The 57671-nt window shown below is 73.3% G+C and carries 48 protein-coding genes, 2 tRNA genes and 1 pseudogene (2 of these 51 only partly in view); 28 read left to right on the top strand and 23 right to left on the bottom strand.

The window, feature by feature from the left end; translation table 11 throughout:
- Window positions 1–962, bottom strand: a pseudogene (locus tag OH807_RS21925) (sugar phosphate nucleotidyltransferase); its annotated part reaches 112 nt to the left of the window's first position; the annotation flags it as partial.
- Window positions 963–1362: 400 nt separating this feature from the next.
- On the bottom strand, window positions 1363–3582 hold the full coding sequence (locus OH807_RS21920; RefSeq protein WP_406201506.1) for a (Fe-S)-binding protein: 2220 nt from the start codon (window positions 3580–3582) through the stop codon (window positions 1363–1365).
- Between the two features lie 328 nt (window positions 3583–3910).
- On the opposite strand from OH807_RS21920, the gene dnaK reads away from it, so the two are divergent.
- From dnaK to OH807_RS21895, 5 genes are all read left to right on the top strand, one after another.
- Entirely contained in the window at window positions 3911–5749 is a 1839-nt protein-coding gene (gene dnaK / locus OH807_RS21915; RefSeq protein ID WP_406201504.1) for a molecular chaperone DnaK, read from the top strand.
- Complete coding sequence (grpE, locus tag OH807_RS21910) at window positions 5746–6369, top strand: nucleotide exchange factor GrpE (protein WP_406201502.1); 624 nt, start codon at window positions 5746–5748, stop codon at window positions 6367–6369. The genes dnaK and grpE overlap by 4 nt, the downstream gene beginning before the upstream one ends.
- Before the next feature lie 120 nt (window positions 6370–6489).
- Complete coding sequence (gene dnaJ / locus OH807_RS21905; protein ID WP_406201499.1) at window positions 6490–7647, top strand: molecular chaperone DnaJ; 1158 nt, start codon at window positions 6490–6492, stop codon at window positions 7645–7647.
- A gap of 7 nt (window positions 7648–7654) precedes the next feature.
- A complete protein-coding gene (locus OH807_RS21900) occupies window positions 7655–8167 on the top strand; it encodes a heat shock protein transcriptional repressor HspR (protein WP_406201496.1) in 513 nt (170 codons plus the stop codon).
- Between the two features lie 150 nt (window positions 8168–8317).
- Window positions 8318–9433 (top strand): helix-turn-helix domain-containing protein, encoded by a 1116-nt coding sequence (locus OH807_RS21895; RefSeq protein WP_406201494.1) that lies wholly within the window; start codon window positions 8318–8320, stop codon window positions 9431–9433.
- Window positions 9434–9463: 30 nt separating this feature from the next.
- Here OH807_RS21895 and OH807_RS21890 read toward each other — a convergent pair whose 3' ends face one another.
- The gene (locus OH807_RS21890; RefSeq protein ID WP_406201492.1) at window positions 9464–9616 is read right to left on the bottom strand and encodes a hypothetical protein; all 153 of its coding nucleotides are present in this window, start codon (window positions 9614–9616) and stop codon (window positions 9464–9466) included.
- Window positions 9617–10095: 479 nt separating this feature from the next.
- Here OH807_RS21890 and OH807_RS21885 point away from each other — a divergent pair, with 479 nt between their 5' ends.
- Window positions 10096–10722, top strand: coding sequence for a hypothetical protein (locus tag OH807_RS21885; protein WP_406201490.1), 627 nt, complete (start codon window positions 10096–10098; stop codon window positions 10720–10722).
- 25 nt (window positions 10723–10747) lie between these two features.
- Here the strand turns inward: OH807_RS21885 and OH807_RS21880 are convergent, their stop codons facing one another.
- From OH807_RS21880 to OH807_RS21865, 4 genes are all read right to left on the bottom strand, one after another.
- The gene (locus OH807_RS21880; protein ID WP_406201487.1) at window positions 10748–11749 is read right to left on the bottom strand and encodes a LuxR family transcriptional regulator; all 1002 of its coding nucleotides are present in this window, start codon (window positions 11747–11749) and stop codon (window positions 10748–10750) included.
- On the bottom strand, window positions 11742–12674 hold the full coding sequence (locus tag OH807_RS21875; RefSeq protein ID WP_406201485.1) for a LuxR family transcriptional regulator: 933 nt from the start codon (window positions 12672–12674) through the stop codon (window positions 11742–11744). Before OH807_RS21875 ends, OH807_RS21880 begins: the two co-directional genes overlap by 8 nt.
- Window positions 12664–13656: a LuxR C-terminal-related transcriptional regulator gene (locus tag OH807_RS21870; RefSeq protein WP_406201482.1), complete on the bottom strand. Its 993-nt coding sequence runs from the start codon at window positions 13654–13656 to the stop codon at window positions 12664–12666. Before OH807_RS21870 ends, OH807_RS21875 begins: the two co-directional genes overlap by 11 nt.
- Before the next feature lie 707 nt (window positions 13657–14363).
- Complete coding sequence (locus OH807_RS21865; RefSeq protein WP_406201480.1) at window positions 14364–15464, bottom strand: TDT family transporter; 1101 nt, start codon at window positions 15462–15464, stop codon at window positions 14364–14366.
- Between the two features lie 70 nt (window positions 15465–15534).
- Between OH807_RS21865 and OH807_RS21860 the strand changes: the two genes are divergently transcribed.
- The 8 genes from OH807_RS21860 to pyrE all read left to right on the top strand — a co-directional run bounded on the left by OH807_RS21860 (window position 15535) and on the right by pyrE (window position 25917).
- Window positions 15535–16500 carry a LysR family transcriptional regulator gene (locus OH807_RS21860; RefSeq protein ID WP_406201478.1) on the top strand — a complete coding sequence of 322 codons (966 nt, stop codon included), beginning with the start codon at window positions 15535–15537 and terminating at the stop codon, window positions 16498–16500.
- A gap of 71 nt (window positions 16501–16571) precedes the next feature.
- Window positions 16572–19178 carry an ATP-dependent chaperone ClpB gene (gene clpB, locus OH807_RS21855; protein WP_406201475.1) on the top strand — a complete coding sequence of 869 codons (2607 nt, stop codon included), beginning with the start codon at window positions 16572–16574 and terminating at the stop codon, window positions 19176–19178.
- 241 nt (window positions 19179–19419) lie between these two features.
- Entirely contained in the window at window positions 19420–19983 is a 564-nt protein-coding gene (locus OH807_RS21850) for a YbjN domain-containing protein (RefSeq protein ID WP_406201472.1), read from the top strand.
- Between the two features lie 141 nt (window positions 19984–20124).
- The gene (locus OH807_RS21845) at window positions 20125–21285 is read left to right on the top strand and encodes a pyridoxal phosphate-dependent aminotransferase (RefSeq protein ID WP_406201469.1); all 1161 of its coding nucleotides are present in this window, start codon (window positions 20125–20127) and stop codon (window positions 21283–21285) included.
- Between the two features lie 477 nt (window positions 21286–21762).
- Window positions 21763–22290 carry a DUF2617 family protein gene (locus tag OH807_RS21840; protein ID WP_406201466.1) on the top strand — a complete coding sequence of 176 codons (528 nt, stop codon included), beginning with the start codon at window positions 21763–21765 and terminating at the stop codon, window positions 22288–22290.
- Window positions 22291–22424: 134 nt separating this feature from the next.
- The gene (locus tag OH807_RS21835; protein WP_406201463.1) at window positions 22425–24068 is read left to right on the top strand and encodes a polyamine aminopropyltransferase; all 1644 of its coding nucleotides are present in this window, start codon (window positions 22425–22427) and stop codon (window positions 24066–24068) included.
- 121 nt (window positions 24069–24189) lie between these two features.
- A complete protein-coding gene (locus OH807_RS21830; RefSeq protein WP_406201461.1) occupies window positions 24190–25350 on the top strand; it encodes an SRPBCC domain-containing protein in 1161 nt (386 codons plus the stop codon).
- Between the two features lie 30 nt (window positions 25351–25380).
- The gene (pyrE, locus tag OH807_RS21825; protein ID WP_406201459.1) at window positions 25381–25917 is read left to right on the top strand and encodes an orotate phosphoribosyltransferase; all 537 of its coding nucleotides are present in this window, start codon (window positions 25381–25383) and stop codon (window positions 25915–25917) included.
- Between the two features lie 180 nt (window positions 25918–26097).
- Here the strand turns inward: pyrE and OH807_RS21820 are convergent, their stop codons facing one another.
- On the bottom strand, window positions 26098–26817 hold the full coding sequence (locus OH807_RS21820; RefSeq protein ID WP_406201457.1) for a DedA family protein: 720 nt from the start codon (window positions 26815–26817) through the stop codon (window positions 26098–26100).
- 349 nt (window positions 26818–27166) lie between these two features.
- Here OH807_RS21820 and fbaA point away from each other — a divergent pair, with 349 nt between their 5' ends.
- The 4 genes from fbaA (at window position 27167) to OH807_RS21800 (ending at window position 30627) form a co-directional block, all read left to right on the top strand.
- Window positions 27167–28189 (top strand): class II fructose-bisphosphate aldolase, encoded by a 1023-nt coding sequence (fbaA, locus tag OH807_RS21815; protein ID WP_406201455.1) that lies wholly within the window; start codon window positions 27167–27169, stop codon window positions 28187–28189.
- A gap of 58 nt (window positions 28190–28247) precedes the next feature.
- Window positions 28248–28661: a DUF3151 domain-containing protein gene (locus tag OH807_RS21810; protein WP_406201452.1), complete on the top strand. Its 414-nt coding sequence runs from the start codon at window positions 28248–28250 to the stop codon at window positions 28659–28661.
- A 403-nt stretch (window positions 28662–29064) separates the two neighbouring features.
- Entirely contained in the window at window positions 29065–29916 is an 852-nt protein-coding gene (locus OH807_RS21805) for a DUF3152 domain-containing protein (RefSeq protein WP_406201450.1), read from the top strand.
- 24 nt (window positions 29917–29940) lie between these two features.
- Window positions 29941–30627: a hypothetical protein gene (locus OH807_RS21800; protein WP_406201447.1), complete on the top strand. Its 687-nt coding sequence runs from the start codon at window positions 29941–29943 to the stop codon at window positions 30625–30627.
- A gap of 3 nt (window positions 30628–30630) precedes the next feature.
- On the opposite strand, the gene OH807_RS21795 is transcribed toward OH807_RS21800, so the two are convergent.
- The 4 genes from OH807_RS21795 to purS all read right to left on the bottom strand — a co-directional run bounded on the left by OH807_RS21795 (window position 30631) and on the right by purS (window position 34762).
- Window positions 30631–31458 carry a sterol carrier family protein gene (locus OH807_RS21795; RefSeq protein WP_406201444.1) on the bottom strand — a complete coding sequence of 276 codons (828 nt, stop codon included), beginning with the start codon at window positions 31456–31458 and terminating at the stop codon, window positions 30631–30633.
- A gap of 78 nt (window positions 31459–31536) precedes the next feature.
- Window positions 31537–33792 carry a phosphoribosylformylglycinamidine synthase subunit PurL gene (gene purL, locus OH807_RS21790; RefSeq protein ID WP_406201441.1) on the bottom strand — a complete coding sequence of 752 codons (2256 nt, stop codon included), beginning with the start codon at window positions 33790–33792 and terminating at the stop codon, window positions 31537–31539.
- A complete protein-coding gene (gene purQ / locus OH807_RS21785) occupies window positions 33792–34469 on the bottom strand; it encodes a phosphoribosylformylglycinamidine synthase subunit PurQ (RefSeq protein ID WP_406201438.1) in 678 nt (225 codons plus the stop codon). Before purQ ends, purL begins: the two co-directional genes overlap by 1 nt.
- Window positions 34466–34762, bottom strand: coding sequence for a phosphoribosylformylglycinamidine synthase subunit PurS (purS, locus tag OH807_RS21780; protein ID WP_406201436.1), 297 nt, complete (start codon window positions 34760–34762; stop codon window positions 34466–34468). The genes purQ and purS overlap by 4 nt, the downstream gene beginning before the upstream one ends.
- Before the next feature lie 461 nt (window positions 34763–35223).
- Here purS and OH807_RS21775 point away from each other — a divergent pair, with 461 nt between their 5' ends.
- From OH807_RS21775 to OH807_RS21745, 7 genes are all read left to right on the top strand, one after another.
- Window positions 35224–35541, top strand: coding sequence for an Lsr2 family protein (locus tag OH807_RS21775; RefSeq protein ID WP_238860361.1), 318 nt, complete (start codon window positions 35224–35226; stop codon window positions 35539–35541).
- 131 nt (window positions 35542–35672) lie between these two features.
- Window positions 35673–35745, top strand: a tRNA-Gly gene (locus tag OH807_RS21770).
- A gap of 39 nt (window positions 35746–35784) precedes the next feature.
- A tRNA-Gly gene (locus tag OH807_RS21765) sits at window positions 35785–35860 on the top strand.
- A gap of 175 nt (window positions 35861–36035) precedes the next feature.
- The gene (locus OH807_RS21760; RefSeq protein ID WP_406201433.1) at window positions 36036–37040 is read left to right on the top strand and encodes an ABC transporter ATP-binding protein; all 1005 of its coding nucleotides are present in this window, start codon (window positions 36036–36038) and stop codon (window positions 37038–37040) included.
- Complete coding sequence (locus OH807_RS21755) at window positions 37037–37870, top strand: ABC transporter permease (protein WP_406201430.1); 834 nt, start codon at window positions 37037–37039, stop codon at window positions 37868–37870. Before OH807_RS21760 ends, OH807_RS21755 begins: the two co-directional genes overlap by 4 nt.
- 130 nt (window positions 37871–38000) lie before the next feature.
- A complete protein-coding gene (locus tag OH807_RS21750) occupies window positions 38001–39215 on the top strand; it encodes a sensor histidine kinase (RefSeq protein WP_406201427.1) in 1215 nt (404 codons plus the stop codon).
- Window positions 39216–39241: 26 nt separating this feature from the next.
- Entirely contained in the window at window positions 39242–39862 is a 621-nt protein-coding gene (locus OH807_RS21745) for a response regulator (RefSeq protein ID WP_406201424.1), read from the top strand.
- Window positions 39863–39894: 32 nt separating this feature from the next.
- On the opposite strand, the gene OH807_RS21740 is transcribed toward OH807_RS21745, so the two are convergent.
- The 4 genes from OH807_RS21740 to purD all read right to left on the bottom strand — a co-directional run bounded on the left by OH807_RS21740 (window position 39895) and on the right by purD (window position 46012).
- Complete coding sequence (locus OH807_RS21740) at window positions 39895–40794, bottom strand: phosphoribosylaminoimidazolesuccinocarboxamide synthase (protein WP_406201421.1); 900 nt, start codon at window positions 40792–40794, stop codon at window positions 39895–39897.
- Window positions 40795–40900: 106 nt separating this feature from the next.
- Complete coding sequence (locus OH807_RS21735) at window positions 40901–42442, bottom strand: N,N-dimethylformamidase beta subunit family domain-containing protein (protein WP_406201419.1); 1542 nt, start codon at window positions 42440–42442, stop codon at window positions 40901–40903.
- 217 nt (window positions 42443–42659) lie between these two features.
- The gene (locus tag OH807_RS21730) at window positions 42660–44219 is read right to left on the bottom strand and encodes a hypothetical protein (RefSeq protein WP_406201416.1); all 1560 of its coding nucleotides are present in this window, start codon (window positions 44217–44219) and stop codon (window positions 42660–42662) included.
- Between the two features lie 545 nt (window positions 44220–44764).
- Window positions 44765–46012 carry a phosphoribosylamine--glycine ligase gene (purD, locus tag OH807_RS21725; RefSeq protein WP_406201414.1) on the bottom strand — a complete coding sequence of 416 codons (1248 nt, stop codon included), beginning with the start codon at window positions 46010–46012 and terminating at the stop codon, window positions 44765–44767.
- A gap of 459 nt (window positions 46013–46471) precedes the next feature.
- Between purD and OH807_RS21720 the strand changes: the two genes are divergently transcribed.
- Complete coding sequence (locus tag OH807_RS21720) at window positions 46472–47260, top strand: SLATT domain-containing protein (RefSeq protein WP_406201411.1); 789 nt, start codon at window positions 46472–46474, stop codon at window positions 47258–47260.
- Window positions 47261–47453: 193 nt separating this feature from the next.
- On the opposite strand, the gene OH807_RS21715 is transcribed toward OH807_RS21720, so the two are convergent.
- The 3 genes from OH807_RS21715 to OH807_RS21705 form a co-directional block, all read right to left on the bottom strand.
- Window positions 47454–48101, bottom strand: a complete 648-nt coding sequence (locus tag OH807_RS21715; RefSeq protein ID WP_406201409.1) for a hypothetical protein — start codon at window positions 48099–48101, stop codon at window positions 47454–47456.
- Window positions 48102–48215: 114 nt separating this feature from the next.
- Window positions 48216–49268 (bottom strand): GntR family transcriptional regulator, encoded by a 1053-nt coding sequence (locus OH807_RS21710; protein WP_406201407.1) that lies wholly within the window; start codon window positions 49266–49268, stop codon window positions 48216–48218.
- Between the two features lie 228 nt (window positions 49269–49496).
- Window positions 49497–50294 (bottom strand): carbon-nitrogen family hydrolase, encoded by a 798-nt coding sequence (locus OH807_RS21705; protein ID WP_406201405.1) that lies wholly within the window; start codon window positions 50292–50294, stop codon window positions 49497–49499.
- A 174-nt stretch (window positions 50295–50468) separates the two neighbouring features.
- Here OH807_RS21705 and OH807_RS21700 point away from each other — a divergent pair, with 174 nt between their 5' ends.
- A complete protein-coding gene (locus OH807_RS21700) occupies window positions 50469–51290 on the top strand; it encodes a maleylpyruvate isomerase family mycothiol-dependent enzyme (protein WP_406201403.1) in 822 nt (273 codons plus the stop codon).
- A gap of 149 nt (window positions 51291–51439) precedes the next feature.
- Window positions 51440–52252, top strand: a complete 813-nt coding sequence (locus tag OH807_RS21695) for a Bro-N domain-containing protein (protein ID WP_406201401.1) — start codon at window positions 51440–51442, stop codon at window positions 52250–52252.
- Between the two features lie 57 nt (window positions 52253–52309).
- Here the strand turns inward: OH807_RS21695 and OH807_RS21690 are convergent, their stop codons facing one another.
- From OH807_RS21690 to OH807_RS21675, 4 genes are all read right to left on the bottom strand, one after another.
- Window positions 52310–53650, bottom strand: coding sequence for a nitrate/nitrite transporter (locus OH807_RS21690; protein WP_406201399.1), 1341 nt, complete (start codon window positions 53648–53650; stop codon window positions 52310–52312).
- Between the two features lie 95 nt (window positions 53651–53745).
- Entirely contained in the window at window positions 53746–54978 is a 1233-nt protein-coding gene (locus OH807_RS21685; RefSeq protein ID WP_406201397.1) for a M64 family metallopeptidase, read from the bottom strand.
- Between the two features lie 304 nt (window positions 54979–55282).
- Window positions 55283–56512 (bottom strand): benzoate/H(+) symporter BenE family transporter, encoded by a 1230-nt coding sequence (locus tag OH807_RS21680; protein WP_406201394.1) that lies wholly within the window; start codon window positions 56510–56512, stop codon window positions 55283–55285.
- 159 nt (window positions 56513–56671) lie between these two features.
- Window positions 56672–57671 carry the 3' portion of a dihydrolipoamide acetyltransferase family protein gene (locus OH807_RS21675; protein WP_406201392.1) on the bottom strand. 425 nt of this gene lie beyond the right edge of the window, so the window shows 1000 of its 1425 coding nt (coding positions 426–1425); its start codon lies off the right edge, out of view; it ends in the stop codon at window positions 56672–56674.

Here is a 57671-nt window from a genome sequence, read left to right as displayed (position 1 = left end):
TCCAGCGCGGTGCGGTCGCCGACGGTGGCGTAGGCGCCCACGATCGAGTCCTTGACCAGGGTGTCCGGGCCGATCACCGCGCCGGACAGGATCACGCTGCCCTCGACGATCGCGCCGGCCTCGACCACCGCGCCCTCGGCGACGACACTGCCGCCGCTCAGCACCGCGCCCGGGTGGACGGTGGCGCCGGGCAGGAGCAGGGCGTCACCGGTCGGGCCGGGGACGGCCGGGGAGTCGACCTTGCCGAGCACCAGGTCGGCCGAGCCGCGGACGAAGGCGGCCGGGGTGCCGAGGTCCAGCCAGTACGAGGTGTCCACCACGCCGCGCAGCAGCGCGCCGGTGGCCAGCAGCTCGGGGAAGGTCTCGCGCTCGACGGAGACCTCCCGGCCGGCCGGGATGCGGTCGATCACGGACCGGGTGAAGACGTAGCAGCCGGCGTTGATCTGGTCGGTGACGATCTGCTCGGGCGTCTCCGGCTTCTCCAGGAACTCCAGCACCCGCCCGTGCTCGTCGGTCGGGACGAGCCCGAAGGCGCGCGGGTCCTCGACCCGGGTGAGGTGCAGGGTGACGTCGGCCCCGGCGGCCACGTGGCCGTCGCGCAGGGCGGCGATGTCGACGCCGGACAGGATGTCGCCGTTGAAGACCAGAACGGGCTCGTCGGGGCCGCAGGTGAGCCCGGACGCGGCGTTGCGGATGGCCCCGCCGGTACCGAGCGGCTCGCGCTCGGTCAGGTAGACCAGCTCGATCCCGTACGGCGTGCCGTCCTGGAAGTGGTCCTCGAACACCTCGGCCAGGTAGGAGGTGGCGAGCACCACACGGGTGACCCCGGCCGCGGCTGCACGGGCCAGCTGGTGGGCGATGAACGGGACGCCTGCCACGGGCAGCATGGGCTTGGGGGTGTGGGTGGTCAGCGGACGCAGTCGCGTGCCCTTACCACCGACCAGCATGATCGCCTCGGTCATGGTTTGCGCTGTTCCCCTTGTGGTCTCTGCGGCCCGGCCCGGCGGGCCGATACCTCCGTCAGTGGTCTGGACTCCCGTCCGGTGGGCCGGAACGGGCCGACCGGCACAGGGCCGGTCCGGCGCCTACTGTATTTCCTTCCAACCGGGACGCCGCCCGGCGGTCCGGTGGTTGGCGCCCCTGCCCGTCCGCTCCACGCGGCTCCGGACGCCCGGCGGCCGGGTGGAATCCCGGTGGAAGCCAGGCGAAAGCCCGGCAACTTCCCGGCCGAAGAACGGCCCCGGAGCGGCCGGGGACGGGCGAAAAACCCGGCCCGGCGGGGGCTCGTGGCACCCACCGGGCCGGGCAGTTGTAGCAGAACTGTCGAACAAACCGTGCCTCAGGACGGCCTCACGGCGCCGTTCAGGCGTCGACGGGCTGCGGCTCGGTCGCGGCGGGCGGGGCCGCCTTGACGGATTCGAGGAGCAGCTGGGCCACGTCGACGACCTTGAGGTGTTCCTTGGCCGCGCCCTCGTTCTTCTTGCCGTTGACGGAGTCGGAGAGCATCACGAGGCAGAACGGGCAGGCGGTGGAGACGATGTCGGGGTTGAGGGAGAGTGCCTCGTCGACGCGCTCGGTGTTGATGCGCTTGCCGATGCGCTCCTCCATCCACATGCGGGCGCCGCCGGCGCCGCAGCAGAAGCCGCGTTCCTTGTGGCGGTGCATCTCCTGCTGGCGCAGGCCGGGGACCTTGTCCATGATCTCGCGCGGCGGGCTGTAGACCTTGTTGTGGCGGCCCAGGTAGCAGGGGTCGTGGTAGGTGATCAGGCCTTCGACCGGGTTGACGGGGACGAGCTTGCCCTCGTCGATCAGGTGCTGGAGCAGCTGGGTGTGGTGGATGACCTCGAAGTGGCCGCCCAGCTGGGGGTACTCGTTGGCGATGGTGTTGAAGCAGTGCGGGCAGGTGGCGACGATCCGCTTCTTCGGCGCGTCCTCCAGGGCCGCGTTGAGGGTCTCGACGTTCTGCGCGCCGAGCATCTGGAAGAGGAACTCGTTGCCGAGGCGGCGGGCGGAGTCGCCGGTGCAGGACTCCTCCTTGCCGAGGATGGCGAACTGCACGCCGGCGGTGTGCAGGAGTTCGGCGAAGGCCTTGGTGGTCTTCTTCGCGCGGTCCTCCAGGGCGCCGGCGCAGCCGACCCAGTAGAGGTACTCGACCTCGGCGGGGTCGATGTCCTCGCCGATCACCGGCACCTCGATGCCGGTCTCCTTCTTGAGCTCCTTGACCCAGTCGAGGCGGGCCTTGGTGGCCATGCCCCACGGGTTGCCCTTGTTCTCGAGGTTCTTGAGCATCGTGCCGGCCTCGGTGGGGAACGAGGACTCGATCATCACCTGGTAGCGGCGCATGTCGACGATGTGGTCGATGTGCTCGATGTCGACGGGGCACTGCTCGACGCAGGCGCCGCAGGTGGTGCAGGACCACAGCACGTCCGGGTCGATGACGCCGTTCTCCTCGGCGGTGCCGATGAGCGGGCGCTCGGCCTCGGCCAGCGCGGCGGCGGGCACGTCGGCGAGCTGCTCGGCGGTGGCCCGCTCCTCGCCCTCCATGTCCTTGCCGCCGCCGGCCAGCAGGTAGGGCGCCTTGCCGAAGGCGTGCTCGCGCAGGCTCATGATCAGCAGCTTCGGCGAGAGCGGCTTGCCGGTGTTCCAGGCGGGGCACTGCGACTGGCAGCGGCCGCACTCGGTGCAGGTGGAGAAGTCGAGGATGCCCTTCCAGGAGAAGTGCTCGACCTGGGAGACGCCGAACACCGCGTCGTCGGCCGGGTCCTCGAAGTCGATCGGCACACCGCCGCTGGTCATCGGCCGCAGGGCGCCCAGCGCGGTGTCGCCGTCCTCCTCGCGCTTGAAGTAGATGTTGAAGAACGCGAGGAACCGGTGCCAGGCCACGCCCATCGACGGGTTGATGCCGATGGTGATCGCCCAGGCGAAGGAGATGCAGATCTTCAGCATCGCGAAGAGGTAGATCAGGTTCTCCAGCGTGCCGTGCGAGAGACCCTTGAAGGCCAGCACGAGCGGGTAGGAGATCAGGTACGTCGCCTCGTAGGATCCGACGTTCTCCAGCGCGCCCTCCAGGCCGCGCAGGATCATGATGCAGAGACCGATGCCGAGGATCGTGTACTCGACGTAGAAGGCCTGCCAGGCGATCGAGCCGGCGAACCGGGACTTCCGGCCGGACCGGGACGGCAGGCTGAGCAGCCGGATCACGATCAGGGCCGCGATGCCCAGCGTGGTCATGGTGCCGACCAGCTCGGTGAAGAGCTCGTACGGCAGCCAGCCGCCGAGCACCGGCAGCACGAACTCGGCGTCGAACAGCTGGAAGAAGGCGGTCAGCAGGGTGAGGCCCAGCGTGAAGAAGCCGACCGCGACGAACCAGTGCGCGACGCCGACGACGCCCCACCGGTTCATCCGGGTGTGGCCGACGAACTCGACCGCCACGGTCTTCGCCCGCTGCGCGGGCGCTCCGAACCTGGTGGGGTCGGCCTGGCCGGTCCGCACCACCTTGAAGATGTACAGCGCCGCACGGGCGGCGAGCGCGGTGCCGATCACGAACGTGACCAGCGAGATGACGATCGCTGCTAGTTGCATCGGCTCTCCGTCTCCTGCGGCTTTCCTGGGTGAGCAGTTTCCCCCGGGTTTCTCCCGGGCGAGTGTACTCGTCGGTAACTTCCTGGGCCGACGGGCCGGACATTACCGTTTGTCAACTCTTCTCCTGAAGACGCCCAACGTATGGCGGCAGTCACGTAAGTCCACCCTCGGCACTCGGGACGGGGCCGCCCGGCCCTCCGATCCCCGCCCCGGGGACCCTATCCGCTCAGCAAAGTTGAGCGACTCAGGCTCATAGCTGTTGACGCTTCCGGCCCGGTCGTGCATCCTTGAGCCTGTAAAGCTCAACTCTTCCGTGGAGGTATTTACGATGGCACGCGCGGTCGGCATCGACCTCGGCACGACGAACTCGGTCGTCAGCGTTCTGGAGGGTGGCGAGCCCACCGTCATCACGAACGCCGAGGGCGCGCGGACCACGCCGTCCGTCGTCGCCTTCGCAAAGAACGGTGAGGTCCTGGTCGGCGAGGTCGCCAAGCGCCAGGCGGTCACCAACGTCGACCGGACCATCCGCTCGGTCAAGCGCCACATGGGCACCGGGTGGAAGATCAACCTGGACGGCAAGGACTTCAACCCCCAGCAGATCAGCGCCTTCGTGCTGCAGAAGCTGAAGCGCGACGCCGAGGCGTACCTGGGCGAGACGGTGACCGACGCGGTCATCACCGTCCCGGCGTACTTCTCCGACTCCGAGCGCCAGGCCACCAAGGAGGCCGGTGAGATCGCGGGCCTCAACGTCCTGCGCATCGTCAACGAGCCGACCGCGGCCGCCCTGGCCTACGGCCTGGACAAGGACGACCAGACCATCCTGGTCTTCGACCTCGGTGGCGGCACCTTCGACGTCTCGCTGCTGGAGATCGGCGACGGCGTCGTCGAGGTGAAGGCCACCAACGGTGACAACCACCTCGGCGGCGACGACTGGGACCAGAAGGTCGTCGACCACCTGGTCAAGGTCTTCCAGGCCGGCCACGGCGTCGACCTGTCCAAGGACAAGATGGCCCTCCAGCGCCTCCGCGAGGCCGCCGAGAAGGCCAAGATCGAGCTGTCCTCGTCCTCCGAGACCTCGATCAACCTGCCCTACATCACGGCCTCCGCCGAGGGCCCGCTGCACCTGGACGAGAAGCTCACCCGGGCCCAGTTCCAGCAGCTCACCGCCGACCTGCTGGAGCGCTGCAAGACGCCGTTCCACAACGTGATCAAGGACGCCGGCATCTCGCTCTCCGAGATCGACCACGTCGTCCTGGTCGGTGGCTCCACCCGGATGCCGGCCGTCGCCGAGCTCGTCAAGGAGATGACCGGCGGGCAGGACGCCAACAAGGGCGTCAACCCGGACGAGGTCGTCGCCATCGGCGCCGCGCTCCAGGCCGGTGTCCTCAAGGGCGAGGTCAAGGACGTCCTGCTGCTCGACGTCACCCCGCTGTCCCTCGGCATCGAGACCAAGGGCGGCATCATGACCAAGCTGATCGAGCGCAACACCACGATCCCGACCAAGCGCTCCGAGATCTTCACCACGGCCGAGGACAACCAGCCGTCCGTGCAGATCCAGGTCTACCAGGGCGAGCGCGAGATCGCGGCGTACAACAAGAAGCTCGGCATGTTCGAGCTGACCGGTCTCCCGCCGGCCCCCCGCGGCCTGCCCCAGATCGAGGTCACCTTCGACATCGACGCCAACGGCATCATGCACGTCGGCGCGAAGGACCTCGGCACCGGCAAGGAGCAGAAGATGACCGTCACCGGCGGCTCCGCGCTGCCGAAGGACGACATCGAGCGCATGATGCGCGAGGCCGAGCAGTACGCGGAGGAGGACCACAAGCGCCGCGAGTCGGTCGAGACCCGCAACCAGGCCGAGCAGCTCGTCTACTCGACCGAGAAGTTCATCGCGGACAACGCGGACAAGCTCCCGGCCGACGTCAAGACCGAGGTCGAGACCTCCATCGGCGAGCTCAAGGAGGCCCTGAAGGGCGAGGACATCGCGGCCATCCGCGAGGCCTCGGAGAAGGTCTCCACCACCGCCCAGAAGCTCGGCCAGGCGCTCTACGCCAACGCCGACGCCGCGGGTGCCGCCCCGGCCGGTGACGCCGCCGGTGCCAAGGACGACGACGTCGTCGACGCCGAGATCGTGGACGACGAGAAGCCCAAGGGCGGTGCGGCATGACGGAGAAGCCGCAGGGTGCTGAGCCCGGCGACGACTCCGCCGCCGAAGAGGCCGTGGTCAAGGCCGCCGAGGAGGCAGCCGCCGCCGGTGCCGCCGGCGGGGACGACCTCGCCTCGGCCAAGCGCGAGCTGGCCGAGCGGACGGCCGACCTCCAGCGCCTCCAGGCCGAGTACCAGAACTACCGCAAGCGGGTCGAGCGGGACCGGCTGACGGTCCGTGAGATCGCGATCTCCAACATCCTGGAGTCGCTGATCCCGGTGCTGGACGACATCGGCCGGGCCCGCGACCACGGCGAGGTGACGGGCGGCTTCAAGTCCGTCGCCGAGTCGCTGGAGACGGTGGTGGCCAAGCTGGGCCTCCAGCAGTTCGGCAAGGAGGGCGAGCCCTTCGACCCGACCATGCACGAGGCACTGATGCACAGCTACTCCTCGGACGTCACCGAGGACACCTGTGTCCAGATCCTCCAGCCCGGCTACCGGATCGGCGAGCGGATCATCCGCCCGGCGATGGTCGCGGTCGCGGAGCCCCAGCCGGGCACCCAGACCACCGCCGCGCCCGACGCCGCCGAGAAGTCGACGGACGCCGGCGCCGACAAGGCCGACGGTGGCTCGGAGAGCTGAACACCCGTGCACTGCGGAGTCGTACGTCGTCCAGTACGACGGCCGGCTCCGCAGTGCCGTATCCGTTGACGCCACAGCATGTGGACCCGTAACTGTTGACCCCGGGAGGTGGCGGCAGCCATGAGCGGCAAGGACTACGTGGAGAAGGACTACTACAAGGTCCTCGGCGTGCCCAAGGACGCCTCCGCCACCGAGATCAAGAAGACCTACCGCAAGCTGGCGCGCGAGTTCCACCCCGATGCGAACAAGGGCGACACCAAGGCCGAGGACCGCTTCAAGGACATCTCCGAGGCCTATGACGTCCTCTCGGACGAGAAGCGCCGCAAGGAGTACGACGAGGCGCGCACCCTCTTCGCCAACGGCGGTTTCCGCTCCGGCGGCCCCGGCGCCAACGGCTACAGCTTCGACTTCGGCGACCTCTTCAACGGCAGCCAGGGCACCGGCGGCGGCAACGGCGGGGGGATCGGCGACGTCTTCGGCGGCCTGTTCAACCGCGGCGGCCGCCAGCCCCAGCCCCGGCGCGGCGCCGACGTCGAGACCGAGGTGACGCTCTCCTTCGAGGAGGCCGTCGACGGCGCGACCGTCCCGCTCCGGATGACCAGCCAGGCCCCCTGCCGCACCTGCAGCGGCACCGGCGCCAAGGCCGGCACCACCCCCCGGGTCTGCCCGACCTGCGTCGGCGCCGGCACCGTCAGCCGTGGCCAGGGCGCCTTCGCGCTCTCCGAGCCCTGCCGGGACTGCCGCGGCCGCGGCATGATCGTCGACGACCCGTGCACCGACTGCCACGGCAGCGGCCGGGCCAGCTCCGCCCGCACCATGCAGGTCCGGATCCCCGCCGGCGTCCAGGACGCCCAGCGCATCCGGCTCAAGGGCAAGGGCGCCCAGGGCGAGCGCGGCGGCCAGCCGGGCGACCTCTACGTCACCGTGCACGTCGACCCGCACCCCGTCTTCGGGCGCAAGGCCGACAACCTCACCGTGACCGTGCCCGTCACCTTCCCCGAGGCCGCCCTCGGCGGCACCATCGAGGTACCGACGCTGGGCGGCCCGTCGGTGAAGCTCAAGCTGCCGCCCGGCAGCGCCAACGGCCTCACCCTGCGGGCCCGCGGCAAGGGCGCCACCCGCAAGGACGGCACCCGCGGCGACCTCCTGGTCACCGTGGAGGTCGTGGTGCCCCAGCACGTCACCGGCGACGCGCTGGAGGCCCTGGAGCAGTACCGCGAGGCCACCGCCTCCGACGACCCACGAGCCGCCCTCTTCAAGGCGGCGAAGGGAGCGTGACGACCAGATGACACCCGACGGCACGATCGGCCCCGCCGGCGCCCCGCTCGGCGAGGGCCTGCCCGGCAGCGCCCCGCGCGCCCGCCGCGCCGCACCGCCCCCGCAGTACGTCCTCACCGAGGACACCCCGGTCTACGTGATCTCGGTCGCCGCCGAGCTCTCCGGCCTGCACCCGCAGACCCTGCGCCAGTACGACCGGCTCGGCCTGGTCTGCCCCGACCGCACCGCCGGCCGCGGCCGGCGCTACTCGGCCCGGGACATCCAGCAGCTGCGCGAGGTCCAGCGCCTCTCCCAGGACGAGGGCATCAACCTCGCCGGCATCAAGCGGATCATCGAGCTGGACAACCAGGTCACCGCGCTCCAGGCCCGGATCACCGAACTGGTCGACTCCCTCGAAGGCGCCGCCGCCGCTCTCCGGCAGCGCGAGGCCGCCGTCCACGCCTCCTACCGCCGCGACCTGGTCCCGTACCAGGCCCCGGCCCAGTCCAGCGCGCTGGTGGTCTGGCGCCCCAGGCGCTGACCAGGCACGGTGGACGCCCGAGCCGCCGGTTCCCCCTGGCCGGGGGGTGCCGGCGGCTCGGCGTTGGTGAGAGAGTTCCCCCTCAGTGGTCGTAAGGTGAACCGACCGGCAGGACGCCGCTCCACGGGGGAGCCCGGCTCCGGCACAACGATGGCGACACCGCTGCCATCGAAGATCCGTTTCGCCCATGGCAAGGAGACGACGATGCCCGCCGCCGAACCGGATCCGGTCCCAGCGGCGGACGATCCGTCCGGGATGCCGGTCGAGCTGTCGCCGGAAGCCCACTCCCTGTACATGCGAATTCTGCAGGCCGGCGGCCGCCTGAGCGCGCCGGGTCTCCTTCCGGACCTGCACGACGGCCGGCTGGTCCGCGAATTGCAGAATCTCGGACTGCTGGTGCCGGACGTGGAATCCCCCGGCGGAATGATTGCCGGTGATCCCCGGCAACTCGCGGATTCGTTGAGCAGTGAACTGCAGACCCGGGCCGTCGAACTTCTTGCGCGATCCATGACAATATCGGCGTCGCTGCAAAGCCTGGGACGCGCCTATTACTCGTACGCGGGACATGCGAGCGGCGGGGGCGCAATCGAGTACATCGAAACCGGGGCGGCCATCAACCGCCAGCTCGCGCTGCTCCTGGAGGACTGCGAGAAGGAGATGCTCACGGCCCAGCCGGGCGGCGGGCGACGGGCCGAGGCGATCAAGGTCGCGATCGAGCGCGACATGCGGTTCGTGCAGCGCGGCGGCACCATGCGCACCATCTACCAGCCCAGCGCGCGCTACTCGGCGCCCACGGTGGAGTACGTCTCCTCGGTCACCCAGGAGGGCTGCCAGGTCCGCACCCTGGACGAGCCCTTCACCCGGGTCATCGTGATGGACCGCAAGGTGGCGGTCATACCCGTCAGCGACGAGGACCGCGAGGCGCGGGCGGCGTTCATCCGTGACGAAGCCGTCATCAGCTACATCGTCCAGCTCTTCGACAGCATGTGGGACCGCTCGATCCCGTTCACCGGCGCCCGGGAGATCCCGCCGCAGGTGGTGTCGAGCATGCGCCAGCAGATCATCCGGATGATGCTCCAGGGCATCGGGCACCGGACGATCGCGCGCCGGCTCGGCCTGAGCGAGCGGACGCTCGCCCGGCACATCGCCGAAATGCGCGAGGAGTACGGCGTCGACACCCTGTTCCAGCTGGGCTGGAAACTGGCCCAGCTGGAGGCCGGGGCCGGGGGCGCCGGGAGAGTGCTTGCCGAGACCGACCTGCCCTGACCCGCCGCATCGCGGGCAGGTCGCTCCCGATCACTTGCCCCAGTAGCTGTCCGAGAGCTGGGTGACCACGGAAGTACCCTCCACCGGGGAGCTGAGGCCCCAGTAGCTGTCCGCGTTGGCAGTTCCGGCACCCGTCACCAGGGCGGCACCCAGAAACAGAGCTGCGACAACGAGGCGGCGCACCTTCAACATGACAACGCTCCTCTTTCTGACTTCACCAATAAAAGAACCGACCGGCCGACGGCGTCGCACCGACAGGTGCCGAGCGCCATTCGTCGGCGTCGCCACGGACACGCATCTTACGGAAGCGGGACAGAGCCCCACACGCCAGATGCCGTGAAGGTCCGCGGAACGACCTTCCCCCTGTTTCGCAGCACGCAGCGCGCTCATCAGATTGTGCCGCATCGGACACCGGTTCGGGTGTGTCATCTGCCTGCCTGGCAGTCAGATGACACCTCGCAACGGTGGACGTCCCGTCGCAATGGCAGCGACGATCAGTCCAGCCTCGGCACGTCCCCCGAGTCGGGGCCGCAACGAAAAGCAACAAATAGACATGGACATGTCCATTCGACCGCGATCCGAACGAGATCGCCTGATTTCCGAACTCGTCCTGCCCGCTGGGATCTGGCACAACCCGGTCGGCCGATCTCCCGGAGTCGACAATGAGTGAGCCCTACCTGCGTCACCATGACAACCAGGCCCCCGAGGGCCGGCGTGCACGAGTGTTCCTGGCCGCACCGCTGATGCGGCTGACCGGACCGGCCGACAGTGTGGTGACCCTCGCCAGCCGGACGCGGCTGACGACGCTGCGCACCACGCTCCTGCGCAGCGGCGCCGCCGTGTACAGCGCGCACCACAGCGACGCCTGGACCGTCGCCGGCCGCGCCCCCGAGCCGCGGGTGCCGTCGGACTTCCGCGCACTGCAGTCCGCCGACCTGGTCTTCGCCTACGTCGGTGCGCCGCTGTCGGCCGGGGTGAGCCTGGAGCTGGGCTGGGCGTCGGCCCTGCGCAAGCCGATCGTCCTGCTGGTGGACGAGGCCATCACGCACAACCCGCTCATCGCCACCATCGAGCAGGTCGCCCCCGTCCTGCCGCTGGTCTTCGACGACACCTGGTCGCAGGAGGCCCTCCACCACACCGTGGAGACCGCCCTCGACTGGGCCGGCATGGCGCTCTCCCTCCGGGAGGGCTTCTGGACGGCGCCCGGCGAGCAGTTCACCGTCCCCCGCCAGCAGCCCCCGGCCGTCGGCCCGACCGGCTACTGGCCGAGCAACGCCGCCACCGGCTGACCACCTCACCCCGCGCACCGGCAGCTCACGCATCTGACCACTCCCCCGGCCGGATGCCCCGCATCTGCCAGCCCAGCTGGAACAACGTGTCCGCGTCGTACAGTTCGCGCAGCCGCGCGATGTGTCCGGCCACCGTCCGCTCGCTCAGCCCCAGCCGGCCGGCGACGACCCGCTGGGTGAGGCCCTGCGCCAGCAGCCGGCCGACCTGCTCGTGCACCGACGACTCCGCCGAACCGGTCAGCAGGGCAGCCCAGTTCACACCCTCCGCCTGCTGCCAGTGCTGCTCGAAGACGTCCACCAGGAACGCGACCGTCGCGGGGTCCTCGACGAGGGCGGCGCTGCTGTTGTCCGCCGCCGCGGGGATGACGGCGACGGTGCGGTCGAAGATCAGCATGCGCCTGAACGGCACCGCCAGCACCCGGATCGTGCTGCCGAGCCGGGTGGCCTCGGCCGCGTACTCCACCGTCGGACCGTCCCAGCGGGCCGCCGGTTCGTAGAGGGTCCGCATGGCGCCGCCGCGTTCGAGGTAGCGGCGGGCCCGGTCGAGCGAGTCGGGGAGCAGCTCGGGCGGCCGGGCACCGCCGGGCTGCGCGGTCAGGCCCTCCGCCCGGTACGCCTGGGACAGCCGCTCGATCTCGTGCCGGATCTGCGCCATGTCCGCGAGGTACCGGACGCCGGAGGGCCCCTCCGACCGCCGCGGCGCGGTGTCGTAGGCCCGGGTGAGGTCGTCCAGCAGCCCGGGCAGTTGCTCGGCCTCCACCAGGAGCCGCGCACTCATCAGCCGGATGTCCGCGCCGATCCGCTCCACCACCGACCGCGGATCCACCGCACTGTACGACGCGTCGATCAACTGCGGCACCAGAAAGCCGAGTTCGACCAGCCGTTGCAGCGCCGCCGCGTCCCCCGGCGCGACCTCGGCCAACCGGATCCGGCCGCCCTCGCGGAGCACCGCGAGGTACAACTCCCGGGCGGCAGCGTCCGGCAGCGCCGCCGCCAGCAGCTCCGACGGCGTCCGGGGCTCAACCATCGCCGCCACCCCGCATCTGCCAGCCCAGCTGGAACAGGGTCTGGGCACCGTGACGGCCGCGGAGGCGGGCGATGTGGGCGGCGACGCTGCGCTCGCTGAGGTGGAGGCGGCCGGCGATGGTGCGCTGGGTGAGGCCCTGACGGAGCAGCTGGCCGACCCGCAGGGTGGTGGGGTGGGGGGCGGTGGCGGACCAGTCGGTCACTTCGGCGCGGGCCCAGTCGCGCTCGAAGACGGCGACCAGCTGCGCGACGGTGGCCCGGTCGGTGATGAACGCGGCGGCGCCGTGGTCCTCCGCCGCGGAGACGATCGCCACCTCCCGGTCGACGACGATCATGCGGTCGAACGGTTCGTCGAGGACCCGGATCTGCGCGCCGTGCCGGGTGACGGTGCCGGCGTACGCGATCACGGCGGGCCGGCGGCGGGCCTCGGGCTGGTAGAGGGTGCGGATCCGGCGGCCGCTCCGCAGGAGCGGGAGGTCCTGGCGCAGGGCCAGTTCCATGGTGGCTTCCCGGCGCGGCCCCGGCCGGGCGGCGAGGAGTTCGTCCTGACAGCCGGCGAGCAGGTCGGAGATCCGCTGCCGGATGGCCTCCCGGCCGAGGGTGCGGGTGGCCTCGCCGGTGGTGCCGGACGGGCGGCGGGCCTCGTCGTAGGCGCGGGTCAGGTCGTCCAGGGCGGCCGGGAGGCGCTCGGCCCGGACGAGCAGGCGGGTGGCCTCGCTGCGCAGTTCGGCGCCGAGCCGGTCGCCGGCCGAGCGCGGGTCGACGGCCGCGTAGCCGTCGGCGGCGGGGGCGAGCAGGCCGTGCTCCAGCAGTCCGGCGAGGGCGGGCGCGTCGTCCGGGCCGAGGGCGGCCGTGGCGATCCGGCCGCCCTCGGCGAGGGCCGCCAGGTAGAGGGCGCGCTCGGCGGGGCGGCACTCATCGGTCATCCCGGCCGCCTCTCATCAGCCAGCCGAGCTGGAACAGCGTCTGGGCGCCGTAGCGTTCGCGCAGGCGGGAGATGTGGGCGGCGACGGTGCGTTCGCTCAGGCCCAGCCGGGTGGCGACGGCGCGCTGGGTGAGGCCGCGGGAGAGCAGGCGGCCGACCCGGTCGGGGGCGTCCCCGGCGGGGCCGCGGCCCGGGGCGGTGATCCAGTCGGTGGCCTCGGCCCGGACCCAGTCGCGTTCGAAGGCGTTGACCAGGTAGCCGATCGTGGCCTGGTCGGTGATGAACGCGGCGGCGCTGTGGTCGTCCGCGGCGGAGATGACGGCGACGGAGCGGTCGAAGACGAACAGGCGCTGGAAGGGCTCGTCCAGGGTGCGGATCAGCGAGCCGCGCCGGGTGACCTCGGCGGCGTAGGAGCGGGCGGCGGGTTCGGAGACGGCGACGGGCTGGTAGATGGTGCGCAGCGTGCAGCCGCGCTGGAGCAGTTGGACGTCCTGGAGCAGGGCGATCTTCAGGGCGTCGGCGGGGCGGTGGCCGGGCTGCGCGGTGAGGACCTCGGTGCGGCAGTCGGAGACGAGCTGGGAGATCCGGTGGCGGATGTGGACGTGGCCCTCGATGTAGACGGCGCCGCCGGAGCGGTCGGGCTGGCGGGGCATCGCGTCGTAGGCGCGGGTGAGCGTGTCGAGGGCGCCGGGGAGGTTCTCCGCCCGGACGAGCAACCGGGTGGCCTCGCTGCGCAGTTCGGCGCCGAGCCGGTCGCTGACCGCGCGCGGGCTGACGGCGATGTAGCAGGCGTCCATGGCGTTGGGCATCAGCAGGCCGGTGGCGACCAGCCGTTGCAGCGCCGTCCGGTCCCGCTCGGGGACGTCCGCGGTGGGGATCCGGCCGCCGACCGCGAGGATGGCCAGGTAGAGCCGGCGGGCCTCCTCGTCGGGCTCGCCGGGCTGTCCGGTGCTGCCCGGAGCGGCCGTCGGGTCCGCGGTCACCTCGAACACTCCCTGCCGGATGGGTCTCGGATACGCCTGTGCTTCGGGTGCGGACGGGGGGTGGGCTCCCGGCGGCCGGGGCGGGACGGGTCGGTGGCTCCCGCGGGGAGCACCGTGTCCGCCGTGCCGGTCCGCCCGCTTGCCGATCATGATCCCAGTCCCGCGCGCCGAACGCGATCACGGTACTGCGAAACCGGCGGACCCCCAGGTCCCGGGTGCCGTCGCACGCCGGGAGGCCCGGGGGCCGCCGGTGCCACGCCAAGGTCAAGGCGCTTCCGGCGAGGCGGAGCAGCAACGCCTCGCCGGATCCGGTCCCGGGGGCCATCACCACACATGGCGTCCCGGCCGGCGCTCTTCCCCCCGATATGCAGGCACGGACATGCCGGACGCATCCAGTTCTGAAGAGCAAGTCGCCGTCATCGGGCTGCGGTTGCCCGGCGACCTGGCGTATCCCCACCCTCACAGTGTGACGCCCGGTGAACAAGTGCCGCCCGAGTGCATGTTCCCGCAATTGCAGGAACCTGCACCGGGCGGCCGGCACGGTCGGTGCGCGGACGGTCCGGCGGCCGACAAAGGCGCTGGTCAGACCGGGGTGACCGCGGAGTCCGGCCGTCCGGTCATTCGGTCGCGGAACGGGCCCCGGCAGGGGGCCGGGTGGTCCGCCCGCGAACCTGCCCGAACGGGCACGATCTCCGCCGGGAGGAGGGTCAGCGCGCCAGCAGCCGGCCGCCGGCCAGGCCGGCCAGGGTGCCCCAGGCGGCGACGGTCCAGGCGGCGACCAGCAGGACGAGGAGCCCGGCGGCCAGCACGGTGAAGCCGGCGAATCCGGTGTGCCGGGCGAGTGCGGCGGCGCCGGTGACGCAGGTGCCGACCGGGAAGGTACAGGCCCACCAGGTCATCGCGAAGGTCATCCCGGCCCGGCGGGCCCGCAGGTTGGCGGTGACGGCGACGGCGAGCCAGAGCATCGCGACGCCGAGCACCGCGACGCCGTACAGCTCCGCGAAGGCGAGCACGGCGGGGGCGAGCCGCGGGACGACGGGGCGGGCGGCGTCGGCGAGCTGGTGGACGGCGGTGGTGGACTGGCCGAGCGGGCCGAGCACCAGGAAGAGCGCGGGGGTGAGCGCCAGGACGGGCAGCTTGCTGTGGACCAGGCCGGTGAGCACCACCGGCAGCAGGGCGAGGGTGGCCGACAGGCCGACGCCGAACAGGGCCCAGCAGCCGTACAGCATGGCCTGCTGCGGGGTGCCGGCCGGCAGGTGCGGCACCAGGACGGGGCCGGTGGCGGCGGCGACCAGCGGGGCGACCACCGGCAGCAGCCAGGTCGGGTTGGCCTCCAGCGGGGAGACCCGGTGCCGGGTGATCATCAGGTACGGGATGCCGGCGGCGACCGCGAGGCCGTAGAGGGTGCCGACGCTCCAGAGCACCGCGTCCAGGGCGACGGCGGGGCCGGTGCCGATCACCCGGGAGCCGAGCACCAGGGTGCCGAAGCCGACCGAGAGCAGGGCCATCGGCGGACAGCCGTAGAAGACGGCGGTGGCCGGGTTGTCCAGCAGGTGGCCGCGGGCGACGGCGCGGTGCCGGGTGAGGTGGACCAGCCGGGCGGCGACGAGCACCAGCAGCGCGACCGTGGCGAGGCCCCACATCAGCTCGCCGAACCCGGTCAGCCCGGGCAGCCGGACGGGCAGGGCGGCGGCGCCGTTGCCGACGATCGCGGTGCCCATGACCGCCGCGTACCAGTTGGGTCCCAGCTGGGCGAGGTCGAAGCGGGCGGTGCGGGTGAGCGGTCGGACGCTGGTGAGGGTGGCCATGCCTCCACCGTGCCGCCGGCGGGCCGGTGCCGGTAGCGCCGGACGCTCTATGAGGACATAGCCTGGGCCTATGGCTCTCTCTCCGCACGTCCCCGAACTCGGCGCGCTGGAACTGCTGCTCGCGGTGGCCCGGCTGGGCAGTGTCGGCCGGGCGGCGGCCGAGCTGGGGGTGAGCCAGCCGACCGCGAGCGCCCGGATCAAGGGCATGGAGCGGCAGATCGGCGTCCCGCTGCTGGACCGGTCACCGCGCGGCAGCCGGCCGACCGAGGCGGGCCGGCTGGTGGTGGAGTGGGCCCGCCAGGTGGTGGAGGCGGCGCAGGCGCTGGACGCGGGCATCGACGCGCTGCGGGAGCGGCGCGACGCCCGGCTGGTGGTGGTGGCCAGCCTGACGGTCGCCGAGTACCTGATGCCGGGCTGGCTGCTGGCGCTGCACGCGGCCAGCCCGGGGACGGCGGTGACACTGCGGACGGCCAACTCGGCGGACGTGGCCGGTCACGTCCTGGCCGGGGAGGCCGACCTCGGCTTCGTCGAGGGCCCGTCCACCCCGCCGGGGCTGGCGGGCGCGGTGGTGGCCGCCGACCGGCTGGTGGTGGTGGTCGCACCCGGCCACCCCTGGGCCCGCCGCCGCTCCCCGCTGACCGGGGCCGAGCTGGCCGCCACCCCGCTGGTGCTGCGCGAGCCGGGCTCGGGCACCCGGGAGGTGCTGGAGATGGCGCTGGCGCCGTTCGGGGGTGCGACGCGGCCGCGACTGGAGCTGGCCTCGTCCACCGCCCTGAAGGCCGCGGCGATGACCGGCGCCGGCCCGGTCTGCCTGAGCGAGCTCGCGGTGATGGAGGAGCTGGCGACCCGGCGGCTGGTGGCGGTGCCGCTGGCGGAGGGGCTGGACCTGCGGCGGCCGCTGCGCGCGGTCTGGCCGGCCGGGCGGCGGCCGAGCGGGCCGGCCCGGGAGCTGCTGACGCTGACCCGCGGCTCACCGGCCGGGCGCCCGCACCCGGACCGCTCCGCAACCGTTCACCGAAAGGTCCCGAAAAGTTGAGCGGAATAGACTCAACTTAGTGCATGCTGTAGAGAGCAGACATTCGTACGAACGAGGAGGACACCCCAGCAGTGGACGCCAGCAAGTTCACCACCAAGACGCAGGACGCCCTGTCCGCCGCGATCCGGCAGGCCGGCGCGGCGGGGAACCCGGACGTCAAGCCGGTGCACATCCTGATCGCCCTGCTGGAACAGCCCGAGGGCATCGCCAGGCCGCTGCTGGAGGCGGTCGGCGCGGACGTCACCCGGACGGACGCCGAGGCCCGCCGGCTGCTCGCCGCCCTGCCCAGCGCGATGGGCTCCACGGTCGCCGCCCCGCAGCTGGCCCGCGACACCCTGGCCGTGCTCACCGAGGCCGGCCGGCGCGCCGACGACCTCGACGACCAGTACGTCTCCACCGAGCACCTGATGGTCGGCCTGGCCGCCGAGGGCGGGTCCGTCGCCGAGCTGCTCGTGCAGCAGGGCGCCACCCCGAAGGCGCTGCTCGCCGCGTTCAAGGACGTGCGCGGCAGCGGCCGGGTCACCTCCCCGGACCCGGAGGGCACCTACAAGGCGCTGGAGAAGTACGGCACCGACCTCACCCAGGCCGCCCGGGACGGCAAGCTCGACCCGGTGATCGGCCGGGACCAGGAGATCCGCCGGGTGGTCCAGGTGCTCTCCCGGCGCACCAAGAACAACCCGGTCCTGATCGGCGAGCCCGGCGTCGGCAAGACGGCCGTGGTCGAGGGCCTGGCCCAGCGGATCGTGGCCGGCGACGTGCCGGAGTCGCTGCGCGGCAAGCGCCTGGTCTCGCTGGACCTCAGTGCGATGGTCGCCGGCGCCAAGTACCGCGGCGAGTTCGAGGAGCGGCTGAAGGCCGTCCTGAACGACATCAAGCAGAGCGACGGCCAGGTCGTCACCTTCATCGACGAGCTGCACACCATGGTCGGCGCGGGCGCCGGCGGCGACTCCGCGATGGACGCGGGCAACATGCTCAAGCCGATGCTGGCCCGCGGCGAGCTGCGGATGGTCGGCGCCACCACCCTGGACGAGTACCGCGAGCGGATCGAGAAGGACCCGGCGCTGGAGCGCCGCTTCCAGCAGGTGCTGGTCGGCGAGCCCAGCGTGGAGGACTCGATCGCCATCCTGCGCGGCCTCAAGGGCCGCTACGAGGCGCACCACAAGGTGCAGATCGCGGACGCCGCCCTGGTCGCCGCGGCGACCCTGTCGAACCGGTACATCACCTCCCGATTCCTGCCCGACAAGGCGATCGACCTGGTCGACGAGGCGGCCTCCCGGCTCCGGATGGAGATCGACTCCTCCCCCGTCGAGATCGACGAACTCCAGCGCGCCGTGGACCGGCTGCGGATGGAGGAGCTGGCACTGGAGAAGGAGTCCGACCCGGCCTCGGTCGAGCGGCTCACCCGGCTGCGGCGCGATCTCGCCGACCGGAACGAGCAGTTGAGCGTGCTCACGGCCCGGTGGGAGCAGGAGAAGAAGAGCCTGAACCGGGTCGGCGAGCTGAAGGAGCGGCTCGACGAGCTGACCGGCTCCCTCGAACGCGCCCAGCGGGACGGCGACTTCGAGCGCGCCTCGAAGCTGATGTACGCCGAGATCCCGGCCGCCGAGAAGGAGCTGGCCGACGCCCAGGCGCGCGCCGCCGACGAGGACACCTCCACCTCCATGGTCAAGGAGGAGGTCGGCCCGGACGACGTCGCCGACGTGGTCGCCTCCTGGACGGGCATCCCGGCCGGCCGGCTGCTGGAGGGCGAGAGCGCCAAACTCCTGCGCATGGAGGAGGAGTTGGGCCGCCGCCTGATCGGCCAGACGGAGGCCGTCCAGGCCGTCTCGGACGCGGTGCGGCGCACCCGCTCCGGCATCGCCGACCCGGACCGCCCCACCGGCTCCTTCCTCTTCCTCGGCCCCACCGGCGTCGGCAAGACCGAACTCGCCAAGGCCCTGGCCGACTTCCTCTTCGACGACCAGCGGGCGATGGTCCGCATCGACATGAGCGAGTACGGCGAGAAGCACTCCGTCTCCCGCCTGGTCGGCGCGCCGCCCGGGTACATCGGCTACGAGGAGGGCGGCCAGCTCACCGAGGCGGTCCGCCGCCGCCCGTACAGCGTCGTCCTGCTGGACGAGGTGGAGAAGGCCCACCCCGAGGTCTTCGACGTGCTGCTCCAGGTGCTGGACGACGGCCGGCTCACCGACGGCCAGGGCCGCACGGTGGACTTCCGCAACGCGATCCTGATCCTCACCTCCAACCTGGGGAGCCAGTTCCTCGTGGACCGGACCACCCCGGAGGAGCGGAAGAAGGAGCTGGTGCTGGACACCGTCCGGGCCGCGTTCAAGCCCGAGTTCCTCAACCGCCTCGACGACATCGTCGTCTTCGAGCCGCTGGGCACCGCCGAGCTCAGCCGGATCGTCGACCTCCAGGTCGCGAAGCTGGGCGAGCGGCTGCGCGAGCGCCGGCTCACCCTGGAGGTCGACGGCGCCGCCCGGGAGTGGCTGGCGCGCACCGGCTACGACCCGGCGTACGGCGCCCGGCCGCTGCGCCGCCTGGTGCAGTCCGCGATCGGCGACCAGCTCGCCCGGGCGATCCTCTCCGGGCAGGTGCACGACGGCGACACCGTCCTCGTCGAGCGGGACGAGGACGCCGACCGCCTCACCGTGCGTGCCCGCGGACCGCTGGAGAAGTAACGCCGCGGAGCCGTCGGCGGCGGTGGGCCGTCCCCTCCCGGGGGCGGCCCGCCGCCGTGTTCACCCCCGGTCGCCGACTGGCGCCCACGCTCGGTCGCGACGGCCTCCGGAGCGCGCCCGGGCAAGATCCTTCCCCAGGTGGCTGCCCCTGTGAGGCAGGGCCCGGATGAGGCAGGATGGGAGATGGAAAGGGCGGCCTCTCATTGCCGGCCACCACGTGCACTGAGGAATGAGGACCCCCATGAGCATCGACCCGTCGTCCATCCCGTCGTTCGGCCTGCCCGGCGGCGGGCAGCCCGGCGGCCAGGGCGGCCGACCGGCCGGCCCGCCGCCGATCATCGTGCCGGACCAGGCCCTGGTGACGCAGCTGCTGGACCAGATGCAGCTCAAGCACGTCGTGGACGAGGAGGGCGACCTCACCGCCCCCTGGGAGGGCTTCCGCGTCTACTACATGTTCCGCGGCGAGCAGAAGGAGCTCTTCGCGGTCCGGGCGTTCTACGACCGCCCGTACCCGCTGGAGACCAAGGGCGAGATCCTCGACCTGATCGACGAGTGGAACCGCGACACCCTCTGGCCCAAGGTGTACACCCACACCCACGAGGACGGCGTGGTCCGCCTGATCGGCGAGGCCCAGATGATCGTCGGCACCGGCGTGAACCTGGACTACTTCGTCACCACCACCGCCAACTGGACGCAGGCGGCCGTCGGCTTCGAGCAGTGGATCTCCGAGCGCCTCGGCCTGCAGAAGGACATCGAGGGCGAGGAGGGCGAGGGCGAGGCCCCCGAGGGCACCGACGAGGCCTGAGCCCCACCGATCCGCCGGGAGCGGCCCGCCACCTGCAGCGCGGTGGCGGGCCGCTCTTGTCCGTCCCGGCCGGCTGACCGCAGGATGGGGCCGGAGCGCGGGCCGCAGAGGCGGCCCGGCGTCGAGTCGTGAGGAGCCGCAATGGGTACGAGGCCGCTGCTGAACCGCCGGCTGGACGGTCTGGGCACGACGATCTTCGCCGAGATGTCGGCACTCGCCACCGCCACCGGTTCGATCAACCTCGGCCAGGGCTTCCCCGACACCGACGGCCCGCGCGAGATCGCCGAGGCCGCCGCCCGCGCCGTCCTCGCCGGGCACGGCAACCAGTACCCGCCGGGCCCCGGCATCCCCGAACTGCGGCAGGCCGTCGCCGAGCACCAGCAGCGGTTCCGCGGTCTGAGCCACGACCCGGACTCCGAGGTCCTGATCACCGCCGGCGCCACCGAGGCCATCGCCGCCACCCTGCTGGCCCTGCTGGAGCCCGGCGACGAGGTGATCGCCTTCGAGCCGTTCTACGACTCCTACGCCGCCTGCATCGCGATGGCCGGCGCCGTCCGCGTCCCGCTCACCCTGCGCGCACCCTCGTTCCGCCCGGACCTGGACGAGCTCCGGTCGCTGATCACGCCGCGCACCCGGCTGCTGCTGATCAACACCCCGCACAACCCGACGGGGCTGGTGCTCACCCCCGAGGAGCTCTCCGCCATCGCCGCACTGGCCGTCGAGCACGACCTGCTGGTCGTCACCGACGAGGTCTACGAGCACCTCGTCTTCACCGGCGCCCATCACCCGATCGCCGCCCTCCCGGGCATGCGCGAGCGGAGCATCGCCATCTCCTCGGCCGGCAAGACCTTCTCCTTCACCGGCTGGAAGGTCGGCTGGGTCACCGCGGCCGCCCCGCTCGTCGCGGCCGTGCGCACCGCCAAGCAGTACCTCACCTACGTCAGCTCCGGGCCCTTCCAGTACGCCGTCGCCGAGGCCCTGCGGCTGCCCGACGAGTACTTCGACGGCTTCCGCGCCGAGCTGCTCCGCAAGCGGGACCTGCTCGCCGACGGGCTGGAGGCGGCCGGGTTCCGGGTGTTCCGGCCGGAGGGCACGTACTTCATCACCACCGACATCACCCCGCTCGGCGAGAAGGACGGCATCGAGTTCTGCCGCACCCTCCCCGAGCGCTGCGGTGTGGTCGCCATCCCGAACGCGGTCTTCTACGACAACGTCGAGGCCGGCCGCCCGCTCGTCCGCTTCACCTTCTGCAAGCGGGTGGAGGTACTGGAGGAGGCGGTGACCAGGCTCAGCCGGATCTGACCACCCGGCGGGATCGGCCGAATGTCCTGACCATTCGTCAACTTGCCCGACAGGCATGGCCTTACGGTGCCTGTCGGGCATTTCTCATGCCTTCCCGGCAGGCCGCGGCGCCGCCCCGACCACCACGCGCCGGGCGTACGGGAGGGCAGGGGCGCACGCGGCCTGCGGACGGCGTACGAGCGGAGTGCGCGGCGCCTGTGCCGGAGCGAAGGGCGCGCGCGGTGCAGAGTCGCACACCGGGTCGATCGGAGCGGGGAAGCAGGTGTGCTCGAAACGGTGAATGCTTGACAAAGTTGGGTAAATCACCGACGGACCCGGCGTATTCATGCTTCTCTGCTGCTGAATCTCCAGCCGGAATCCTTCCTTCCACGGTCGGCCGCGTCCTGGACCGCACAGCCACGAACACCCTCGCCTCTTGCCTGGGCCTACTCGCTGCTGCTCGGCGGGCGCGCACGGAGCTGAAACGCGGAGCCGAGCATGCTCACCACACTGCAGACCTCCTACACGGACACTCGCGCCGGTGACCTGGCCTGGTGCCTGGGCGGCGAACCGCTGCCCGCTCTCGCGGTCCGTGACCTGAGACTGGACGACGCCGGGCGGCCCGGTCCGCCCGGCACCCTGCAGCTGCGGCTGCTCGGGGCCTCGCACCAGGTGGTGATCGCCGCCGGGCCGGGCGAGTGCCTGGAGACCGTCGCCTGCCTGCCCGGCCGCCGGACCCCGCTGCCGGCCCGGGTGGCCAAACAGGTGGACGGCTGGGAGTACGAGTTCGCCGCCCGGATCGAGGCGCTGCCGCCGCACGATTTCGCCGCCCGGGCCCAGGAGTTGCTGGCCCTGGTCGAGGGGCACCCGCGCGGCCTGGCCGGCGTCTTCCCCGGCGACCCGAGCGCCTTCACCGCACTGGTCACCCAGGGCGGCACGGACCGGCTGCTCTGGCGCACCTGGCACGCCTACCCGCAGGAAGGACGGCTGGTCTGCACGCGCTCCTCGCTCGTGGTGCCCGGGTGAGGACAGCACCTGCACCCACCCCCTGGACGGCCCGGCCTCCATTCGCACGCAGGAACGATCCGTCAACCCGATGTATCGCACTGTCCGTCGAATGGACGCAGCCGTCCGTACCGAACGTCGCCTAGCGTTTGTTCGTGATCAACCATCCGGCCGGTCCCCCCGCTCAGCCGGGGCTCGACCTCGACGACGGCACCCCGCCCCGGCCCGGGCGGAGCCTGACCCCGCTGCCCGCGCGCCGTCGCTCCCGGCTGCGCGCCCGCCCCCGGCTCGCCCGGCTCGCCGTCCTGCTGGCCGCATTCGTCTGCGCGGCCTGCGGACTCGTCTACGAGCTCGAACTCGTCGCGCTCGGCAGCTACCTGCTCGGGGACTCGGTCACCCAGACCTCCGTCGTGCTCTCCGTCATGGTGTTCGCGATGGGTCTGGGCTCGCTGCTCGCCAAGCGCCTCACCAGCCGCCCGGCCACCGCCTTCGCCCTGGTCGAGTGCGCGCTCGCGCTCACCGGCGGGCTCTCCGTCCTCGCGCTGTACTCCTGCTGGGCCTGGATCGGCCGCTACCAGGCCGCGATGGTCGGCCTGACCTGCCTGATCGGCATCCTGATCGGCGCCGAGATCCCGCTGCTCATGACGCTCGTCCAGCGGATCCGCCGGGAGGACGCCGGGCGGGCCGCAGCCGACCTCTTCGCCGCCGACTACGTGGGCGCGCTGATCGGCGGGCTGGCCTTCCCGTTCCTGATCCTGCCCGCCTTCGGCCCGGGCACCGGCGCGCTGGTCACCGGCGCGGTCAACGCCGTCGCCGGGGCCGCCGTGGTGCTGTGGCTGTTCCGCGAGGAGCCGGCGCCGCGGGTCCGCAGGCTGCTCTGGGGCTGCTGCGGGCTGGTGCTGGCCCTGCTCGCCGCGGCCGCCGGCTGGTCCGACGCCGTCGAGCGGGCCGCCCGCAGCGCCCTCTACGGCGCGCAGATCCGCTTCGCCACCCACAGCCGGCTCCAGGAGATCGTGCTCACCGGCCCCGCCGAGGGCCCGCTCCGGCTCTACCTGGACGGCCGGCTCGCGGTCTGCGGCCCCGACGAGTACCGGGGCAGCGAGGCGCTCGTCCACCCCGCGATGGCGGCCGGGCCGGACGCCCGGGTCCTGCTGCTCGGCGGCGGCGACGGGCTCGCCCTGCGCGAGGTGCTCCGGCACCGCGGGGTCCGCTCCGTCCTGGTGGTCGACGCCGACGCGGCACTCACCCGGCTGGCCCGGACCGACCCCGGCCTGGCCGCGCTCGCCGACCGCTCGCTGGACGACCCGCGGGTCCGGACCGCCGAGGCCGACCCGCTGGAGTGGCTGCGCAGCGTCCGCCCGACCGACCGCAGCTTCGACGTCGTCCTGGCCGACCTGCCCGCCCCCGCCGAGGCCGGCACGGTGAAGTTCCACTCGCAGGAGTTCTACGGCCTCGCCACCAGGCTGCTCGCCCCCGGCGGGCGGCTCGCCGTCCGGGCCGGCGACGAGCACAAGGGCCTCTGGCAGGTCGAGTCCGGCCTGCGGGCGGTCGGCCTGCGGACCGTCCCGTACGCCGTCCGGGGCGGCGCCGCGGCGAGCTGCCGGCCCGGACCGGACGACGGCGGGGACAGCCAGGCCTTCCTGCTCGCGGCAGCCGCCCAACCGCCGCTCGGCCTCGCCCAGGACGCCCCGCCGCCCCGTGCCCTCACCGCCGACGACCTGCGCGCCGCCGCCTCCCGGCTCACCGCCCTGCGACCGGCCCGCCCGCCCGCCGCCCTCACCCTCCTCGGGCCCCGCTGAGGCGGCCGGGGCCCGCGCGGCGTCCCCGTCCGGCCGCCGACGCGGCCGCGCGGGGACGCCGGCACAACAGGTAGGGGCCACAGCGGGGACCACCGGGGGTTCGGTCGGTAGGCTCCGTGACATGGAGCATGAGGTTGTCGTCCCGATGCCGGCCGAGCTGGTCCGGCAGGCCCTGCAGGATCCGGCTCTGCTGGCCCGGTGCGTGCCCGGGCTGAGCACCGAGCCCGCCGCCGTCGGCAGCGGCCCCGCCGAGGAGATCGGCGGGCGGCTGAAGCTGCGGATCGGCGCCTCCACCATCACCTACCGCGGCGTGCTGTCACTGATCGAGGGCCGCGAGGGCGTGCTCACCGTGTTCGCCGAGGGCCAGGAGGCACGCGGCACCGGCGAGGCCACCGCGACGCTCCGGGTCAGCGTCGCCGACGGCGCCGCGGAGGGCACCGCGGTGGTCCGCTTCACCGGCGACCTCAGCGCCACCGGGCGGCTCACCGAGTTCGACGAGGAGACCCTCGCCACGACCGGCCGGCGCCTGCTGGACCGCTTCGTCGCCTCCCTCGCCTCCCCGAACGCGGACGCGGACGTGGACCTCGACGGGGACCCGGAGCCGGAGGAGACCGAGGAGCCGGCGGAGGCGGGCGCGGAGACGGGCGCCGAGACGGCCTCGAACGCCGCCGCGGAGGCCGCCGAGGCCCCGGCCGACGAGGTGGCCGCCGAGGTGGCCGACGACACCGAGGACGCCCCCGAGGACGACACCAAGGACGCCACCGGGGACAGCGAGGACGCCGACGACGTCGAGGAGCCCGGCGCCACCGTGGTCTTCCTGGAGGACCGCCAGGACGAGCCCGGGGACGACCTGGACGACGACCTCTCCGACCTGATCGCCTTCTCCGACGCCGATGCCGAGCGCTTCGGCCTCCCCACCGGCGACCGCAGCGACCGCGACGAGGACGCCGCGGACAGCCCCGCCGCCGAGGCCGAGGAGCAGATCCCCGCCGAGCTGCCCTTCGAGTACGAGCAGGAGCCGGTGCTCAGCGGCCCCGTCCGCCGCAGCATCGTCGGCCGGTCCGCCGAGGAGGTGGACCACGCCCCGCCGCGCGGCCGGTACGCCCCCGCCCTGCCGGCCCGCAGCGCCCGTGCCCGCGCGGCGTCCCGCTGGGGCGGCGAGGCCGGTGGCATCGTGGTGCCGGGCCCGGGCGGCCGCAGCACCGTGCCGTGGATGATCGGTGGCGGCGTGGCGCTGATCGGCGGCGCCGTGGTGCTGGTGAGAGCCCTGCGTCGCCGCTAGCCGGACCGTCAGGGCCTAGACTGAACGCTCATGAGCAACGACCGCGACGCCCTGCTGGCACAGATCAAGGACAAGGCCGTCGTGCACGGCAAGGTCACCCTTTCCTCCGGCAAGGAGGCCGACTACTACGTCGACCTGCGCCGGATCACGCTGGACGGCCAGGCCGCCCCGCTGGTGGGCCGGGTGATGCTGGACGCGACCTCCCACCTGGAGTACGACGCCGTGGGCGGTCTGACCCTCGGTGCCGACCCGGTGGCCTCCGCCATGCTGCACGCCGCCGCCGCGCGCGGCCGGGAGCTGGACGCCTTCGTGGTCCGCAAGGCGGGCAAGGCGCACGGCCTCCAGCGCCGGATCGAGGGCCCGGACGTCAAGGGCCGCCGGGTGCTGGCCGTCGAGGACACCTCCACCACCGGCGGCTCGGTGCTGACCGCCGTCGAGGCGCTGCGCGAGGCGGGCGCCGAGGTGGTCGGCGTCGCGGTGATCGTGGAGCGCGGCGGCGCGGCCGCCGTCGAGGCGACCGGACTGCCCTACGTGACCGCGTACAACCTGGACGACCTGGGGCTCTGAGCCCGTAGCGGCTCCGCACCACGCACGAACGGCCGGGGCCGGGTGCTGTTCCACGTGGAACAGCACCCGGCCCCGGCCGTTCGTCGTCAGGTCGGCCCGGCAGGACCGGCCCGGCAGGACCGGCTCAGCAGGACCGGCTCAGCAGGACCGGCTCAGCAGGACCGGCCCGGCAGGACCGGCTCAGCCGCGGCGGTGACGCCCGCCGGCGGACTGGACCTCCTCGGCCTCCGCGGCCTCCGCCCCGCCCGCCTTCTTCTTCCGGCGCTCGCGCACCACCTCGATCAGGATCGGCGAGACCGAGAGCAGCACGATCAGCAGCACCGCCGGGATCAGGTACTTGTCGATCACCGGGGCGAGCGCGTCACCGAAGAAGTAGCCGATCAGCAGCATCGACTCGGTCCAGAGCACACCGCCGATCACGTTCCACAGGAAGAACGTCCGGGCCGGCATCTCCAGGGTGCCCGCGACCGGGTTCAGGAAGGTGCGAACGATCGGCATGAAGCGGGCCAGCACGACGGCCTTGCCCGGTCCGAACTTGTTGAAGTACTCCTCGGCCTTCATCACGTATTCGCGGCGGAAGATCTTCGACTCGGGCTTGTCGAACATCTTCGGCCCGACCTTCACCCCGATCAGGTGCCCGAGCTGGGCCCCGGCGATCGCGGCGACGGGGGCCCCGATGAGCAGCGCCGCGATCGGGAGCTTCGTCCCCTCGCCGAGCACCGACGAGGCGGCGTTCGAGGCGGCGACGCCGGCGATGATCAGCAGCGAGTCACCCGGGAAGAAGAATCCGACCAGGAGGCCGGTCTCCGCGAAGATGATCGCGATCAGCCCGATGGCGCCGACGGACGAGATCAGTGATTTGGCGTCGAGGAGATTGACGGCCAGCTGGTTGTAGTCCACGGCCGCAGGATAGCGGGCCCGTCTTTACCAGAGCTTCGCCCCCGGGGGCGAAGCCTCCTCATCCTTTCGTCGCACCCGGCGCCCCGGGGGCCCGCCGGGTGCGGCGTCCCGACTGGCGGGCCACATGCTGACCGGGAAGCACAAGTCTGGGAGGATGGCACGGGCGTCCGGGCCGCGGTCGCAACCACCCTCATTGTCGTGCCGCGGTGGCCGCCTCGAACCTTGGTACCAGGGAGCCGCACCGCAGTGCCGCGCTCCGGCCTCCCCCGGTACCGCGGAGTCGTACCGAAGGCGTACACAGCGTCGGACAGCACCGTCCGTACGCCGCAACCCGACAGGAGCGCATCGCATGCCCATCGCAACTCCCGAGGTCTACAACGAGATGCTTGACCGGGCCAAGGCGGGCAAGTTCGCCTACCCGGCCATCAACGTGACCTCGTCGCAGACCCTGCACGCCGCGCTGCGCGGCTTCGCCGAGGCCGAGAGCGACGGCATCATCCAGATCTCGACCGGTGGTGCGGAGTTCCTGGGCGGCCAGCACAACAAGGACATGGTCACCGGCGCCGTGGCGCTGGCCGAGTTCGCGCACATCGTCGCCGCCAAGTACGACATCACCGTCGCGCTGCACACCGACCACTGCCCCAAGGACAAGCTGGACGGCTACGTCCGCCCGCTGCTGGCGGTCTCCGCCGAGCGCGTCGCCAAGGGCCAGAACCCGCTGTTCCAGTCGCACATGTGGGACGGCTCGGCCGAGACCCTGAACGACAACCTGGCCATCGCCGAGGAGCTGCTGGCCCAGGCCGTCGCCGCCAAGATCATCCTTGAGGTCGAGATCACCCCGACCGGCGGCGAGGAGGACGGTGTCACGCACGAGATCAACGACGAGCTGTACACCACCGTCAACGACGCCGTCCGCACCGCCGAGGCCCTGGGCCTGGGCGACAAGGGCCGCTACCTGCTGGCCGCCTCGTTCGGCAACGTGCACGGCGTCTACAAGCCGGGCAACGTCGTCCTGAAGCCGGAGCTGCTCCGCGAGCTGCAGGACGCGATCGGCAAGCAGTACGGCAAGACCGACCCGTTCGACTTCGTCTTCCACGGCGGCTCGGGCTCCACCGCCGAGGAGATCGCCACCGCGCTGGAGAACGGCGTCGTGAAGATGAACCTCGACACCGACACCCAGTACGCCTTCACCCGTCCGGTCGTGGACCACATGTTCCGCAACTACGACGGCGTGCTGAAGGTCGACGGCGAGGTCGGCAAGAAGAACACCTACGACCCGCGCACCTGGGGCAAGCTGGCCGAGGCCGGCATGGCCGCCCGCGTACTGGAGGCCGCCCAGCAGCTGCGCTCGGCCGGCAACCGCCTGAAGTAGGCACCCGCCCGCACGGGCAGGGTCTGCCGTCATGCCCCTCAGTGGTTCACTGGGGGGCATGACCATTCACCAGAACCTCCTCGGGGGCCCCGCCCCGACGCATCTGCCCGCCGAGCCCGGTCCGCTGGAGCTGCTGGCCGGCGGCGCCTCCCCGGCCGAGGTCGCGGCGAAGTTCCCGACCTCCTCGCTGGCCTGGGCCCAGCTCGCCGACGACGCCTACGCCGCCGGCCGCACCGTCGAGTCCTACGCGTACGCCCGCACCGGGTACCACCGCGGGCTGGACGCGCTGCGGCGGGCCGGCTGGAAGGGCCACGGCCCGGTGCCGTGGGAGCACGAGCCGAACCGCGGCTTCCTGCGAGCCCTGCACGCGCTCGGCCGGGCCGCGGGCGCGATCGAGGAGAAGGAGGAGGCGGAGCGCTGCACGCAGTTCCTCCGGGACAGCTCGCCGACCGCCGCCGCCACCCTGGGCTGACCGGGCCCGGACCCACGGACCGTCCGCCCCGAGCCGACTCCGGGCCGCCCGGCCCGGCCCCGCCGCCCCCGCTCCGTCCGTCCGGACGGCCGGGGGCGGCCCCCGTTCGCCCTGCATACCCGGTATGTGGACATGCACCCGGCCGCCGTGCCAGGGTGTCCGGGCGAGGGGGACGCACAGAACAGGCTCAGAACATCCGCGGCCCCGTTACGGTCCGACAGGAAGCCTCACTGTGTCCGCAGCCCGATCCGATCAGCGCGGCTCCCGCGCGCGCAGCTCCGCCCGCTCCGGAGCCGGCGGCTCCCGGGCCGCCGCCCCCCGGGCACGCGGTGAGCGGGCCGGGAGCGGCCGGCGGACGGGCGGCAGCCGGCGGCGCCGGCCGCCCCGCGGACTCGGGCCCGGGATGATCGCCGCCCTGGTGGCGGCCGTGGCGATACTGGGCGGCACGCTCTTCGTCCTGAACCGGCCCGACGCCCTGCCCGGTGCCGGGCCGAGCGCCCAGGGCCGGCTCGCCCCCTCGGAGGGCGGCACCCCCGCGGCACCCGGCCCCGCTCCGACGAAGGCCCCGACGCAGGCCCCCGCGCAGGCCCCCGCCCCGACACCCGCCCGGACGGCCGAGCCGACCCCCACCCCGCCGGCGCCGCCCGCGCCGGAGCCGAGCGCCCCCGGGCCGACCGCCCCCGACCCGGGCCCCAGCAAGGGCCCGGGCACCTTCACGATCGCCCCCGGCCAGGCCGCAGCGATCGGCCGGGGCACCGTCCGCCGCTACCGGGTGGAGGTCGAGGACGGCATCGGCATCGATCCGGCGGGCGCCGCCGCACAGGTGCAGCGCATCCTCGGCGACAAGCGGGGCTGGACCAACGACAACAAGAACGGCTTCCAGCTGGTGTCGGGCGGCGCGTACGACTTCACCGTGAAGATCGCCTCCCCCGCCACCGTGGACCGGCTCTGCGGTGCGGCCGGCCTGGACACCCACGGCGAGGTGAACTGCAACGTCGGCAACCAGGTCCTGGTCAACGCCAAACGCTGGAACACCGGTTCACCGCAGTTCAGCGGTCCGATCGACGAGTACCGGGCCCTGATCGTCAATCACGAGGTCGGTCACCGGATCGGGCACGGGCACGAGACCTGCCCCGGCAAGGGCAAGCCCGCGCCCGCGATGATGCAGCAGATCTACGGCCTCAAGGGCTGCGAGCCCAACGCCTGGCCGTATACGGCGGAGGGCAGTTACGTCGGTGGCCCCTCCGTGCCGTAGCAACGGGCGCCGTAGGCTGACCGGATGACAACCGACCGTAAGACGGCACTCGCCCTGCTGGCCTCGACCGGACTGCTGCTCGGTACGGCCGCCTGCTCGTCCAGCGGCTCCGACGCCCCGGCCGGCACCGCGAAGCTCTCCTACGCCGAGCTCAAGTCGACGGTGAAGGGCCTCGGTTCGGCACCTTCCTGCCCGTTCGGCCTCGACCTCGCCGCGGCGCTGAAGGCCAGTGGGATCGAACGCAGCGTCACCCCGGCCGGCGCCCGGGCCGAGGTCGTACCGGGCCAGGAAGCCCGGCCGCTCCCGCCCGGGGTGGTCCCGACCCCGTCGGCGGCCTCGATCCCGGCCATGCCGGAGAGCGTCCAGGCGTGGTGCTCCTACACCGCCGGCACCACCCCGGTGGAGCTCGGCGTGATCGCCGCTCCGGCGGAGAAGGTCGCCGTCGGCCTGGCCCTGCCGTACATCCAGGCGGCCGGCCGGCTCACCACCGACCAGCTGTTCACGGTGTCCGCCGAACAGCCCGCGCCCGGTGCGAGCGGGGTCACCCCCGGCGACGCCTCGGTCGGCATCGCACGGCTGCCGGTCACGGACCACGGCGACCTCACCCTGCTGGTCAGCCAGGGCACCTCGGCGGACACCGTGGACAAGGCGCTCACCGGGGAGGCCCTCAAGCGGCTGACCGAGAAGCTCGCCGCCCAGCTGCACTCCTGACGGTCAGCCCAGCAGCGGCAGGTACTCCCGCAGGTCGCTCCGCTCGCCACTGGCCGAGACCCTCGCGGCGTCCAGCGCGTCCGCCCAGCCCGTCCGGCCGGTGGCGAGCCGGATCCAGGTCAGCGGGTCGGTCTCGACCACGTTCGGCGGAGTGCCCCGGGTGTGCTTCGGCCCCTCCACCGCCTGCACCACCGCGTACGGCGGCACCCGCAGCTCCACCGAGCCGCCGGGCGCGCGGTGGGCCAGCGCGTCGGCGAGCAGCCGGGTGACGGCGGCCACCGCCTGCCGGTCGTGCGGGAAGGCCGGCAGGCCCACCGCCTCGGCCAGGTCGTCGGCGTGCACGACCGTCTCGGCGAGCCTGGTCACCAGCATGTCGGTGAGCAGCATCGAGCCGAGCCGGATCTCGAACCGCCGGCCCGGGGCGGCCGTGCCGGGGTCGGCCAGAGCCGTGATCAGCCCGTCCGCGGCCCGCCCGAAGGCCTCCGCCACCGAGGCCGGGCTCCCGCCGAACCCGCCCGCCGCCTGCTGCCGGGCCTGTTCGGCGAGCAGCGGCGCGACCGTGCCGACCCGGTCGACCCACTGCAGCAGCGCCAGCGGCGGCCGGCCCTCCAGCGGGTCGTCGAGGTGGGCCGGCACCCAGTCGATCTGGACGGCGAGGTGCGCGATCAGCTCGCGCACCGTCCACTGCCCCAGCCGGGTGGGCCGGGCGAGCAGGTCTGCGGCGTCCGGGCGGGCGCAGAGCTCCCGGACGGTGTCGCGCAGCGCGGCGGTCTGCGCCGCCAGCGCGGCACTGACCTTCGGATGCTGGTACGTACGGGACTTGGCGGGCATGGGCCCCAACATACGCCGGGGGGCGGACGGTTCCGTAGAACCGTCCGCCCCCCGGGTCGATCGCCGGGTGCCGGCCGATCAGGCGAGCAGAGCCTCGATGACGCCGGTGTGGGCGTCCTTCAGCTCGGCCAGCGAGACGGTGAACTGGCCCTGGACGTCCAGGACATCGCCGTCGACCACACCGATGCGGGTGGCCGGCAGGCCACGCGCGGTGCACATGTCGTTGAACCGGAGCTCCTCGCTGCGCGGCACCGCGACGACCGCGCGACCCGCCGACTCGGAGAACAGGAACACGAACGGGTCCTGGCCCTCGGGCACGATGATCCGCGCGCCGTGGCCGCCCTTGAGGCAGCTCTCCACCAGCGCCTGGCCCAGGCCGCCGTCGGAGAGGTCGTGCGCGGCGTCGATCATGCCGTCGCGCGAGGCGGCGATCAGGATGTCGCCGAGCAGCTTCTCGCGGTCCAGGTCGACCTTGGGCGGCAGACCGCCCAGGTGCTCGTGGACCACCTGCGACCAGGCCGAACCGCCGAGCTCGTCCGCGGTGTCACCGAGCAGGTAGAGCAGCTGCCCCTCCTCGGCGAAGGCGGACGGGGTGCGCCGGGTGACGTCGTCGATGACGCCGAGCACCGCGACCACGGGGGTCGGGTGGATGGCCGTCTCGCCGGTCTGGTTGTACAGCGAGACGTTGCCGCCGGTGACCGGGGTGCCGAGCACCAGGCAGGCGTCGGCCAGACCGCGGGTCGCCTCGGCGAACTGCCACATCACGTCCGGGTCCTCGGGGGAGCCGAAGTTGAGGCAGTCGGAGATGGCGAGCGGCTTGGCACCGCCGGCCGCGACGTTGCGGTACGCCTCGGCGAGGGCCAGCTGGGCACCGGTGTACGGGTCCAGCTTGGTGTAGCGGCCGTTGCCGTCGGTGGCGACCGAGACGCCGAGGTTGGTCTCCTCGTCGATCCGGATCATGCCCGAGTCCTCGCCGACCGAGAGCACGGTGTTGCCGAGCACGTAGCGGTCGTACTGGTCGGTGATCCAGGACTTGGAGGCCTGGTTCGGCGAGCCGGCGACCTTCAGCAGGTCCGCCTTGAGGCCCTCGCCGGTGGTCGGGCGGGCCAGCCGCTCGCCGGTCGGGGCGTCGGCCTGCAGCGCGTCCTGCCAGCTCGGGCGGGCGAACGGGCGGTGGTAGGTCGGGCCCTCGTGGGCGACGGTGCGCGGCGGCACGTCGACGACGAGCTCGCCGTGCCAGAAGATCTCCAGCCGCTCGCCGTCGGTCACCTCACCGATGACGGTGGCGATGACGTCCCACTTCTCGCAGATCTCCAGGAAGCGGTCGACCTTGTCGGGCTCGACGATGGCGCACATGCGCTCCTGCGACTCGCTCATGAGGATCTCCTCGGGCGAGAGCGTGTTGTCGCGCAGCGGCACGGTGTCCAGCTCGACCCGCATGCCGCCGGAGCCGGCCGAGGCCAGCTCGGAGGTGGCGCAGGAGAGACCGGCACCGCCGAGGTCCTGGATGCCCTTGACGAGCTTCTCGCGGAAGATCTCCAGGGTGCACTCGATGAGGAGCTTCTCCTGGAACGGGTCGCCGACCTGGACGGCCGGGCGCTTGGCCGGGCCGGTGGCGTCGAAGGTCTCGGAGGCGAGCACCGAGACACCGCCGATGCCGTCGCCGCCGGTGCGGGCCCCGTACAGGATGACCTTGTTGCCGGCGCCGGAGGCCTGCGCGAGGTGAATGTCCTCGTGCTTCATGACGCCCACGCAGAGCGCGTTGACCAGCGGGTTGCCCTGGTAGCAGGAGTCGAAGACGACCTCGCCGCCGATGTTCGGCAGGCCCAGGCAGTTGCCGTAGCCGCCGATGCCCGCGACGATCCCGGGCAGCACGCGCCGGGTGTCGGGGTGGTCGGCCGCACCGAAGCGCAGCGGGTCCATCACGGCGACCGGGCGGGCGCCCATCGCCAGGATGTCGCGCACGATGCCGCCGATGCCGGTGGCCGCGCCCTGGTAGGGCTCGATGTACGACGGGTGGTTGTGCGACTCGACCTTGAAGGTGACCGCGTAACCCTGGCCGACGTCGACCACACCGGCGTTCTCACCGATGCCGACGAGCATCGCGTCGCTCTGCGGCTTCTTCTCGCTGAACTGCTTCAGGTGGACCTTGGAGCTCTTGTACGAGCAGTGCTCCGACCACATGACGGAGTACATCGCGAGCTCGGCGCCGGTCGGACGGCGGCCGAGGATCTCGCGGATCCGCGTGTACTCGTCCTCCTTGAGGCCGAGCTCGGCCCAGGGCTGGCCGGCGTCCGGGGTCTGCTCGGCGTTCTTGACGGTGTCGAGGCTCATCAGGCGTTCACCAGCTGCTTCAGTACGGAAGTGAAGAAGCCCAGGCCCTCGGTGCTCGGACCGGTGAGCGGCTCCACGGCGTGCTCCGGGTGCGGCATCAGACCGACGACATTGCCCGCGGCGTTGGTGATGCCGGCGATGTCGCGGTACGAACCGTTGGGGTTCACATCCACGTAGCGGGCGACGATGCGGCCCTCCGCCTCCAGCGCGTCGAGGACGTGCTCGTCGGCGACGAAGCGGCCCTCACCGTTCTTCAGCGGGACGACGATTTCCTGGCCGGCCGAGTAATCCCGGGTCCAGGCGGTGCCGTTGTTCTCGATGCGCAGCTTCTGGTCGCGGCAGACGAAGTGCAGCGAGTCGTTGCGGGTGAGCGCACCGGGCAGCAGGTGCGATTCGCAGAGCACCTGGAAGCCGTTGCAGATACCGAGAACCGGCATTCCGAGCTTCGCCTGCTCGATGATGGTGTCCATCACCGGGGAGAAGCGGGAGATCGCGCCGCAGCGCAGATAGTCGCCGTAACTGAATCCGCCCGGCAGGACGACCGCGTCGACCTGGTGGAGATCCTTGTCACGGTGCCAGAGGGCGACCGGCTCCGCGCCGGCCAGGCGGACCGCGCGCTGGGCGTCACGGTCGTCGAGCGAGCCGGGGAAAGTGACAACGCCGACGCGGGTGGTCACTTGGCATCTCCGACGACGGAGGAGGAGGGGACCACTGTCACGGTCTCCTCGATGCGGACGGTGAAGTCCTCGATGACGGTGTTGGCGAGAAAGGTCTCGGCGGCTTCGCGGATACGGGCGAGCGCGGCGTCGTCGACCGGGCCCTCCAGCTCCAGCTCGAAGCGCTTGCCCTGGCGGACGTCGGCGATCCCGGTGAATCCGAGACGGGGCAGTGCGCGCTGCACCGCCTGTCCCTGGGGGTCGAGGATCTCCGGCTTGAGCATGACGTCGACTACGACGCGTGCCACTGGCACTCCCGGTGGTGTCTTCGTGAGGCGGGGGAACTCCAGACTACCGGGGGTTTCGGGCGGGATTGCTGGCCGGGGCGGGCGACGCGCGTAGACCCGAGACCCTTACGCGGCAAGGGTTCCGGGCCGCCGGCCCACCCCGGCCGACGGCACATTTCCGCGGATTCGGCCCACGGAACGAGAACGGCCGAAGAGCACCCGAATACCGGCACTCCGGGACAGATCGGCCCACCGGGTCCTCCGGTATCCCGTACTCCGGCGAAGACACGTGAATATCCGGAAAAGAAAGCCGGACTCTTCGATTTCTACCCGCTTCGGGTGCAGAATAGGGCCACCTGCCGCGGCAAGTGCTGCGTATCCGGCACGCCATCAGGCCTGCCCGTATGCGCTTGCGCGGATGGTGCACATCAGGCCACGGGAGCGCACCCCGCGCCCTTCGGCCGAATTGCCCGAGAGGATTGACACCCATGGCTCAGCGTGTAGTCGTCACGCTCTCCGACGACCTGGACGGCGGCGCCGCCGCGGAAACCGTCCACTTCGGCGTCGACGGGAAGTCCTACGAGATCGACCTGTCCCTGGACAACGCGGAAAAGCTGCGGGAGGCCCTCGCGCCGTTCGTCGCGGCCGGCCGCCGCCAGAGCCGTACCGGAAAGTCCTTCCGCCGCACCGCGCTCACCCCGGACCCGGCCGCCGTACGGGCCTGGGCCCAGTCGCGCGGCATGGAGCTGCCCGCCCGGGGCCGCATCCCCAAGCACGTCTACGAGGCGTTCGCCGAGGCGAACTGACCCTCCCGGGACCCGGTCGTCCCACCTGCCCCGAAAGGGTGGGGCGACCACCCCGAGCGATGGGGTAGAGTAATCCTCGTCGCCGCAACGGAGAGATCCGAAGAGGCGGCCGGTGCCCCACCAGGCACCGTGCGGACGTGGCTCAGTTGGTAGAGCATCACCTTGCCAAGGTGAGGGTCGCGAGTTCGAATCTCGTCGTCCGCTCGCAGTGCGCGAGCACAGCACAACTCAATATCTTGTCCTGCGGACGTGGCTCAGTTGGTAGAGCATCACCTTGCCAAGGTGAGGGTCGCGAGTTCGAATCTCGTCGTCCGCTCCAGAGTACGAAGGGCCCTCTCGGTAGAGAGGGCCCTTCGGCGTTTCCCGGGCGCATTTCCGCCCGGTCCGGCCGGCCCGGCGCGATGACATTTGTCACCGCCGACCCGTGTCGGCGCACCGCGTTCTCATGACGGCGCGCACTGCCCGCGGAACCCCGGCCGCGAAAGGCTCGGGGCATGGAAACGAGCCAGCCCCTCGCCCCGAGCGAGCCCGTGATCGAGGTCACCGGCCTCCACCGCCACTACGGCACCGGCACCGCGGGCTACCACGCGGTCCGCGGCGTCGACCTCACCGTCGGTCGCGGCGAGCTGTTCGCGCTGCTCGGCACCAACGGCGCCGGCAAGACCTCCACGATGGAGCTGATCGAGGGCCTCGCCGCCCCGACCGGCGGCGAGGTCCGGGTGCTCGGCCACGACCCGTACCGCGAGCGGGCCGCCGTCCGCCCCCGGATCGGCATCATGCTCCAGGAGGGCGGCTTCCCCGGTGACCTCACCGTCGCCGAGACCGGCCGCAGCTGGGCCGGCACGACCAGCGGCGCCCGCCCGGTGGACGAGGCGCTGGAGCTGGTCGGCCTGGCCACCCGCCGCGACGTCCGGGTCAAGCAGCTCTCCGGCGGCGAGCGCCGCCGGCTCGACCTCGCGATGGCCCTGCTCGGCCGGCCCGAGGTGCTCTTCCTCGACGAGCCCAGCACCGGTCTCGACCCGGAGGCCCGCGCCGCCGTCTGGCGCCTGGTCCGCGAGCTCCGCGCCCAGGGCACCACCGTGCTCCTCACCACGCACTACCTGGAGGAGGCCGAGGAGCTGGCCGACCGGCTGGCCATCCTGCACGGCGGCCGGGTCGTCACCACCGGCACCGTCGCCGAGGTGATCGCCGGGCGCCCCTCCCGGATCAGCTTCGAACTCCCCGAGTTCAGCGGGACGTCGCTGCCGCCGCTCGCCGGGGCCCGGCTGGTCGCGGACGGCCGGCGGATCACCGTCCAGACCCCGCGGCTCCAGGACACCCTCACCGAGCTGCTCGACTGGGCCGCCCGGCACCGCATCGCCCTCGGCTCCCTGGACGCCCGCAGCGCCTCGCTGGAGGAGGCCTTCCTGGCCATCGCCTCCGAGGCCGCCCACGAGCCCCCGGCCGACACCCCCGCCGCCCCCGCCGCCCGCCGCCGCCTGATCGGACTCGCCCGATGACCACCACCACCGCCACCTCGTCCGGCACCGGCCCGCAGAGCACCGTGGCCCGCCGGCTGCTGGCCCTCGGCCGGGCCGAGGGCACCCTGCTGCTGCGCAACCGGACCGCCTTGTTCACCGCCCTGCTGCTGCCGCTGCTGCTGGTCGCCGGGCTGAAGAACGTGCTCGACCAGCAGGCCGCGGACCACCCCGGACTCGACGTCGACTCGCTGCTGGTCAACGGCTCCCTCGGGATGGTGCTGGCCTTCGTCGTCTACTACAACCTGACCGCCGCCTACGTGGCCCGCCGCGGTGAGCTGGTGCTCAAGCGGCTGCGCACCGGCGAGGCCCGCGACATCGAGATCCTGGCCGGCACCGCGGTGCCCTCGGTGGGGCTGGCCCTGCTGATGTGCACGGTGATCGGCGTCGTCGGCGCCTCCGCGCTGCACCTGACCGCGCCGGTCAACCCGCTGCTGATGGCCGCCGGACTGGTCCTGACCGTCGGCACCCTGATGGCGCTGGCCGCCCTCTCCAGCGCGTTCACCAGGACGGTCGAGAGCGCCGGCATCACCACCATGCCGGTCCTGCTGCTCACCCAGTTCGGCTCCGGCCTGTTCGTCCCGCTGGAGGTCATGCCCGACCGGGTCGCCGACGTCTGCCGCCTGCTGCCCACCACCCCGGCCTTCCAGCTGATCCGCCTCGGCTGGTTCGGCACCGACGGCTCGGCCGCCGCCACCGGCTTCGCCGGCACCTGGGCCACCGCCGCCCCGCACCTGGTCACCGGCTCCGTCTGGCTGGCCCTGGCGGCCTGGGGCGCCCTCCGGTACTTCCGGTGGGAGCCGCGCCGCTGAGCGGCCCCCACCGGGCACCGGAGGCCCGGAACGGAGGGGCCCGGGGCCGCGGGACGGCGCCCCGGTCCGCCTCTGGTAGGAAGGCAGCAGCACGATCATGGTCGGACGGGGGGCGGAACAGGTGGGCGTCGTGAATCCGGTGCGCAAGTGGCGGGGCTTCAGCAAGCCCGAGCGCTCCGAGCTCTACCTCCGCTGGTCGCTCTACCTGATGGCGCTCGCCCCGCTGCCCGCCACCCTGCTGACCGCCCTCTCCGACCCGGAGGCCCGACGCTTCCCCGCCGCCGCCCGGGTCTCCCTGGTCGTCGGCCTCGCCCTGGTCCTGGTCACCCTCCGCGCCTACCGCACCTCGCTGGACCACTACCTGAAGCGGCCCGCCGACCACCCGCGCTGGCTCCTGGCCACCGGGGCGCTCGTGGTGGGCGGCTGCTGGGCCGTCCTGCTGATCGGCCCCGGGGCCGCCGACAGCCCGGACGGCGTGCCGTTCACCGCCGCCGTCGCCGCCACCATGCTCTTCTCCGGCTTCGGCCCGGCCGCCGTGGGGCTGCCGGCCCGCCGGGCGGCCGTGGCCGGGCTCGCCGCGCTGCTGGCCGTCGCCCCGGCGGCCCTGCTGGCCGGCATGGACGTGGCCACCACCAGCGGGATGGTGGTGTCCACCGCGGTCGTCATGACCTTCATCGGCTGCAGCTGCCGCAGCTTCGCCTGGCTCCAGTCGGTGGTCTGGGAGCTGGACGCGGCCCGCGAGGCGCAGTCCCGGCTGGCCGTCGCCGAGGAGCGGCTGCGGTTCTCCCGCGACCTGCACGACGTGATGGGCCGCAACCTCACCACCATCGCGCTCAAGAGCGAGCTGGCCGTCCAGCTGGCCCGGCGCGGCCGCCCGGAGGCCGCCGAGCAGATGGCCGAGGTGCAGAAGATCGCCCAGGAGTCGCAGCGCGAAGTCCGGGACGTGATCCGCGGCTACCGCACGGCGGACCTGCACGCCGAGGTGATCGGCGCCCGCGCGGTGCTCCGCGCGGCCGACGTGGCCTGCGAGATCGACCTCGGCGAGCACGCCCACGAGCTGTCGGCCCCGGTCCAGTCGGTGCTCGGCTGGGTGATCCGCGAGGCGACCACCAACGTGCTGCGGCACAGCGAGGCGGGCCACTGCTCGATCCGGCTCCGCCGGGAGCACGACCGGACCGTGCTGGAGCTGGAGAATGACGGGGTGCCGGCCGTCCCGATCCCCTCCCGGGGGAGCGGCACCGGGCTGCGCGGCCTGCGCGAGCGGCTCGCCGCCCACGACGGCGAGCTGACCCTCCCGGACGCCGGGCCGGGCAGCTTCCGGCTCCTCGCCAGCGTCCCGATCTGACCCCGCTCCCCCGGAAGGCCCCACCGATGACCGACCGCGCGCCCGTCCGCGTCCTGCTCGCCGACGACGAGCACCTGATCCGGGGCGCGCTGGCCGCGCTGCTCTCGCTGGAGGACGACATCACGGTGGTCGCCCAGGCCGCCTCCGGCCCGGAGGCGGTGGCGATGGCCCAGGCGCACCGGCCGGACATCGCGGTGCTGGACCTCCAGATGCCCGGGCTGGACGGCATCGAGGTGGCCACCGAGCTGCGCCGGCTGCTGCCGGACTGCCGGTGCATGATCGTCACCGGCCACGGTCGCCCCGGCTACCTGAAGCAGGCCCTGGAGACCGGGGTGCGCGGCTTCCTGCCGAAGACGGTCTCGGCGGCGGACCTCGCCGGGATCATCCGCACCGTCAGGGCCGGCGGGCGGTACGTCGACCCGGAGCTGGCGGCGGACGCGATCAGCGCGGGCGAGACGCCGCTGACCCCGCGCGAGACGGACGTGCTGGAGCTGGCCGCCGACGGCACCTCGATCGCGGAGATCGCCGAACGGGCGTCGCTCTCGCAGGGCACCGTCCGCAACTACCTCTCCTCGGCGGCCGGCAAGCTCGGCGCCGAGAACCGCCACGCGGCGGTGCGGATCGCCCGCGAGCACGGCTGGATCTGAGACCCGGCCGCGCCCGCGGGCACCCGGCGGGCTCAGGCCCAGGTGGTACCGGTGAGCAGCTCGTACACCTCGATGTACTTGGCACGGGTCTGCTCGACGATCCCGGCCGGCAGCTCCGGCGGCGGCTGCTCGCTGTGGCGGTCCCAGCCGGACGCCGGGGAGACCAGCCAGTCCCGGATGAGCTGCTTGTCGAAGGACGGCTGCGAGCGGCCGGGCTGCCACTGGTCGGCCGGCCAGAAGCGGGAGGAGTCGGGGGTGAGCACCTCGTCGCCGATCACCAGGGCGCCGTCGAGCAGGCCGAACTCGAACTTGGTGTCGGCCAGGATGATGCCGCGCTCGCGGGCGATGTCCCGGGCCCGGGCGTAGACGTCCAGGGTGGTGCGGCGCAGCTGGTTGGCGAGCTCGGCGCCGATCCGGCGGGCGGTCTCCTCGTAGGAGACGTTCTCGTCGTGCTCACCGACCTCGGCCTTGAGCGCGGGGGTGTAGATCGGGGCGGGCAGCTCGGAGCTGTTCTCCAGGCCCTCCGGCAGGGCGATGCCGCAGACCGTGCGGTCGGCCTCGTACTCGGTCAGCCCGGAGCCCGCCAGGTAGCCGCGGGCCACGCACTCGACCGGGATCATCTCCAGGCTGCGGCAGACCAGGGTGCGGCCCTTCCAGTCGGCGGGGGCGCCGGCCGGGAGCTCGGTGGAGATGACGTGGTTGGGCACGATGTCGGCGATCCGGTCGAACCACCACAGCGAGAGCTGGGTGAGGACGCGGCCCTTGTCGGGGATCTCGTTGGGCAGCACCCAGTCGTGCGCCGACATGCGGTCGCTCGCGACCATCACGAGGTCGCCCGACTCGGCGCGGTAGAGATCGCGCACCTTGCCGGTGTGCAGGTGGACCAGGCCGGGCACCTGGACCGGCTCGGGCTTGGTGACAAATCCGCTCAAGGTCGTCTCAGTCCTCAGGGGTCGTTCGCGGGCGTGGGGCGCGAAAGGGGAGGTCAGCGGATCCGAGTCTGTCATGGCCGCCCGCGCGGGCCCGCCCCAGGGACGTTCAGCCGTTCTTGCAGAGCCGGTCCAGCAGGTTGGCGGTGGCCCGCTGGATCCGCTCGTCGGTGAGGCCCGGGCGGTCCAGGGCGGGCGACCAGGCGAAGGTGCCGGCGGCGAAGACGTAGGCGCCGCTCGGTGCGCGGTAGAGCGAAGTCTCCTGGTAGCGGGTGCGGCCGGCGAGGTCGAGGTAGGGCGAGTGCGCGAGCAGCACCCGCTCGGAGTGCTCGGGCAGCGCCACCTTGGGGTAGTAGCGGTCGGCCTCGCCGGCCACCAGCCCGGGCAGTTCGTCGCCCTCCTGGACCCCGGTGCCGTCCCAGAGCCAGTGCGAGGTGTGCCGGGCGACCAGCGGGACGGGCGCGGAGACCCGGCCCGAGTACTGGAGGCCGAGCAGGTGCTGCTCGGGCTCGCCGGCGTCCCGCCACAGGGCGCTGGCGGCGCCGGGCGCCCCGGTGGCCGGGCTGCCCGGCGGGACCTTCTGCCGCTTGCGGCAGTTGAGCAGCCGGTTGGGCTCGCCGGAGGGGGCCGCGCTGAGCTCGACCCGCCAGTACATGGTGTTGGCGGAGAGGAAGACCAGCGAGGTGCCGCCGTCGCGGGCCCGCTCGGCGGCCCGGCGCATCGGCTCGGACCAGTACTCGTCGTGGCCGGGGAAGACCAGCGCCTTGTGCCGGGCCGGGTCGACCAGGCCGGCGTGCAGGTCGGTGGCGGTGGCGTAGGAGAGGTCGTAGCCGTACCGCTCGGCCCAGCGGATGAAGTCGTAGGCGTGGCCGACGTGCAGCGGCAGCCCGGCGGTGGCGTGCGGGCGGTCGAAGGAGACGGTGACGGCCGCCTCCGGCTCGCCCGCCAGCCGGCCCCGGTCGTCCCAGGCGTGGTAGAGGCTGGCGCCGCTGCGGCCGTCCTCGGGGAACAGGTTGTACGCCTGCCAGGTCACGTCCGGGAGCACCAGCAGCAGTTCGGCGGCGTGCGCCCGGTCCTCGAAGTCCCGCACGGTGAACGGGATGTGGCTGCGGTCGAGCGTGTCACCGGTGGTCAGCACGGCGACGTAGGCGCCGGGCTGCCAGTGGGCGGGGACCTGCAGCCGCCAGGAGTGCCACCAGTGGTGGCAGGAGACCGTTCGGCCGGCCACCAGCGGGGCGGGCTGGGCCAGTCCGGCGATCAGCGGGCTGGAGGTCATGTGGTGGGCGCCGTCGCCGCCGTAGTGGCCGATCCGGTAGACGTCGACGGTGAACTCCCGGGGCGGGTTGACGGTGACCCGGAAGTCCACCGCACCGCCCGGGCGGACGATGCCGGCCGAGGCGAAGCCCTTGATCTGCTGCACCACGTCGTTGGCACCCTGCGGGGTGCCGACCGGGGGCTTGGGCCGGGCTCCCCCGGCCAGCGGCTGCTGACCGGGCGCGTCCACCGAGACGTACCAGGGGACGGTGCCCTCGGCACCCGCGAGGTACTGGTCGGGGCTGCGCAGCCAGGGCAGCGGGCCCTGGCCGAAGGGGTCGGAGACGCTGTAGGCGTGCGTCCCGGACTCCCAGCGGCGGTTGAGTTCCGTCCCCACGCGCCCCTCCCACAGATGCACCCTCGCCGGGCGGCATGTGCCTCCCGGATGTGCGTGCGGTCCAATACACCACAGAGTGCTGGCGCTGCGTCACCCAACGGTAGCAACTAGTGGCGGTGAATCCTCCGGTCGGCCCGGGCCGGGCCTCCGGCCTGCGACGACCCACCGCCCCCGGCCGGGCCGGGGGCGCGAGCGCGGGCACCGAGCGCCCTCCCGGTCAGAGCCGGACCGGCTTCTCCAGCCTGACCTCGGCGGCGTCCAGCCAGGCCCGCAGCGGGCCGTCCTGGCCCTGCTCCACGGCCTGGGAGACCGGGCCGGCCAGATCGGTCCGGCGGACGCCTCCCATCAGCAGCACCGGGCCGTCCAGCCAGTCCAGGCCCGGGGTGGCACCGGCGGTGTCCACGGCCGCGCAGCAGACCATCGCGGTCACGTGGTCGACCAGCAGGTCGCGCCCGGTGCGGACGGGTTCGAGCAGCGACGCGGGGGCCGTGGTACCGGCCGGCCGGGCGGTCAGGGCCGCGGCCAGCCGCTCGCCGTCGCCCTCGGCGAGCCGGACCAGCAGCCGGGTGAGGGTCGGGGCACCGGGGCGGGCCTGCGGGGCGGCGCCGTCCAGGGCGGACTGCAGGGCGGCGGCCCGGGCCCGCCAACCGGCGTCCACCACCTCGGCCGGGTAGTCGGCCCAGTCCAGCTCGCGCCAGCCGCCCGAGGCGGGCCGGCCGAAGAACAGCTCGGCGGCGAGCAGCGAGACCGCCGCGTCCACCGCACCGGGCTCCTCCAGCAGGTCGCAGGCGGGGCGGTCGCCGAGCCGGCTGCCGTAGCCGTCCGCCAGCCGGTCGCGGCGGGACAGCTCGGTGAGCGCGGCGACCACGCCGGCGTTGAGGTGCGCCGGGTGCCGGCCGAGCCGCCAGGCGGGCAGCGCGACCCGGGTGAGCAGCCGGTCCCAGCCGGCGTAGGCCAGGCCGACCTGCTCCTGGGCGGCGATCCGCAGGCCGTAGTCGACCGACCGGGCCTGCTCGGAGGCCCAGCCGGCGACGGCCCGCTCCAGCTCGGCGGAGTGCCCGCGGCAGGCGCCCAGCAGGCGGCGGGTGATCCGGTCGGTCAGCCCGGCCGGACCACGCCGGACGGGCGGCGGCGCGGCCGGTCCGCCGGGCAGGCCGGGTGCGGCCTCCAGGCTGGCGTCCAGGCTGCGCAGGAACCGGCGGGCGGCGGCGATGTCCGGGTCGGCGGCGGCCGCGGTGCCGGCCACCACCGGGGCGAGCAGGGCGCGCAGCTCGCCGGCGCGCATCCACCAGAGGAACGGCGAGCCGATCACCAGCACCGGCGCGGGCGCCCCGGGCCCGGCGTGCGGAGCGCGGCGGCGGGCCGGGCGGGCCGTCGGGACGTCCTCCAGCCAGCTGTCGCAGTCCGGCGTGAGCGCGATCGCGGACGGCGCGGGGACGTCGAGCCGGTCGGCCAGCTCGTCGATCAGCCGGTACAGCTCGGGGGCCTGTGCCCGCTCCAGCGGGACGGCCGGGGTCTGCGGCGGGACGGCCCGGCGGTACGTCCGGGCGGCCAGGCCGGCCACCGCCAGGGTGGCGGCGGCGACCGCGCAGACCACCCAGCGGACGGCGTCCCAGGCGGCGGCGTCGGAGGCGCCGGGCGCCCCGAGCCGACCGGTCAGCCGGCCGGCGAGCAGCACCACCGCGACGGCGGCGGGCAGCGCGGCGGCGGCCAGGGCGAGACCACGGACCCGCAGGACCGCCTGGGCATGAGCGCGCGCGGTGTCGACAGCGGCCATACGGTGCGGCACCCCCTTCGGAGCCCTCGGGCGCCCGGTGACGGGCCCTGAGCCGACTCGAAACGATCAGTTCCGACCGGGAACCGGTGATGTCCGATACCCGGTAGTACATGCTGCTTGGCGCTTCTGACAGTTGTGACGCCCGTCCCCGGGTGGGTGTTCCGGATCCCGCCGGTTTCCACTCGTCCCGGTGACGGCGCCCGGATTCCGGACGACCGCGCCGGGGCGTCGTGCGAAGCGGCCCGGGCGTGCCCGCCCGGCCGGACGCCGTCCAGCATCCCCCCGCGTGACCGCCGCTACCCGGCGGCGGCCGACGGCGGCACGGCCCGGGGTGCTGCGGACCAGCGCACCATAAGGCCGGGCGGACGGTTACGTCAGCCGGATGCGGGCGCTGTCACTCGATGGGCTGAAGTCCGGCCGCCGAACGGTGCGGGGGCCGCCGGAACCGCCCCCGGCCTGCGGCCCGGCAAACACCGCGGGGCGCTGCGTCCATGGGGGTTGTTCCCCCTCGGACGCAGCGCCCCGGAGCGCGCCGAAACCACCTGCTACTGGGCGGCCTTGAGCGCGATGTCGGTGCGGTGCTGACCGCCCTTGAGGACGATCCGGCCCACCGCGTCGTAGGCCCGGCCACGGGCCTCGGCCAGGTCGGCCCCGGTGGCGGTGACCGAGAGGACGCGGCCGCCGGCGCTGAGCACCTCGCCGCCCTCGCCCGCCCGGGTGCCGGCGTGCAGCACGTACGCGGTGCCGTCGGCGGCCTCCGCCTCGGCCAGGCCCTCGATCGGGTCGCCGGTGCGCGGCGCGGCCGGGTAGCCCTCGGAGGCGATCACCACGGTGACGGCGGCGCCGTCGTCCCAGCGCAGCGGCTCCAGCTGGTCCAGGGTGCCGGTCGCGGAGGCGTGCAGGACGGCCGCCAGCGGGGTGCGCAGCCGGGCCAGCACGACCTGGGTCTCCGGGTCGCCGAAGCGGGCGTTGAACTCGATCACCCGGGTGCCGCGCGAGGTCAGCGCCAGACCCGCGTAGAGCAGGCCGGAGAACTCGGTACCGCGGCGGCGCAGCTCGTCCACGGTCGGCTGCAGGACGGTCTCCAGGACCTCCTCGACCAGGCCCTCCGGGGCCCACGGCAGCGGCGAGTAGGCGCCCATGCCGCCGGTGTTCGGGCCCTCGTCGCCGTCCAGCGCGCGCTTGAAGTCCTGCGCGGGCTGGAGCGGGAGGACGGTGGTGCCGTCGGTGATGGCGAAGAGCGAGACCTCGGGGCCGTCGAGGTACTCCTCGATGACCACGCGCTCGCAGGAGGCGGCGTGGGCCAGCGCCTCCGCGCGGTCGGAGGTGACCACGACGCCCTTGCCGGCGGCCAGGCCGTCGTCCTTCACCACGTAGGGCGCGCCGAAGGCGTCCAGCGCCTCGGCGGCCTCGGCGGGGGTGGTGCAGACGTAGGACCGGGCGGTGGGCACCCCGGCGCCGGCCATCACGTCCTTGGCGAAGGCCTTGGAGCCCTCCAGCTGGGCGGCCGGGGCGGACGGGCCGAAGACGGGGATGCCGGCCGCGCGCACGGCGTCGGAGACGCCCGCGACGAGCGGGGCCTCCGGGCCGACCACGACCAGGTCGGCGTCGAGCTGCCGGGCGAGCGCCGCGACCTGCGCGCCGTCCAGCTGGTCGACCGGGTGGACCGTCGCCACCTGCGCGATCCCGGCGTTACCCGGGGCGCAGTGCAGCTCGGTGACGGCGGGATCTTGGGACAGAGAGCGGCACAGGGCGTGTTCGCGGGCGCCGCCGCCGATGACGAGGACCTTCACGGTTGGCAAGGGTAGTCGGTGGCCGGTTCCGGCTGTTCTCCGGTCCCATGGGAACCTCCAGGAAAACCTCTCCGTACGCTGCCGGAGTAGGAGGAACCTCCAATGCCGGACCCCGGTGATCCGCCCCGGGCGCCGCGGTCAGGCCGGTGGGTCACCGGCGCCTCGCTCGGACGGGTGAAATCTCGCCGCCCGCCGCAACCCGCTCACCTCGGGTTCCGGTGGCCGAATCCGGTAACGATCATTGGCGAAGCGCCCCCATGGTCAGCCATTTGGCGGTAAGAAGTGCTGTTGGACCACCACCGGCCGCCGGCCGGTGAGCCGCCCCCGGCACCCACAGCCGCCCCGGGGCGTCGCGCGTCCGATGCGTCACCCGGCGCTCCACGGCCAGTCAGGCCGACGAGCCGTCGGGGCGGCGTGCCGTCAGACCCAGCAGTCCGCCCGCCACAGGGAGCCCCACAGGTGAGCCAGCCGGAAATGCAGCCCGAGGAGAGTGCCTGGGGCAAGGAGATCGGCGAGGAGGACCCGCCCGCCGCCGCCACGGTCGCGCGCCCGGCGGCCACCCGCCACCGGACCGATCTGAGCACCCGCCAGTTCCCGCTGGGCGACTGGGGCGAGCCCGCCGAACGGCTGGAGGAGCTCTACCGCTGGTCCGAGGAACGGGCCGTGGAGGCGATCGACTGGTACCGCCGGGACCGGATCTGGAAGCGCCGCTGGGCCCGTCTGCTGCGCTTCGGCACGGCCGGCTTCGCGGTGGGCGGCGTCACCGCGCCGCTGGTGGACCTCACCGGCGCCGTGGCGAACGCCACCAGCTGGGGCTACGTCGGCCTGGCGCTCTCCGCCGCCTGCTACGGCGCGGACCGGGTGTTCGGCCTGACCTCCGGCTGGATGCGGGACGTCTCCACCGCGCAGGCGCTGCAGCGCCGGCTGGAGGCCTTCCAGTTCGACTGGGCCTCGGAGTGCGTGCGGGAGGTGCTCGGCCCCACCGAGGGCACCGCGGGCGAGGCGGCCGAGCGCTGCCTCGGGGTGCTGCGGCGGTTCTGCGAGGACGTCTCGGACATGGTCCGGACCGAGACCTCGGAGTGGATGCTGGAGTTCCGGGCCGGCATGACGCAGCTGCCCACCCAGACCGCGGGCAGCTGGGGCGGCCGCAGCGAGACGAGCGGGGGCGCCCAGGTGCGGATCCTGCCGCCGCCGGGCACCCGGCCCACCATGCCGCGCCAGCGGCCGCCGGAGGGCCCGCTGCGGTAGGCGGGGCGCTGCGCCGGCCGGGGGCGCCCGGTGCCGGCCGGCGGCGGGCCCGGCGCGCTCGGGCCGGGCGCTCGGCCCGCGCGGAGGCTCGGACTTCGACTCGGACGGAGGCTCGGGATCGGGCGCAGGCTCGGGCGCAGGCTCGGGCGCAGGCTCGGGCGCAGGCTCGGGTCAGGCTCGGGTCAGGCTCGGGTCAGGCGAAGACGATCATCGAGCCCTGGGTGAGGCTGCGGGTGGCCGCCGCGTACAGCCCCGCCCAGGCGTGCCGCTCCCGGGCGAAGGGGTGCAGGTCGTCCAGCGGCGGGCCGAACGGCTGCTCCAGGCCGGTCGGGCCGAGCGGCCGGGTCGGGCCCGGCGGGTTGAGCGGGTCGATGCCCAGCGCCGGTGCGACGGCCTGCAGTTCGCGCAGCAGCCCGTGGCTGGAGCCCAGCGGCCCGCCCGCGGCCAGCAGCGCGTCGTCCACCAGCGGCACCGCGAACTCGATCGGCACGTAGGCCCCGGCGTGGTCGAAGTGCCAGACCAGGTGCGACTGCTCCGCGCTGTTCTCGAACATCTCCAGCAGCTGCTCGTAGTCGCCGCCGAGCGCGTCCACCGGGGTGATGTCCAGACCGGTCAGCCCCAGCAGGTAGGCGCGGCGCAGGAAGTGCAGCGAGTCGTAGTCGAACGCGGCTATCGGCTCGACCGCCCCACTGAGACCCGGCACGTACTGGTAGATCGGCACCTCGGGGAGTCCGTTCGCGGTCAACACGGCGTTGTAGAGCGCCAGATCGTCCCGGAAGGGGTTGTCGGGGCTTTGGCTCAGGACGTCCACGAGCGGGACGAGCCAGAGGTCGCAGGCCATGGGCCGGCTCTTCCTCTCCGGGCGGCAGGGGCCGTTCGCGGGGCGAACGACGGACGGACGGGTCGGTCACCGGAGCGTCGGTACAGGGACCGCCCGGGACGACGACCGCCCACCCTACCGGCCCGGCGCGCGGTGCGGGTCGGGCCGCCCCTCGGGCAGTTGGCCGGACGACGAATCGGGCAGCCGGCGGCCGAACCGCCCGTGCGGCACCGAGCGCGGCTGCGGGACGAGGCCGAGGCCGAGGCCCAGCTCGCGGCCGAGCTCACGGCCCAGCTCGCCGGCCCGGCTCCGCCCCCGGGCGGCCTCCGCGGCGCCGCGCACCGACCCGCCGGATGCCTGGGCGGTGCCCCCGGCCGGCTCGTCGGAGCCCACCGCGGCGCCCCACTCCCGCCCGGCGTCCGCGTCCGCGGCAGGTGCGGGACCGGCCGGTCCCGGCCCGGTGGCCAGCAGCGGCAGGACGGCCACCGAGTCCACCGGCTGCCCGGCCAGCCCGGCCAGCAGCCGCACGGTGAACAGGTTGTACTCGCAGACGATGCGGTGGGCGCCGCGCAGGTCCCGCGCCTCGACCGTGTCGACCAGGTCGACGTGCCGGTCCCAGCAGACCCCGGCCAGCTTCGGCATGGCCCGCAGGTAGGGCGCGGCGAACATCCAGGACTGCACCCGCAGCCAGTCCAGGTACTCGCCGATCCGGCGGTTGCCGAACAGCCCCGCCATCTCCTGCCAGAACCGGCGGTCGCAGCCCACCATCACGTCCAGGTTGCCCGCGTGGGCCGCCCGCACCGCCGCGTCCGCCCGGCGGCGCAGCGAGGGCAGCCGGGTCGCGGCGTCCGGCGGTACCGGGCGGACGGCGAGCTGGCGGAAGTAGCTGTCGGTGAGCAGCACCCGGGACTCGAAGATCTCCAGGAAGTCGCCCCAGCCGAACTCGGGCACCGTGAAGCCCCGGTGGTGCTCGGCCCGGAGCAGCCCCTGCGCGCCCAGGTCGACCAGCGCCTCGCGGGCCGGCGTCGCCGAGACCCCGTACAGGTCGGCGATCTCCTTGACGGTGAAGTTGCGCCCGGCGGCCAGCCGGCCGGCCATCATCTCCTCGCGCAGCGCGCCCGCGATCTGCTCGCGCAGGCTGTTCCGGTGGATCACGGGGCGGGCGTCGCCTGCGCCGGTGCCGGACATGCGTGCGACCTCCTCGGGCGGGCTGGACGGCCTGCCCGGGGGCGGACCAACTGGAAGAACGGGCGGGAACACGACGAACGCTCATCTTCTCAAAAGATGCCGCCGCAGCGCGGCCGCCCCCGTGTCGCCCCGGTCACGCTGCCCGGAACCGGGCAGCGCGAAGCCGGCGCCGCAGGGCTGTCGCACGGCACCCGCCGCACGACACCCGCCGGGCGCCGGCGCCGGACGTCAACGCTGGACGGGGGCCGGGATGCCCAACAGCCGGTCCCGGTGGACCGGGAAGTCCGCCCGGGCCTTCGCCACCTCGGCCGGATCGAACTCCACCGTCAGCACCTCCTCGCCCGGGCCCGCCTCGGCCAGCACCCGGCCCCACGGATCCACCACGGTGCTGTACCCGGCCTGCTCGACCCCGCCGTGCGTGCCCGCCGTGTTGCAGGCCAGCACGAAGGCCTGCTCCTCGATCGCCCGGGCCCGGTTCAGCACCGTCCAGTGCTCGCGCCGCCGCGCCGGCCAGGCCGCCGGGACCACCAGCAGCTGCGCACCCGCGTCCAGCAGCGCCCGGAACAGCTCCGGGAACCGCAGGTCGTAGCAGGTGGCCAGGCCCAGCGTGCCGAAGTCGGTGGCGGCGGTGACGATCTCCTGCCCCGCACCCATCACCACGGCCTCGCCGCTGTCGAAGCCGAAGCGGTGGATCTTGCGGTAGGTGTGCACCAGCTCGCCGTCCGGGGCGAACAGCAGCGAGGTGTTGTAGATCGGCCCGTCCGGGTCCCGTTCGACGATCGACCCGGCGTGCAGCCAGACCCCGGCCGCCTTCGCGGCGGCCGCCATCGCGTCGGAGGTGGGCCCGTCCAGTGCCTCGGCACCGTCCGACCAGAGGTCGTAGGCGAAGCCGCCCAACGGCCAGAGCTCCGGGAGCACGACCAGGTCGGCGCCCTGCTGGGCCCGGACCAGGGCGGCAGCCCGCGCCCGCCGCTCGGCGGGCGGCTCGGCGTCGGAGACCGCGAGTTGGATCAATGAAGCGCGCACAGTACCACCGTCCACGACAAGAGTCCTACGATCGTCACCCGAAAGCACTGCCTTGCTCTCACCCGGCAGCGTAACGTGCGGTTAGCGTGCGCGCCCGAAGATCCGGACGAACCAGGTCGACCTCCGAGTCAGGGCGTGCAGGGCAGAGCAGCTGACGGAGGGCCGGAGATTCCCGTGACGGACAACCAGACCGTGCAGGCTTACACCGAGGCGTGGACCCAGTCCATCGAATCGATATCGGAGCTGGTGACCCCGCTTCCCGAGGGCTCCTGGAACCGGGCCACCGAGTGCCCCGGCTGGTCGGTCCGGGACGTCGTCTCGCACGTCATCGCCATCGAGTCCGAGCTGCTCGGTGACCCCCGCCCGATCCACTCCCTCCCCCGTGACCTCCGGCACGTCACCACCGAGTTCGCCCGCTACATCGAGCTGCCCGTCGACAAGCGCCGCTGCCACACCTCCGTCGAGCTCACCGGCGAGCTGGAGTACACGATCATCCGCCGCTCGCGCGCGCTGCGGAACGCCAAGCAGACCCCCGCCGAGCCGGTCCGCTGGCCGGCCGGACCGCACAGCCGCGACCTGCCCTACTACGAGCTGCTGCGCCGCCGGGCCTTCGACGTCTGGGTGCACGAGCAGGACCTCCGGCGCGCCCTGGGCGAGCCCGGCAACCTGGACTCGCCGGCCGCCCTGCTCTCCCGGGACATCCTGCTGGAGCTGCTGCCCAAGGCCGTCGCCCACCAGGCCGGCGCCCCGGCCGGGACGGCCCTGGCCATCGACGTCACCGGCCCGGTGGAGTTCCTGCGCACCGTCCGGGTCGACGCCGGCGGCCGCGGCACCGTCGACGAGTCGATCAGCCTCGCCCCCGACGTCCAGCTCACCCTCGACTGGGAGACGTACGTCCGCCTGGCCTGCGGCCGCGGCCGCCCCGGCCCGGTCACCGTCGAGGGCGACCGGGAGCTCGCCTCCCGCGTGCTGGCCAACTTCGCCGTCACCCCGTAGCGGCCCCGGTCACCCACCCGGCGTACACGCACCACCGCGCGCCGGGTGGTGCGCCTCGCGCTCCCGTTCGTCAGCCTGGTACCAGCACCTCACCCGTTCGACCTCGTTGTTCCGGGCAGTCGTCACCCGGAAGAAGGAGGGGCGTCCAGATGGACGACGAACAGACGCAGATGGTGCTGGTGAGGTCGAGCTTCCCGGTCACGGGGCAGCCGATCAGGGTCGTGATGATCGACGGCGAGCCGTGGTTCGTCACGGCGGACGTGTGCCGCATCCTCGGCCGCAGCAATCCCAGCGAGGCACTGAAGATCGTCAAGCCGGTGGACACGCGCACGGTCGATCTTCGCCGGGTAACCCTCAGAAGTTCTGAGGGTTACGGCGTTTCCGCAGGTGAGAAACCCTATGCCCGCGGAAATCCCATCCTCGGAGTGATCAGCGAGGCCGGCCTGTACACCATGATCATGAGGTCGACCAAGCCCAGTGCCGAGCCGTTCCAGGAGTGGGTCACCCGCGACCTCCTCCCCTCCGTCCGCCGCGGGGACACCGACGTCCCGACCCAGCAGCGGCGCATGGCGGAGACCCTGGCGGAGGCGATCGGCCAACAGGTGCAGATCGTCGCCGAGCTCGACCACGACGGCGGGCCGGGGGTGCACGTGCACTCCGACGGGACGGTGCACTGCCGGCACGGGGAGATGCTCTTCACCGTGCCGGACCGCGCGGAGGACAGCGGTCCGCCCTTCGGCGGCTACTTCTCCTGCCCGGTCGTGGAGCGGGTCGGCATCCGGGGCGGCAGGGCCGTCCCGGGCTGCCCGAAGCTCCGGCTGGTGGACCTCGTCCGCCAGATGGCCGCGGCGCCGGCACCGACCCGGCTCGGCGACGGGCAGCTGCTCGTGGAGCTGCACGGCGCCCGGATCCACGGGACGGCGCGGCAGATCTCCGACCTGATGCGCGAGTACGGCCGCTGACCGGACGGCGCCGGCCCCCGCGTCCCGGGGTCCGGCGCCCTCGCGCGGGCCGCGGCGCTAGACGGCCGCCACCACCTGGCGGCGCAGCCGCAGGATCATCAGCGTCCCCACCGCCATTGGCACGTACAGCCAGCAGAACGCCCAGCGGTACGCCTCCGCCGAGTATCCGCTGCCGCTGCCGGGGGTCAGGGCGTCGAGCAGGACACCGATGCCGAAGAGGGTGATCATCGTGCCGATGAAGCCTCCCATGTTGGCGATGCCGGAGGCGGTGCCGAGGCGTTCGACGGGGTTGTGGGAGCGCGCGTAGTCGAGGCCGACCAGCGAGGCCGGGCCGTTGCTGCCCATCACCACGATGATCCCGACCAGCAGCCAGAGCGGCGGGTGGCCGCCGGGCCAGGCGAGGGTGACGGCCCAGCCGGCGGAGGTGGCGGCGATGACGGTGAGCACGATCGGCATCCGCGCCCGGGCGGTGCGGCTGAGCAACCGGCCGAAGAGCAGGCCGAAGGCCATGTTGCTGAAGACCAGCAGGGTGAGCAGCCCGCCGGCCGCGGCCCGGGACATGCCCTGTGCCTCGACCAGGTACGGCAGGCCCCAGAGCAGGCCGAAGGCGTTGCCGGGGAACTGCGTGGTGAAGTGCACCCAGAGGCCGAGCCGGGTGCCGGGCTCGCGCCAGGAGTGGCGGATCTGCTGCCCGACGGCCGGCCGGGGGGCCTGGGCGGCGGCGGACACCGGCGGGCCGGCCGGGGCCTCCTGGAGGAACAGCACGACCAGGGCGAAGACGGCGACGCCGAGCAGCGCGATGGCGGTGAAGGTCGGCGTCCAGCCCTCGCGGTGCAGGGCCTGGGCGAGGACGACGGTGGTGACCAGGTTGCCGCCCATCCCGGCGAGCCCGGTGAGCTGGGCGACCAGCGGGTTCTTCGCGGCCGGGAACCAGCGGGCGGCGATCCGCAGCACGCTGATGAAGGTCATCGCGTCGCCGCAGCCCAGCACCGCCCGGGAGGCGAGCGCCGGCGCGAAGGACGCGGAGAAGGCGAAGGCCAGCTGCCCCAGGCTGAGCAGCAGGACGCCGAGGAGCAGCACCCGGCGCGGGCCGAACCGGTCGACGAGCAGGCCGACGGGTATCTGCATGGCCGCGTAGACCAGCACCTGGAGGATGGAGAAGGTGGAGAGCGCGGAGGCGCCGATGGTGAAGCGCTCTGCGGCGTCCAGCCCGGCCACGCCGAGGCTGGTGCGGTGGATCACGGCGAGGATGTAGACGCTGACGCCGATGGACCAGGCCAGCCATGCGGCGCGCCCGCCCGGCGGGGAGTGCGGGGTCCCGGCCGGGGACGGACCGGCGTCGACCCGGGGACCGGGGACGGTGATCGGGCGGGCGGCGGAGGCGGGGTCCACGGTCATAGTGCCCCCAGATTAGTCATCCCATCATTCGACGCCAGTACAGGGTCGGCCAATACCGGCCGCCGCCCGCCCCCGGCGGTCGGGTACGAACCACCTCAGCCGGTGACGGTCCAGGACACCGACCGCGTCATGTAGCGGTCGCGGAAGGCCTCGTCCCGGACCCAGTCCGTGGTGTCCCGGACGGTGGCCGTGACGGTGCTGTCCCGGCCGGGCACGAGGTTCAGCTGAGCGGTGTCGAGCCAGCTGCGGTCCGTCGCCTGGGGCTCCACCGGAACGCCGTCCACCTTCCAGTCGACCTGGAGCTGCCGGGCCCCGGCCAGCGGCAGCGGGCGGACCTCCAGCCGGGGGCGGCCGGTCACCTCGCCGGGGGCGGGCAGCGGTGTGTCGGTCGGCCGGATGCGGCGGTAGATCTCCTCGACGATCGCCTCCCGCGAGGGCAGGTTGTACGCGCCGCCGAGGGTGCGCATCACCGAGTCCGGGGTCGGCCGGTAGATCCCGTTGGCGCTCCGGTACGCGCCGACCGTGCCGGCGCCGTCCGGGGACTCCGCGCCGAGCCAGCGCCACCACTTGGTCTGCTTGCGGCGCATGTCGTCCGCGTTGTCGGTGGAGAGGTTGGGGTAGTCGGCGTCGTCCGGTGCGCTGTCGTACTCGTCGCCGAGATCGCCGACGGTGTGCCCTATCTCGTGCTGGATGATCCGCCCGGCGTCCACGCTGCCGCCGGCCAGGGTGGTCACGCCGGTGCCGCCGGCGCCGCCGTACTCGCTGGAGTTGGCCAGCGCGATCAGGTACTGCGGGCCGTCGCCGCCCCCGGCCGCCCGGGCGGTGGCGGACTCGTCGGCGCAGAGCAGCCGGGCGGTGCCCTCGCACCAGAAGTGCATGCCGAGCGGGGTGCCGGGGTTGCGGCCCCGGCTCTCGGTCTCGGCGATGCCGGAGACCGAGGAGACCACCTCGACCCGCCTTATGTTGAAGTAGCCCTGGTAACTGCGGAACGGCTCGATCTCCATCAGCGACCGCCAGGCCCGGTCCGCCTGCTGGCGGAAGAGGTCCTGTTCGTCGGAGGTGTAGCCGTCGCCGAGCAGCACCAGGGTGATCCGGTTGGCGGGATCACCGGTCCGCCTTATGTCGACGGTCGGAGCGGTGCCGGCCGCGCGCAGGTCGGCCTGTTGCACACTGTGCGGCGGCACCGCGCGGTCGGCGGGGGCGCCGGGCCCGATCACTCCGAACGGCGAGGGGCCGGCCAGCTCCAGGGCGGCCGGGAGTACGGCGGTGGACACCAGCACGAGCGCGGCCAGACTCCGGACGAGACGGCCAGGGTTGCCAGGCGGCATACGGGTGCGTCCTCGGGGATCCGGTCACCCGGCGTCGCCCGGGTGGTGGACGCGTAGCCGTACCCGGCCCGGCGTGTCTCCCCTCCCGTCCGGCGAAAATGTCACCGACCTGGCCGAACGACCCGGATCACCCCGGTCATACCTATGAGTCCAACCAGGTGGACGTTTCCGATCACCCGTGACCGGTTCCGATCACCTTCCGATCGCCCGGGACCGCCCGGGACCGCCCGGGACCGCCCGGGACCGCCCGGGACCGCGCCCCGACCGCACCGGACCCCCTCCTCGCGCCGCCGCCCGCCCGTCCTCAGCGGGGCCGCCGCCGCACGTCGAGCACCAGGTGGGCGGCCAGGCCGAACAGCAGCCCCCAGAACGCCGAACCGATCCCGAGCAGGCTCGTGCCGGACGCGGTGGCCAGGAAGGTCACCACCGCCGCGTCCCGGCCGCGCTCCTCGGCGACCGCCGCCGCCAGGCTGCCCTGAAGCGAGGCCAGCAGCGCGACCCCGGCGACCACCGCGACCAGTTCCTTCGGCAGACCGGTGAACAGGCTGACCAGGACGCCCCCGAAGCTGCCCACCAGCAGGTAGAGCACGCCCGCCGACATCCCGGCGACGTAGCGGCGGCGCGGGTCGGGGTGGCTCTCCGGGCCGGCGCAGATGGCCGCGGTGATCGCCGCCAGGTTGACGCCCGGCGAGCCGAACGGTGCCAGCAGGACGGAGAGCCCGCCGGTGGCCCCGATCAGCAGCCGGTCGTCCGGCCGGTAGCCGAAGGCCCGCATCACCCCCAGGCCGGGCGCGTTCTGCGAGGCCAGCGCGACGATGGTGAGCGGCAGTGCCAGGCCCACCAGGGCGGGCCAGGAGAAGGCCGGCACGGTCAGCACCGGCCGGGTCGGGCCGCCCTGGCCGATGTGCAGCGACAGCCCGACGGTCACGGCCGCGAGCACCACGCCGGCCAGCAGCGCGGCCGGCACGGCGTACCGCGGCACGAGCCGCTTGGCCAGCAGGAAGGCCGCGAAGCTGCCGAGCACCAGGAGGGGCTCGCCCTTCACCGCGCCGAAGATCCCGGCGCCGAAGGAGAACAGGATGCCCGCCAGCATCGCGTTGACGATGCCGGCCGGGATCGCCGCGATCAGCCGCCCGAACCACCCGGTCACACCGAACAGCGCCACCACCGCGCCGCTCACCAGGAAGGCCCCGACCGCCTCCCGGTACGGGTACCCGCCGAGGCTGGTCACCAGCAGCGCCGCCCCGGGGGTGGACCAGGCGGTGATCACCGGCGTCCTGGTCCACCAGCTGAGCAGCAGACAGGTCAGCCCGCTGCCGACGGACACCGCCCAGATCCAGGACGCCGTGTGCGCCTGGTCCAGCCGCCCGGCGGCGGCCGCCGCGAGCACCACCACCAGTGGTCCGGAGAACGACACCACGATGCACACCAGGCCGGCCAGCAGCGCCGGCCCGGAGGCGTCCCGGCGCAGCGAGCGGCGCTCCTCGGGTGCGGTACGACGGTCGGCCGAACGGGTTATCAGCTCCTCTGCCATCCCGGCAGTATCGCGGAGAAACGGCCCGCGGCAGGCGGCCCGGGAATTCCCGGCAGGACCCTCGGCCCCGGCGGGGCCGACAGGCAGGGACGACAGGCGGAAGGGGCCCTGCTCCGCACGGTGGTGCGGAGCAGGGCCCCTTCGTCGGCTCCGGGGGCGTCAGCCCCAGGTGATCAGGCGCTTCGGACGCTCCAGCAGCCCGGCCACGTCGGCCAGCACCCTGGAGCCCAGCTCCCCGTCCACCAGGCGGTGGTCGAAGGAGAGGGCCAGCGTGGTGACCTGGCGCGGGACGACCTTGCCCTTGTGCACCCACGGCAGTTCCCGGACCGCGCCGAAGGCGAGGATCGCGGCCTCGCCCGGGTTGAGGATCGGGGTGCCGGTGTCGACGCCGAAGACGCCGACGTTGGTGATGGTGACGGTGCCGCCCTGCATGTCGGCCGGCGAGGTCTTGCCCTGGCGGGCCGTGTCGATCAGCTCGCCGAGGGAGGCGGCCAGCCCCGAGAGGGTCAGCGCGCCCGCGTCCTTGATGTTGGGGACGATCAGGCCGCGCGGGGTGGCCGCGGCGATGCCGAGGTTCACCTGGCCCTTGAGGACGATCTCCTGGGCCGCCTCGTCCCACTGGGCGTTGATCTCGGGGTGCCGCTTGATCGCGGTGAGCAGCGCCTTGGCGACCAGCAGCAGCGGGCTGACCCGGATGTCCCGGCCCAGCTCGCCGCTCTCCTTGAGCCGTCGGACGAACTTCATCGTGCGGGTGACGTCGACCTGGACGAACTCGGTGACGTGCGGGGCGGTGAAGGCCGAGGCCACCATCGCCTGCGCGGTCGCCTTGCGGACGCCCTTGACCGGCACCCGGACGTCCCCGGCGGTGCCCGTGGGCAGGGCCGCCGGCGCGGCGACGGGCGCCTCGACCGGAGCCGCCACGGGGGCGGGGGCCGGCGCGGCCGCCGCCGAGGCGTGCGCGTGCACGTCCTCGCGGGTGATCACGCCGTCCGGGCCGGTCGGGGTGACGGCCCGCAGGTCGACGCCGAGGTCCTTGGCCAGCTTGCGTACCGGCGGCTTGGCCAACGGCCGCTCGCCGTTGGCCTGTTCCGGCACCACCGGGGCGACCGGCACCACCGGGGCGACGGGCGCGACCGGAGCCGCCGGGGCGACGGGGGCG

It is taken from the genome of Kitasatospora sp. NBC_01560, from assembly GCF_045208415.1.
Classification (GTDB): Bacteria; Actinomycetota; Actinomycetes; order Streptomycetales; family Streptomycetaceae; genus Kitasatospora.
The sequence above is the reverse complement of the archived record's forward strand: the minus strand, read 5'-3'. Positions and strand labels throughout refer to the sequence as shown.

Bases quoted from the DNA above. Each gene is read 5' to 3' on its own strand.
- OH807_RS21795 (WP_406201444.1), bottom strand. From the start codon at position 31,458: ATGCCCGCCAAGTCCCGTACGTACCAGCATCCGAAGGTCAGTGCCGCG.
- OH807_RS21695 (WP_406201401.1), top strand. From the start codon at position 51,440: ATGGACGACGAACAGACGCAGATGGTGCTGGTGAGGTCGAGCTTCCCG.
- OH807_RS21715 (WP_406201409.1), bottom strand. From the start codon at position 48,101: ATGGCCTGCGACCTCTGGCTCGTCCCGCTCGTGGACGTCCTGAGCCAA.
- OH807_RS21885 (WP_406201490.1), top strand. From the start codon at position 10,096: ATGAGTGAGCCCTACCTGCGTCACCATGACAACCAGGCCCCCGAGGGC.
- OH807_RS21850 (WP_406201472.1), top strand. From the start codon at position 19,420: ATGAGCATCGACCCGTCGTCCATCCCGTCGTTCGGCCTGCCCGGCGGC.
- grpE (WP_406201502.1), top strand. From the start codon at position 5,746: ATGACGGAGAAGCCGCAGGGTGCTGAGCCCGGCGACGACTCCGCCGCC.
- dnaJ (WP_406201499.1), top strand. From the start codon at position 6,490: ATGAGCGGCAAGGACTACGTGGAGAAGGACTACTACAAGGTCCTCGGC.
- OH807_RS21690 (WP_406201399.1), bottom strand. From the start codon at position 53,650: ATGACCGTGGACCCCGCCTCCGCCGCCCGCCCGATCACCGTCCCCGGT.
- OH807_RS21895 (WP_406201494.1), top strand. From the start codon at position 8,318: ATGGCGACACCGCTGCCATCGAAGATCCGTTTCGCCCATGGCAAGGAG.
- OH807_RS21685 (WP_406201397.1), bottom strand. From the start codon at position 54,978: ATGCCGCCTGGCAACCCTGGCCGTCTCGTCCGGAGTCTGGCCGCGCTC.
- OH807_RS21865 (WP_406201480.1), bottom strand. From the start codon at position 15,464: ATGGCCACCCTCACCAGCGTCCGACCGCTCACCCGCACCGCCCGCTTC.
- OH807_RS21680 (WP_406201394.1), bottom strand. From the start codon at position 56,512: ATGGCAGAGGAGCTGATAACCCGTTCGGCCGACCGTCGTACCGCACCC.
- pyrE (WP_406201459.1), top strand. From the start codon at position 25,381: ATGAGCAACGACCGCGACGCCCTGCTGGCACAGATCAAGGACAAGGCC.
- OH807_RS21875 (WP_406201485.1), bottom strand. From the start codon at position 12,674: ATGACCGATGAGTGCCGCCCCGCCGAGCGCGCCCTCTACCTGGCGGCC.
- OH807_RS21840 (WP_406201466.1), top strand. From the start codon at position 21,763: ATGCTCACCACACTGCAGACCTCCTACACGGACACTCGCGCCGGTGAC.
- purL (WP_406201441.1), bottom strand. From the start codon at position 33,792: ATGAGCCTCGACACCGTCAAGAACGCCGAGCAGACCCCGGACGCCGGC.
- OH807_RS21745 (WP_406201424.1), top strand. From the start codon at position 39,242: ATGACCGACCGCGCGCCCGTCCGCGTCCTGCTCGCCGACGACGAGCAC.
- OH807_RS21900 (WP_406201496.1), top strand. From the start codon at position 7,655: ATGACACCCGACGGCACGATCGGCCCCGCCGGCGCCCCGCTCGGCGAG.
- OH807_RS21845 (WP_406201469.1), top strand. From the start codon at position 20,125: ATGGGTACGAGGCCGCTGCTGAACCGCCGGCTGGACGGTCTGGGCACG.
- OH807_RS21830 (WP_406201461.1), top strand. From the start codon at position 24,190: ATGGAGCATGAGGTTGTCGTCCCGATGCCGGCCGAGCTGGTCCGGCAG.
- dnaK (WP_406201504.1), top strand. From the start codon at position 3,911: ATGGCACGCGCGGTCGGCATCGACCTCGGCACGACGAACTCGGTCGTC.
- OH807_RS21860 (WP_406201478.1), top strand. From the start codon at position 15,535: ATGGCTCTCTCTCCGCACGTCCCCGAACTCGGCGCGCTGGAACTGCTG.
- OH807_RS21920 (WP_406201506.1), bottom strand. From the start codon at position 3,582: ATGCAACTAGCAGCGATCGTCATCTCGCTGGTCACGTTCGTGATCGGC.
- OH807_RS21805 (WP_406201450.1), top strand. From the start codon at position 29,065: ATGATCGCCGCCCTGGTGGCGGCCGTGGCGATACTGGGCGGCACGCTC.
- OH807_RS21730 (WP_406201416.1), bottom strand. From the start codon at position 44,219: ATGGCCGCTGTCGACACCGCGCGCGCTCATGCCCAGGCGGTCCTGCGG.
- OH807_RS21880 (WP_406201487.1), bottom strand. From the start codon at position 11,749: ATGGTTGAGCCCCGGACGCCGTCGGAGCTGCTGGCGGCGGCGCTGCCG.
- fbaA (WP_406201455.1), top strand. From the start codon at position 27,167: ATGCCCATCGCAACTCCCGAGGTCTACAACGAGATGCTTGACCGGGCC.
- OH807_RS21710 (WP_406201407.1), bottom strand. From the start codon at position 49,268: ATGTCCGGCACCGGCGCAGGCGACGCCCGCCCCGTGATCCACCGGAAC.
- OH807_RS21800 (WP_406201447.1), top strand. From the start codon at position 29,941: ATGACAACCGACCGTAAGACGGCACTCGCCCTGCTGGCCTCGACCGGA.
- OH807_RS21775 (WP_238860361.1), top strand. From the start codon at position 35,224: ATGGCTCAGCGTGTAGTCGTCACGCTCTCCGACGACCTGGACGGCGGC.
- OH807_RS21810 (WP_406201452.1), top strand. From the start codon at position 28,248: ATGACCATTCACCAGAACCTCCTCGGGGGCCCCGCCCCGACGCATCTG.
- OH807_RS21755 (WP_406201430.1), top strand. From the start codon at position 37,037: ATGACCACCACCACCGCCACCTCGTCCGGCACCGGCCCGCAGAGCACC.
- OH807_RS21760 (WP_406201433.1), top strand. From the start codon at position 36,036: ATGGAAACGAGCCAGCCCCTCGCCCCGAGCGAGCCCGTGATCGAGGTC.